Origin of the sequence: Solibacillus ferritrahens (assembly GCF_037027585.1) — a bacterium.
GTDB classification, from domain to species: Bacteria; Bacillota; Bacilli; order Bacillales_A; family Planococcaceae; genus Solibacillus; species Solibacillus ferritrahens.
Window position 1 is genome coordinate 1 of sequence record NZ_JAXCLE010000006.1, and the last position, 57,671, is coordinate 57,671.

Annotated in this window: 56 protein-coding genes, 1 tRNA gene and 1 pseudogene (1 of these 58 running past the window's edge); 46 read left to right on the forward strand and 12 right to left on the reverse strand. The window is 37.2% G+C overall.

What is annotated here, in order from left to right:
* The 3 genes and pseudogenes from SNE38_RS07315 to SNE38_RS07325 all read right to left on the reverse strand — a co-directional run.
* Positions 1-924: pseudogene (locus tag SNE38_RS07315) on the reverse strand (IS3 family transposase); the annotation flags it as partial.
* 314 nt (positions 925-1,238) lie between these two features.
* Positions 1,239-1,311 (reverse strand) — tRNA-Val (locus SNE38_RS07320).
* 117 nt (positions 1,312-1,428) lie between these two features.
* Positions 1,429-1,650: a hypothetical protein gene (locus tag SNE38_RS07325; protein ID WP_336046201.1), complete on the reverse strand. Its 222-nt coding sequence runs from the start codon at positions 1,648-1,650 to the stop codon at positions 1,429-1,431.
* Between the two features lie 170 nt (positions 1,651-1,820).
* Here SNE38_RS07325 and SNE38_RS07330 point away from each other — a divergent pair, with 170 nt between their 5' ends.
* From SNE38_RS07330 to SNE38_RS07360, 7 genes are all read left to right on the forward strand, one after another.
* Positions 1,821-3,083, forward strand: a complete 1,263-nt coding sequence (locus SNE38_RS07330) for a M48 family metallopeptidase (protein WP_336046202.1) — start codon at positions 1,821-1,823, stop codon at positions 3,081-3,083.
* Positions 3,084-3,277: 194 nt separating this feature from the next.
* The gene (locus tag SNE38_RS07335) at positions 3,278-4,231 is read left to right on the forward strand and encodes a phosphotransferase enzyme family protein (RefSeq protein ID WP_336046203.1); all 954 of its coding nucleotides are present in this window, start codon (positions 3,278-3,280) and stop codon (positions 4,229-4,231) included.
* A gap of 170 nt (positions 4,232-4,401) precedes the next feature.
* On the forward strand, positions 4,402-4,944 hold the full coding sequence (locus SNE38_RS07340; RefSeq protein WP_336046204.1) for a DJ-1/PfpI family protein: 543 nt from the start codon (positions 4,402-4,404) through the stop codon (positions 4,942-4,944).
* A gap of 29 nt (positions 4,945-4,973) precedes the next feature.
* Entirely contained in the window at positions 4,974-5,573 is a 600-nt protein-coding gene (locus tag SNE38_RS07345; protein ID WP_336046205.1) for a protein kinase, read from the forward strand.
* Positions 5,574-5,605: 32 nt separating this feature from the next.
* Positions 5,606-5,800: a DUF6366 family protein gene (locus tag SNE38_RS07350; RefSeq protein WP_336046206.1), complete on the forward strand. Its 195-nt coding sequence runs from the start codon at positions 5,606-5,608 to the stop codon at positions 5,798-5,800.
* A 25-nt stretch (positions 5,801-5,825) separates the two neighbouring features.
* A complete protein-coding gene (locus tag SNE38_RS07355; RefSeq protein WP_191703605.1) occupies positions 5,826-6,173 on the forward strand; it encodes a DUF3139 domain-containing protein in 348 nt (115 codons plus the stop codon).
* Between the two features lie 345 nt (positions 6,174-6,518).
* Positions 6,519-7,145, forward strand: coding sequence for a hypothetical protein (locus SNE38_RS07360; RefSeq protein ID WP_336046207.1), 627 nt, complete (start codon positions 6,519-6,521; stop codon positions 7,143-7,145).
* Positions 7,146-7,186: 41 nt separating this feature from the next.
* Here SNE38_RS07360 and cydC read toward each other — a convergent pair whose 3' ends face one another.
* Together cydC and cydD are read right to left on the reverse strand one after the other, a co-directional pair.
* Positions 7,187-8,851, reverse strand: coding sequence for a thiol reductant ABC exporter subunit CydC (cydC, locus tag SNE38_RS07365; RefSeq protein ID WP_336046208.1), 1,665 nt, complete (start codon positions 8,849-8,851; stop codon positions 7,187-7,189).
* Positions 8,851-10,551, reverse strand: coding sequence for a thiol reductant ABC exporter subunit CydD (gene cydD, locus SNE38_RS07370; RefSeq protein ID WP_336046209.1), 1,701 nt, complete (start codon positions 10,549-10,551; stop codon positions 8,851-8,853). Before cydD ends, cydC begins: the two co-directional genes overlap by 1 nt.
* A 193-nt stretch (positions 10,552-10,744) precedes the next feature.
* Between cydD and SNE38_RS07375 the strand changes: the two genes are divergently transcribed.
* The 6 genes from SNE38_RS07375 to SNE38_RS07395 all read left to right on the forward strand — a co-directional run bounded on the left by SNE38_RS07375 (position 10,745) and on the right by SNE38_RS07395 (position 16,551).
* Positions 10,745-12,076 (forward strand): cytochrome ubiquinol oxidase subunit I, encoded by a 1,332-nt coding sequence (locus SNE38_RS07375; protein WP_336046210.1) that lies wholly within the window; start codon positions 10,745-10,747, stop codon positions 12,074-12,076.
* Positions 12,076-13,104 carry a cytochrome d ubiquinol oxidase subunit II gene (locus SNE38_RS07380; protein ID WP_191703600.1) on the forward strand — a complete coding sequence of 343 codons (1,029 nt, stop codon included), beginning with the start codon at positions 12,076-12,078 and terminating at the stop codon, positions 13,102-13,104. The genes SNE38_RS07375 and SNE38_RS07380 overlap by 1 nt, the downstream gene beginning before the upstream one ends.
* 12 nt (positions 13,105-13,116) lie before the next feature.
* A complete protein-coding gene (gene cydS / locus SNE38_RS19280) occupies positions 13,117-13,212 on the forward strand; it encodes a cytochrome bd oxidase small subunit CydS (RefSeq protein WP_404828892.1) in 96 nt (31 codons plus the stop codon).
* A gap of 156 nt (positions 13,213-13,368) precedes the next feature.
* On the forward strand, positions 13,369-14,334 hold the full coding sequence (locus SNE38_RS07385; protein WP_191703599.1) for a quinone oxidoreductase family protein: 966 nt from the start codon (positions 13,369-13,371) through the stop codon (positions 14,332-14,334).
* Positions 14,335-14,378: 44 nt separating this feature from the next.
* On the forward strand, positions 14,379-15,011 hold the full coding sequence (locus SNE38_RS07390) for an alpha/beta fold hydrolase (protein ID WP_191703598.1): 633 nt from the start codon (positions 14,379-14,381) through the stop codon (positions 15,009-15,011).
* Between the two features lie 520 nt (positions 15,012-15,531).
* Positions 15,532-16,551 (forward strand): serine hydrolase domain-containing protein, encoded by a 1,020-nt coding sequence (locus SNE38_RS07395; protein WP_336046211.1) that lies wholly within the window; start codon positions 15,532-15,534, stop codon positions 16,549-16,551.
* Positions 16,552-16,966: 415 nt separating this feature from the next.
* On the opposite strand, the gene SNE38_RS07400 is transcribed toward SNE38_RS07395, so the two are convergent.
* On the reverse strand, positions 16,967-17,884 hold the full coding sequence (locus SNE38_RS07400; protein WP_191703596.1) for an EamA family transporter: 918 nt from the start codon (positions 17,882-17,884) through the stop codon (positions 16,967-16,969).
* Positions 17,885-18,069: 185 nt separating this feature from the next.
* Between SNE38_RS07400 and SNE38_RS07405 the strand changes: the two genes are divergently transcribed.
* The 3 genes from SNE38_RS07405 to SNE38_RS07415 all read left to right on the forward strand — a co-directional run bounded on the left by SNE38_RS07405 (position 18,070) and on the right by SNE38_RS07415 (position 20,651).
* On the forward strand, positions 18,070-18,828 hold the full coding sequence (locus SNE38_RS07405) for an N-acetylmuramoyl-L-alanine amidase (protein ID WP_336046212.1): 759 nt from the start codon (positions 18,070-18,072) through the stop codon (positions 18,826-18,828).
* Between the two features lie 55 nt (positions 18,829-18,883).
* Positions 18,884-19,786 carry a stalk domain-containing protein gene (locus SNE38_RS07410; RefSeq protein WP_336046213.1) on the forward strand — a complete coding sequence of 301 codons (903 nt, stop codon included), beginning with the start codon at positions 18,884-18,886 and terminating at the stop codon, positions 19,784-19,786.
* Positions 19,787-20,204: 418 nt separating this feature from the next.
* On the forward strand, positions 20,205-20,651 hold the full coding sequence (locus tag SNE38_RS07415; protein WP_336046214.1) for an immunoglobulin-like domain-containing protein: 447 nt from the start codon (positions 20,205-20,207) through the stop codon (positions 20,649-20,651).
* Positions 20,652-20,694: 43 nt separating this feature from the next.
* Here the strand turns inward: SNE38_RS07415 and SNE38_RS07420 are convergent, their stop codons facing one another.
* Positions 20,695-21,282 (reverse strand): DUF3885 domain-containing protein, encoded by a 588-nt coding sequence (locus tag SNE38_RS07420; RefSeq protein ID WP_336046215.1) that lies wholly within the window; start codon positions 21,280-21,282, stop codon positions 20,695-20,697.
* Between the two features lie 350 nt (positions 21,283-21,632).
* Here SNE38_RS07420 and SNE38_RS07425 point away from each other — a divergent pair, with 350 nt between their 5' ends.
* From SNE38_RS07425 to SNE38_RS07535, 23 genes are all read left to right on the forward strand, one after another.
* Positions 21,633-23,516: an N-acetylmuramoyl-L-alanine amidase gene (locus tag SNE38_RS07425; protein WP_336046216.1), complete on the forward strand. Its 1,884-nt coding sequence runs from the start codon at positions 21,633-21,635 to the stop codon at positions 23,514-23,516.
* Positions 23,517-23,736: 220 nt separating this feature from the next.
* Positions 23,737-24,369: a DNA-binding response regulator gene (locus SNE38_RS07430; RefSeq protein ID WP_336046217.1), complete on the forward strand. Its 633-nt coding sequence runs from the start codon at positions 23,737-23,739 to the stop codon at positions 24,367-24,369.
* Positions 24,370-25,335: 966 nt separating this feature from the next.
* Complete coding sequence (locus SNE38_RS07435) at positions 25,336-25,647, forward strand: PadR family transcriptional regulator (RefSeq protein WP_404829011.1); 312 nt, start codon at positions 25,336-25,338, stop codon at positions 25,645-25,647.
* Positions 25,647-26,183 carry a DUF2812 domain-containing protein gene (locus SNE38_RS07440; protein ID WP_336046218.1) on the forward strand — a complete coding sequence of 179 codons (537 nt, stop codon included), beginning with the start codon at positions 25,647-25,649 and terminating at the stop codon, positions 26,181-26,183. The genes SNE38_RS07435 and SNE38_RS07440 overlap by 1 nt, the downstream gene beginning before the upstream one ends.
* Positions 26,184-26,344: 161 nt before the next feature.
* Positions 26,345-26,881 carry a DUF2812 domain-containing protein gene (locus SNE38_RS07445; protein ID WP_191703587.1) on the forward strand — a complete coding sequence of 179 codons (537 nt, stop codon included), beginning with the start codon at positions 26,345-26,347 and terminating at the stop codon, positions 26,879-26,881.
* Positions 26,882-26,895: 14 nt separating this feature from the next.
* On the forward strand, positions 26,896-27,798 hold the full coding sequence (locus tag SNE38_RS07450; protein WP_191703586.1) for an ABC transporter ATP-binding protein: 903 nt from the start codon (positions 26,896-26,898) through the stop codon (positions 27,796-27,798).
* On the forward strand, positions 27,782-29,023 hold the full coding sequence (locus tag SNE38_RS07455; RefSeq protein WP_318247684.1) for an ABC transporter permease: 1,242 nt from the start codon (positions 27,782-27,784) through the stop codon (positions 29,021-29,023). The genes SNE38_RS07450 and SNE38_RS07455 overlap by 17 nt, the downstream gene beginning before the upstream one ends.
* A 111-nt stretch (positions 29,024-29,134) precedes the next feature.
* Positions 29,135-30,331 carry a class I SAM-dependent rRNA methyltransferase gene (locus tag SNE38_RS07460; RefSeq protein WP_191703584.1) on the forward strand — a complete coding sequence of 399 codons (1,197 nt, stop codon included), beginning with the start codon at positions 29,135-29,137 and terminating at the stop codon, positions 30,329-30,331.
* 15 nt (positions 30,332-30,346) lie between these two features.
* Entirely contained in the window at positions 30,347-30,535 is a 189-nt protein-coding gene (locus SNE38_RS07465) for a hypothetical protein (RefSeq protein WP_191701867.1), read from the forward strand.
* A 176-nt stretch (positions 30,536-30,711) separates the two neighbouring features.
* On the forward strand, positions 30,712-31,320 hold the full coding sequence (locus tag SNE38_RS07470; RefSeq protein ID WP_336046219.1) for a TetR/AcrR family transcriptional regulator: 609 nt from the start codon (positions 30,712-30,714) through the stop codon (positions 31,318-31,320).
* An 83-nt stretch (positions 31,321-31,403) separates the two neighbouring features.
* Positions 31,404-32,138, forward strand: coding sequence for a glucose 1-dehydrogenase (locus SNE38_RS07475; protein WP_191703582.1), 735 nt, complete (start codon positions 31,404-31,406; stop codon positions 32,136-32,138).
* 319 nt (positions 32,139-32,457) lie between these two features.
* Positions 32,458-33,243: a transporter substrate-binding domain-containing protein gene (locus tag SNE38_RS07480; protein ID WP_191703581.1), complete on the forward strand. Its 786-nt coding sequence runs from the start codon at positions 32,458-32,460 to the stop codon at positions 33,241-33,243.
* A gap of 34 nt (positions 33,244-33,277) precedes the next feature.
* Entirely contained in the window at positions 33,278-33,943 is a 666-nt protein-coding gene (locus tag SNE38_RS07485) for an amino acid ABC transporter permease (protein ID WP_191703580.1), read from the forward strand.
* A 12-nt stretch (positions 33,944-33,955) separates the two neighbouring features.
* Positions 33,956-34,699, forward strand: a complete 744-nt coding sequence (locus tag SNE38_RS07490) for an amino acid ABC transporter ATP-binding protein (protein ID WP_318247683.1) — start codon at positions 33,956-33,958, stop codon at positions 34,697-34,699.
* Between the two features lie 162 nt (positions 34,700-34,861).
* Complete coding sequence (locus tag SNE38_RS07495) at positions 34,862-35,908, forward strand: 2,3-butanediol dehydrogenase (RefSeq protein WP_191703579.1); 1,047 nt, start codon at positions 34,862-34,864, stop codon at positions 35,906-35,908.
* 406 nt (positions 35,909-36,314) lie between these two features.
* Complete coding sequence (locus SNE38_RS07500) at positions 36,315-37,481, forward strand: ABC transporter ATP-binding protein (protein WP_191703578.1); 1,167 nt, start codon at positions 36,315-36,317, stop codon at positions 37,479-37,481.
* Positions 37,478-38,113 (forward strand): ABC transporter permease, encoded by a 636-nt coding sequence (locus tag SNE38_RS07505; RefSeq protein ID WP_191703577.1) that lies wholly within the window; start codon positions 37,478-37,480, stop codon positions 38,111-38,113. Before SNE38_RS07500 ends, SNE38_RS07505 begins: the two co-directional genes overlap by 4 nt.
* A gap of 10 nt (positions 38,114-38,123) precedes the next feature.
* A complete protein-coding gene (locus SNE38_RS07510; RefSeq protein ID WP_191703576.1) occupies positions 38,124-39,050 on the forward strand; it encodes an osmoprotectant ABC transporter substrate-binding protein in 927 nt (308 codons plus the stop codon).
* Positions 39,050-39,757: an ABC transporter permease gene (locus tag SNE38_RS07515; protein WP_191703575.1), complete on the forward strand. Its 708-nt coding sequence runs from the start codon at positions 39,050-39,052 to the stop codon at positions 39,755-39,757. The genes SNE38_RS07510 and SNE38_RS07515 overlap by 1 nt, the downstream gene beginning before the upstream one ends.
* A gap of 252 nt (positions 39,758-40,009) precedes the next feature.
* Complete coding sequence (locus SNE38_RS07520) at positions 40,010-41,461, forward strand: aldehyde dehydrogenase family protein (protein ID WP_191703574.1); 1,452 nt, start codon at positions 40,010-40,012, stop codon at positions 41,459-41,461.
* A 471-nt stretch (positions 41,462-41,932) separates the two neighbouring features.
* Positions 41,933-43,129 carry an HD-GYP domain-containing protein gene (locus SNE38_RS07525; RefSeq protein ID WP_191703573.1) on the forward strand — a complete coding sequence of 399 codons (1,197 nt, stop codon included), beginning with the start codon at positions 41,933-41,935 and terminating at the stop codon, positions 43,127-43,129.
* Between the two features lie 112 nt (positions 43,130-43,241).
* Complete coding sequence (locus SNE38_RS07530; RefSeq protein WP_336046220.1) at positions 43,242-44,417, forward strand: PqqD family protein; 1,176 nt, start codon at positions 43,242-43,244, stop codon at positions 44,415-44,417.
* Between the two features lie 128 nt (positions 44,418-44,545).
* Positions 44,546-45,325, forward strand: a complete 780-nt coding sequence (locus tag SNE38_RS07535) for a helix-turn-helix domain-containing protein (RefSeq protein ID WP_336046221.1) — start codon at positions 44,546-44,548, stop codon at positions 45,323-45,325.
* A gap of 67 nt (positions 45,326-45,392) precedes the next feature.
* On the opposite strand, the gene SNE38_RS07540 is transcribed toward SNE38_RS07535, so the two are convergent.
* Together SNE38_RS07540 and SNE38_RS07545 are read right to left on the reverse strand one after the other, a co-directional pair.
* Positions 45,393-46,634: an erythromycin esterase family protein gene (locus SNE38_RS07540; RefSeq protein WP_191703570.1), complete on the reverse strand. Its 1,242-nt coding sequence runs from the start codon at positions 46,632-46,634 to the stop codon at positions 45,393-45,395.
* A gap of 142 nt (positions 46,635-46,776) precedes the next feature.
* Positions 46,777-47,349, reverse strand: coding sequence for a copper resistance CopC family protein (locus SNE38_RS07545; protein ID WP_336046222.1), 573 nt, complete (start codon positions 47,347-47,349; stop codon positions 46,777-46,779).
* Positions 47,350-47,691: 342 nt separating this feature from the next.
* On the opposite strand from SNE38_RS07545, the gene SNE38_RS07550 reads away from it, so the two are divergent.
* The 3 genes from SNE38_RS07550 (at position 47,692) to rarD (ending at position 52,916) form a co-directional block, all read left to right on the forward strand.
* Positions 47,692-49,455, forward strand: coding sequence for an ABC transporter ATP-binding protein (locus tag SNE38_RS07550; RefSeq protein WP_191703568.1), 1,764 nt, complete (start codon positions 47,692-47,694; stop codon positions 49,453-49,455).
* A complete protein-coding gene (locus tag SNE38_RS07555; RefSeq protein WP_191703567.1) occupies positions 49,445-51,217 on the forward strand; it encodes an ABC transporter ATP-binding protein in 1,773 nt (590 codons plus the stop codon). Before SNE38_RS07550 ends, SNE38_RS07555 begins: the two co-directional genes overlap by 11 nt.
* Positions 51,218-52,001: 784 nt before the next feature.
* Entirely contained in the window at positions 52,002-52,916 is a 915-nt protein-coding gene (gene rarD / locus SNE38_RS07560) for an EamA family transporter RarD (protein WP_191703566.1), read from the forward strand.
* A 57-nt stretch (positions 52,917-52,973) separates the two neighbouring features.
* Here rarD and SNE38_RS07565 read toward each other — a convergent pair whose 3' ends face one another.
* Positions 52,974-53,768, reverse strand: a complete 795-nt coding sequence (locus SNE38_RS07565) for a M15 family metallopeptidase (protein ID WP_336046223.1) — start codon at positions 53,766-53,768, stop codon at positions 52,974-52,976.
* Positions 53,769-53,997: 229 nt separating this feature from the next.
* Here SNE38_RS07565 and SNE38_RS07570 point away from each other — a divergent pair, with 229 nt between their 5' ends.
* Positions 53,998-54,450 carry a GNAT family N-acetyltransferase gene (locus tag SNE38_RS07570; protein WP_191703564.1) on the forward strand — a complete coding sequence of 151 codons (453 nt, stop codon included), beginning with the start codon at positions 53,998-54,000 and terminating at the stop codon, positions 54,448-54,450.
* A 73-nt stretch (positions 54,451-54,523) separates the two neighbouring features.
* Positions 54,524-54,751 (forward strand): phosphoglycerate mutase, encoded by a 228-nt coding sequence (locus tag SNE38_RS07575; RefSeq protein WP_191703563.1) that lies wholly within the window; start codon positions 54,524-54,526, stop codon positions 54,749-54,751.
* 206 nt (positions 54,752-54,957) lie between these two features.
* Here SNE38_RS07575 and SNE38_RS07580 read toward each other — a convergent pair whose 3' ends face one another.
* Positions 54,958-55,401 (reverse strand): hypothetical protein, encoded by a 444-nt coding sequence (locus SNE38_RS07580; protein WP_191703562.1) that lies wholly within the window; start codon positions 55,399-55,401, stop codon positions 54,958-54,960.
* A gap of 257 nt (positions 55,402-55,658) precedes the next feature.
* On the opposite strand from SNE38_RS07580, the gene SNE38_RS07585 reads away from it, so the two are divergent.
* Positions 55,659-56,186 carry a sigma-70 family RNA polymerase sigma factor gene (locus tag SNE38_RS07585; RefSeq protein ID WP_336046224.1) on the forward strand — a complete coding sequence of 176 codons (528 nt, stop codon included), beginning with the start codon at positions 55,659-55,661 and terminating at the stop codon, positions 56,184-56,186.
* Positions 56,176-57,213: an LCP family protein gene (locus tag SNE38_RS07590; RefSeq protein ID WP_336046225.1), complete on the forward strand. Its 1,038-nt coding sequence runs from the start codon at positions 56,176-56,178 to the stop codon at positions 57,211-57,213. The genes SNE38_RS07585 and SNE38_RS07590 overlap by 11 nt, the downstream gene beginning before the upstream one ends.
* A gap of 179 nt (positions 57,214-57,392) precedes the next feature.
* On the opposite strand, the gene SNE38_RS07595 is transcribed toward SNE38_RS07590, so the two are convergent.
* On the reverse strand, positions 57,393-57,671 hold the end of the coding sequence (locus SNE38_RS07595; protein ID WP_336046226.1) for a HAMP domain-containing sensor histidine kinase. It continues 1,098 nt past the right edge of the window; only the last 279 of its 1,377 coding nucleotides appear in the window; its start codon lies beyond the right edge, outside the window; it ends in the stop codon at positions 57,393-57,395.

Below are 57,671 nucleotides of genomic sequence, written 5' to 3' on the forward strand. Positions count from 1 at the left end.
TCAGTGATCGCTGGATTCCGAATGTTTCAAGTGCCTCTGAAATTAGTTTGTTATCGAACTCTTTTCCACGGTCAGTATGAAACATTTTGACGTCATTCAGATTGGCCTGAATGCTCGCAATTGCTTGATACACAAGCTCGGCTGTTTTATTTTCACCAGCACTAAACCCGATGATTTCACGATTAAACAGATCGACAAACAGGCATACATAGTGCCATTTTTTTCCGACACGAACGTATGTTAAATCACTGACAATAACCGCTAATTGCTTGTCCTGATTGAATTCACGTTTCAATTCGTTCTTAACAGGTGCTTCATTACAGCTCGATTTATGTGGTTTAAATTGGGCTACAGTATAGTTTGAAACAAGACCCATTTCATTCATCAAACGACCGATTCGACGGCGTGATATTTGCTTTGGCTCTGGTAATTTCGTGAGTTCTTTCTTGATTTTGCGTGTGCCATAATTATTGCGGCTGGCTTTAAAGATGCGGTCAATTTCCTTTGAAAGTGCCGCATCTGCTGTCTTTTTTGCACGCTTACCAGAAAGATCCGCATGGTAGTAATACGTGCTGGTTGGAATGTCGAGGACGGCACACATTGCTGATACCGAATATTTGTGAGCGTTGTTTCGAATCACATTTATTTTCGTCCCATGATCAGCGCCGCTTGCTTTAAAATGTCGTTCTCCATCAGTAAACGTTGGTTTTCTTTGCGTAACTTAGCCAACTCATTTTCTTCCTCAGAACGGTTATCCTTTGCAGCGAATGAGCCCGTTTCCTGATGGTTCTTAATCCAGCGATCTAGCGCAGAAGGCGTTAGTCCATATTCTTTGGCAATCTCTGCACGAGGTTTCCCATTTTCATAAAGCTTCACCATTTGCAGTTTAAATTCGGGTGTATACGTTTTTCGTTGACGTGTCATATAAAGCACGCTCCCTTAAGTTAGTAGTCTAAGTTTACAAGCCCTTATTTAATCTGTCCAACATAGTGTAGCCTATCCAGGTCACGCCAACCCTAAAATCACATTGGAATTCTATGCACACCTATTACCGAATGCAGATAATGACATTGCAGACATTTTTCACAAGGCTATCCAATGTAACACTAAATAATTGGAAAAAATCTTGCGGACAAATTGCGGGAAAATCCTAAAATTCAAGCGTAAGGTAGTAAGTCTCCCAAAAAGAAAAAGTCCGTAAACGTTGATATAACAAAGTTTACGGGCATTTGAAATGATGGTCTCGACAAGTCTCGAACTTGCGACCCCCACCTTGTCGAGGTGGTGCTCTCCCAACTGAGCTACAAGACCTTGATAAGATACTTAAATAACAGTGTTCTTATATATCATCATAGCATTTCAGAAGAAAGAGGTAAATAGGAGGTTGTTATAATTTTACAATAAATTATTCGTGCTTTTCACTACATATTAACGTTTTTTCTTCTTATCATCTTTTAGTAATGTTTGCTTCTTATCTATCTTTTCCAGGGCTACATGGACTTGATATTTATTGTCTTCGAGTTGAACAACATTGACTACTTTTCCTTTACGGCCTTTTATCTTGAGATTTTCATCAACCTCGGGAATACGTTCTAAACATTGACTTAGTACAGGTGTGTTGTTTTCTAAATAATGAATAGCAAATTGCATGATTATAGGCTCCTTGTAAACTCAAATATAAGTTTGAGTGAATTTTTTTCAATTTATGATGATTTCGGAGCGTATAGAACTGACTGAAAAGGAGATAGACAAACTATTTAGAAATGATTTCTCCACTTCAATAATATGATAGGGTAACGAATGAATTGAGGTGTGAAGAAGTGACGAAAAAATGGGGTTTAATGGCTGTTGCTGCATTTAGTCTGTATGTTGCCGCGATGTATTTTTATATTTTTCATGGTCCAAATAGCGGGATACCAGATGCTCTTCAAGGATCGGCAGCGGATCCAAGTACTTTTCTTACAACGCAGGAGTTGTTATTAAGTGAAGATTTATCAAAGATAAGAAATTTCCTGTTCTTTGTAGCAGGGCCGTTGGAATGGCTGCTTTATTTTGCTATTTTGATTACTGGAATGTCACGGGTGTTTGAAAAATGGAGTTCTGTACAGTTTAAATGGTCCCTGTTTAGAACAGGCATGTATGTTTTTTTGCTCTCGTTAGTATTGTTCATCCTACGATTCCCACTGGACTTTTATCAGTATACGGTGAGCAAAAGCTATGGCATTAGTACTCAGCTTTTTTCCTCCTGGATGCGGGATAATGTAATTGATTTTTGGCTTGATTTTGGGATGTCGGTGATTACGGTGTCGGTTCTCTATTGGCTTATTAAAAAAAGTCCGAAGAGATGGTGGTTATATACTTGGGCGTTAACAGTTCCATTTTCAATTTTCCTTATGTTCATCCAACCCGTCGTGATTGACCCCATCTATAATGATTTTTATCCATTAAAGGATAAGGAATTGGAGACGAAGATACTTTCACTCGCAGAGCAGGCGGACATTCCTTCTGACCATGTGTATGAAGTGAATATGTCGGAAAAGACGAATGCTTTAAATGCGTATGTGACAGGGATCGGTGGAAATTCTAGAATTGTGCTGTGGGATACGACATTAGACCGGTTAACGCATGATGAGATTCTCTTTATAATGGCGCATGAGATGGGGCATTACTTGTTAAAAGATATTTATATTAACATCGCTGTCTATTTGGTCATGACGCTTATTGGGCTTTGGTTAATTGCAAAAATAATGCCTAGTATGATTAATCGTTATGGATCGATTTTAAAAGTTAAGAAATTAAGTAATATTAGTTCGCTGCCATTGTTTTTATTGATTTCATCTTTTCTGTTATTCTTCTCAAACCCATTGTCAAATGCGGTTTCACGTTATCAGGAGGTTCGGGCCGATGAATATGCAATGGAACTCGTGGAAAATCCCGAAGCAGCGATTTCGACGTTTCAACAGTTGACGAAAGCTGGGCTTGGCGAAGTAAACCCGTCCACACTGGTTAAATGGTTCCGCTACTCCCATCCGCCGATGTTAGAAAGAATCAATAAAGTAGCCGAACAAGCTGATGAAGAATAGAAAAATAGAATAGGTTAGGCGCTTCAAATCCCTGTAAATCAGGGGTTTGAGGCGTTTTTCCTTTTTCTGATGAATCGGGGAGAATGAAGCATTTTATTGAACAAAACCTATAATCATAAATTACATATGTTATTATTTACATATTAGTCCTAATAATTGGAATAGAATAAAAATTACAACGGGGGATAGCTCTTATGGAACAAAAAATACTAGAATTGCTTAACGAAATTTATCCAGTAGATTTGATTAAAGTGGAAGCCGTTACAAATGAAATGTATCGGTGTACCGGAGCACAAGGCGAATATTTTGCAAGGATTACAAACTACAAAGGGTATGATGAACAAGTAGAAGAGGTTGCCTATACAAACTACCTACATAAAGCCGGACTAGGTGTATCACCAACAATCCTTTCTATAAATGGTCAAGAGGTAGAAAAGATCTACATTAATAATAAGGAAGTATTAACAGTTCTTTATGGGGCGGCTCCTGGTAAGCACTTATCAAGAAAAGAATGGAATGCCGATGTATTAAAAGCGTTAGGTAGGCAAATCGGCAAATTACATCGTCTCTCCAGAAAGTTTGAAGAGGCTTATCCGACACGCTATATCAACGATTGGCATCAAAATGAAGAATATGCTTTTCTTAAATATATTCCTGAGGAAGAAACTGCGATTAGAAAGGTTGCGCAGGAGGTTTTAACAACGATTAAAAACCTTCCGAAAGACAAGGCCAATTATGGGTTGTTACACGGTGATTTATGGTTGGAGAATGTAGTAGTAGATCGTGATTTAAAACTGACGATGGTTGATTTTCAGGATTGTGAGAAGCATTTTTATGCTTTTGATTTAGCTGTTCCTATTTATAGTGCGATTGAGTATACTTTTGTCGGTGGCGGCAACATCCTGGAATATGGAAGAAGTATAACAAAAGCAATCATTGAGGGCTATAAAGAGGAAAACGATATCCCTAACGAAATGCTAGAAAAAATTCCTTTATTTATAAAACTAAAAGAAGTGTTTGAGTATAGCTTAATGCATATGTACTGGAACAAAGAAAAGTTAACGGAAGAACAGATTCGAATCATGAACCATTTTAGGATTCGAATTGAAAATAACTACAATTTGTTGGATATAGAGGGTTTATTTTAAACAGCTTTGTTAGAAAATTATTTTGAATTTGAGGGACTTCTATGTCATTTGAACAATGCAAAAATGTGAATGCTTTAATGATGAAATACTTATTAGAAAATAATCATTAATTTAGCGTGAAAGTTAGAGAAAAATTTTAAACGATCCTTGGGGAAAAGGAGACAACCATAGTGAAAAAAACAGCCATCATATTGTATCCACAATTTAGCGAATATGAGTTAAGTGTAACGTTATCTATTTTAATGCAAGGAAACAAGCCCATTGTTACCGTGGGGCTGGATAACCAACCTATTAGGGGAGAGTCTGGATTAACTTGTGTAGCTGACACCACGATTAGTGAAATTAACATTGAAGAGATTGATAGTATCGTGTTACCGGGTTGTTTGGATATTGAACCGCTTCTAGATGAAGAGGACTTAGTTGAGTTTTTAAAGCAGGTCTTTTCAACAGAAACAATCGTTGCCAGTATATCAAGTTCTCCGTATTTTTTGGCAAATGCGGGTTTGCTGACAGGGAAGAAATATACGGTGGGGTTACCGATGGAAGCGATTGAAAAATTAGGCGTTTTTGAGAAGGAAAATTACTGTCCTGATTTAGTCGTACAAGATGGCAATATGATTACAGCAAGAGGAAATGGATTTATTAAATTCGGCATATGTTTAGGAAAGGCATTAAACCTCGAATTTGATGAAAGTTGGTATCAAGGAACGTAGAAAATACATAATGATTTGGTGATGATGAAATGGATATTTCCAAGGTGGTAGAAAGTATTGATGATATTATAAAAAATGCGAAAATGATTGGTATCGGCTCAACAAGAAAAGTTTATCATAATGAAAACCTTGTCATTAAAACATTTTTACATCCTATTGGATACGCTCAAAGTAAAAATGAATATGAAATGTATCAATCATTAGAAATGCAGCGATTAGAAAAGCATATCGCTCCCATTCTTTTTATGAACGAAAAATATGTCGTTCAGCCTTTTTATGAGCAACTCCCTTTAAACAATTACTGCTCATACGATCTTGATTTAGAGATGGATCCAAGAATGACAGAAGATTTAAAAGCTGCCCTCGATGTAATTGATAAAGAACTGGATGGCTTTGATTTTAAAGATAGCGGAAATTACGGATTGAATGAGGAAGGTCATCTAGTTTTAATTGACTACGGCATGACTAAAACATTATATGAAGAACAGTGGGTTCCATTAGCTGAAGCGGGTACACTTCCTCAAATTCGATTTGAAAAATGTCAGGTGTGTAATATCGAAAAGGAACTTCGAATGTATGGAGAAAATGACACCGATCTGCGTTGTGTAGCTTGTGGTAAAGATCATTAATAAAAAGTAGATTTTTGATGGAGGTGTACTGAGTGGATAAAAATAATGAAACTCCCGAAGCACGAAGAGAGCGATTGAGACAGGAAGAATTAAAGCGAAATCCAGCTGCTAGTATGCATGGTGGAGGTCTTCAGGATTTGATTGGGGATTTGGGTTGGAAAGGGACAGGAATACTCTTTCTTATAATAGTAATTGCTGTTGTTATCTATTTAGCATTTTTCAATTAAAGGGAGTATAAACAGGGAGGGGAATATGACCAAACGTTCTAAAGTAGTTATATTTATCGCTATTTTAGTTTTAGGATTAATACTAGCACGGTTTCTTTATATTGAAGTGAATAAAAGTATTTATAAAAATAGGGTATCGGATTATTTGATTACGGAAATGGGATACGATGAAAGTGAAATAGCCAAAGTTGAAGGGGTTTATGGATTCAAAATGCCTGAATTTTATGTAGCTGTGGTCTTTAAAAATGAACCGTACGTTGAATATCTTTATTTTGCACATGGCCGCGTATCACAGTACGAGTATCAGATTATTGATTCTCAGTACAAGAATTTATCTCAGGATGAATTGAAAAATTATGAACCGAGATTCTAACGCCAATCTTTTATGTGAAATAAATAAGGGAAGTTTTTACCCTTAAATGCAAAACTGGCGGGATTTGAGCGGAAATAAGGGGAGAAATTACCGTTATTTCATTAAAAAGCACGTTTTTTTATGATTTTAGACATGATAAGGGAAAATTCTTCCGTTATTTTTAAGGATTTTCTGATTATTTTTGAAATTAGGGAAATTATTACCGCTATTTTAAATTTCTTTACTCAAATAACAAAATACATATCATAACGGAGTGATCACTTGTATACGAAAACTGAAATTTGTAATGATATTGTGTCAATTTTGGAAAATGACTATGCAGGCATAAGACTGGGGTGAGAATTTTTGAGAAATAAATATGCCATTTTGTTTTCTACCTTACTTTTAATTTTAATAGTAAGCTCTGGATGCGCTACTATTTCAGGTGAGGAGAAAATAACAATCGAGGTTAATTCGGAATCAGAATATGTGAATACATTCGATGATTTAAATTTAGGCGTCCTGTTTGATTTTAATATTAAATTACCGAATGCTGATAAAAGCTGGGTGAATCTATGGGGGGAGCGATATATTGACGGTGAGTTAGAGTCAGAACCATTAACGCAATTGTCCTACGGGAACAGTCCTAATAAAGTTCAAGAAGGGCATTTGGGTTTTGGTATGATTAATACGAGCTCAGAAGAAGACACACTTGTTTTCCTTTATGGACCTAGTGTTAGAACCCATCCAGAAAAAATTGAAAAAGAAGCTAAGTCGGGTGTTTTTAGAGGATCGGAATATGCCATTGGTAATGACAAAGTAGAATTGGAATTAGGTCAAACAAAAATTTTAGGAATCTATAGAGAAACGGAAGGCGGCTCAATACGTACGTTCGATTTCCAAGATGAGGATTCCATTAATCAAATCATTCAACAGGATGATGAGGTACTACTACTTAAGATAAAGGTTGAAGAAAGAATTATTAATTATTAACAGAGGGCGTGATTCAGTAATTAGAATCAACGCCCTTTTCATTACTGATTAAGCATCTCACAATAAAGTCCTTTTTTAGCTAACAACTGCTGATGTGAACCACATTCGACAATTTGTCCCCGGAGCATAACGCAGATGCGATCAAACCGGTCCAAATCTGCTAGGGAATGGGTGACCATAACAACGGTTTTGTTAGCGGCTTCCTCGTGTAAGGTGTTGAACAATATTTTTTCTGTTTGAACATCCAGGCTCGTAAATGGTTCATCCACAATCCATAAGTCACTGTCTTTTAATAAAAGTCGGGCAAAAGCTAACCGCTGTTTTTCTCCGCCTGACAAATTCCCACCTTTTTCAAAAACAGGATCTTCCAGGTTTTTGTTTAACTGAGCTTTTTGGAGTACTTTCTGTATCGCTTCGTCTGATGCTTCATCGTTTGCCATTAGCAGATTGCTTTTGATTGTTCCCGAAAAGAAATGGTTGTGCTGCAGCATCGTACTCATATGCGCATACATCGACTGTGAACTGATGGCATTAATATCAGTAGTATTGACGTAAATTTCACCGGACGTTCTTTTTATTTCCTTCATTAAAAGTTGCAGCAGCGTAGTTTTGCCGCAGCCACTTGGACCAATAATGGCTATTTTCTCACCAGCCTGAATGTTTAACGAGAGCTGTTCAAGAGCATGGCGGGCAGCAGAAGGATACCAATAGGAGACGTCGTGCAATTGAATATTTTGGATAATACCCTTTAAATGGAGTGTTCCATCTGATTCATTTTTAGATGTAATTTCCTCAAGCCGGTCAACGGCATTTTTCGTGTGTCTTGCAAAAATAGGAACGAGGGCGAGCGGGACAGCCGATTCAAAAACCGTAAGCGAGATTAGCACAATTAACGCAAGATACAGGCCATCCAGCTGTCCGACTGCAGTTAAATAAGCTCCGACAAATACTACCGAAAAACTTGTAAACAAAGCGATGAGCTGATTCCATAAATAAGAAGTCTGCTCCTGATCAAGCTCTTTTCTGCGGGAATTCCCGTATGCTTTGTATAAGGCTGATAACTCCTCGGCTTTTGATTCATTTTGATGATGCAGTATTAAATCCCTGTAGCCGTAAAAGTATTCTGTAGCCAAAATCGTGAGTTCCTTTTTTTCTAATGTACTTGTAGAATATGGACGGCGGCGAAATAATATATATGGAACGACAATGCTTGTCAGAACAATGCCAATGAGCAAAAGCAATGAAATCCATGGAGAAAAAAACAGTGAAAATAATATGACGACGATAAATACAAAAAGGGCGATAAATGGTGGGTACAGTACGCGTAAAAAGAAGTTTTGCAACTGCTCCACATCGCCTGTTATACGGGTTAGCAGATCACCGCTTTTATAATTGTTAAGGACATGTGCTTGAGGCAATAGTTTTTTGAAAAAATTCATCCGCACAATGCTAATAAACTTAAAGGTAACGCGGTGTGAAATATAGCGTTCGGCATATTTACTCGCGGACTTTGTTACACCGAATAATTTAAGAAAGGCAGTTAAAATTAATATGATGTAAAAAGGCGGCATGAGGGCAGCTTTTGAAATGAGCAGACCGCTTTGTGCAAATAAAGCCACCGCTGTTAATCCGCTTATTGTGCCAGCTAGTAAAGCAAGAAGCACATCTTTTTTATCCTGCCAAATCATTGCGACCAGTTCCTGCATTACGTAACCCTCCTTTCGACCATTTCCTTATAATACGGGTGATCTTTCAGTGTATCGGGTGTGCCGGCTTTGACGATTTGCCCGTCTTCAACGATAAAAATGACATCTGCAAAACGGATGCTTTTATACTTATGAGCAGCAATAATAACGGTTGCCTGTTCACTTAGCTTTTCAATGGATGTACTGAGCAAATGTTCTGTTGCGACATCTAATCCAGCTGTTGGCTCATCAAAAAAGACAATAGAAGGTTCTTTTAGGAAAGCTCGTGCAATCGCCACGCGCTGTTTCTCGCCACCGGATAGACCGATGCCACCTTCACCGATCACGGCAGCAAGTCCGTTAGGTAACGAGGCAACCCATTCTGTTAATTGTGCTTGTTTTAATGCGGTATAAATTTGCGTATCTGAAACTTGAATGCCCATACATATATTGTCGCGAAGTGTTCCTGCAAAAATGTACGGATGCTGTGAAATATAGCTTGTTTGTGCATACCAGTCATTTGCACGGTACGATTTGCGCGGTTCACCGTTTAAATAGATGGCCCCTGAATCCAGTTCGGTTAAACTTGATAAAAGATTTAATATCGTCGTTTTTCCATGACCTGTTTTCCCGATAAATGCGGCGGTTTGTCCAGGCTGGATTGTGAATGACAGGGGGCCGATAGTAAAGCCGCTGTTATAGCGAAATATCGCACTTCTAACAGATAGCACCGGTCCGTTTGCTAATTTTTGATTTCCCCACTGTACAGGTTTTTCATCTTCCTTCAGCTGTTCTTCCAGTAATGCGGCAGCACCTAAACTTCCTCTGCCTGTATGAAATGCCGCGCCTAATTCTTTCAACGAATTATAGTATTCAGGAGCCAATGTCAAAATAAAAAATGCCGGCGCGAAGGTTAATGTTTTAAAAACAATCATTTGAAAGCCGATTTCCAGTGCGATTAAACCAATGCCAAGTGTTGTAATGAGCTCAATAAAAAGTGTTGAGGCGAATGCAATTTTTAATACGCCAAGTGTCCGGCTCATAAATGCTTCATTGCTCTTGGCTAAAATCTGCTCCTGCTGTTTGCTTTGCCCGAACAAGCGAATCGTTTGCAGCCCTTGAAGCAAGTCTAGAAATTTACCAGAAAATCGATTCAGTGCATCCAATTGCTCCTCGGATTTTTTCTTCGTTTGCATTCCGATGATGATATAAGTAATGGGTACAAATGGTGCAGTAATGAGCATGATCCAACCACTGTTCGGGTGAATGACAAACGCAGCAGTCAAAATCATAATAGGGACTACGACAGTCTTAATAAGCTGAGGTGTATATTCTCTATAATAACTTTCCAATTGGTCCACAGTGTCTATCAGTAGTGTTACTTTCTCACCGGTTTGGTAAGAGACGTGCTTTTCCATTGTCGTTGAAGACCAGTGTTGCATTAATTTTCTCCGAACTGCTACTTTTACATCTTCCGCCAGTATTCCGCCGATACGCCCTAAAGAATATTGAGAAGTCAATCTGACAACAATGGCTAATAGTAATAGTAAAAAGAAAATATACGTATAGGAAAAAGGCTTCTTTTCCATAAAAACAAGGTTGACCGTTTCTACAATGCTGTAGCTTTGCAAAATGATACTTCCTCCCAGAAATATTGAGAGGAAAATTAAAATAATAATTTTAAATCGGTTAGCACGCATGAAATGCTGCAGAAATGGCATAGTATCAACTCCTCATTAGCTATACTAGTCAAATTTTGTTAAAAGCAACCATCCACTACGCATTTTTTACTTCTGTGGAGCAGAGAATCTTTGCGAGCAGTGAATATTAACATACTGGATGTGAATACTGATGTGAGGATATTTAGTAGAACTTGCACATGATTTACAGATTCTTGATGTTGGAGGTAATACAATGGACAACTCGGCGGTGTTTTGGAGCAGGGCGCTAACAGAGCTTACATTAACTTTTCACATTATATTTGCGACGCTCGGTGTCGGGGTGCCGCTCATCATTTTAATTGCTCAGTATGTGGGCTATAAGAAAAACGATGAACATTATACATTGCTGGCACGGAGAGTAGCGCGGGGCTTTACGATTACAGTAGCGGTAGGGGTTGTGACAGGAACCATTATTGGCTTGCAGTTATCACTTTTATGGCCTCAGTTTATGGAATTAGCTGGTCAAACGATCGCACTGCCGTTATTTATGGAGACGTTCGCCTTTTTCTTTGAAGCGATCTTTTTAGGGATTTATTTGTATACGTGGGATCGATTTAAAAATCCGAAATATCATATGTTGCTTCTCATTCCGGTAGCAATCGGGGCTTTCATGTCGGCAATTTTCATTACGATTGTCAATGCGTTTATGAATGCACCGAGGGGCTTTGATCTCGTTGGCGGAGAGATCGTTAATATTCAACCGATTTTAGCGATGTTTACACCTGCTATGCCAACTAAAGTCGGACATGTGTTAACCTCGAGTTTTATGACCGTAGCATTTACACTAGCGGCGATTGCAGCTTATAAACTGCTGAAAGGTGAGGACCACATTTATCATAAAAAATCGCTGAACCTGATGATGAAGTTGGGACTCATTTTCTCGATTGCGACAGCAGTGGTAGGGGACTTTTCTGCCAAGTATTTAGCGGAATATCAACCTGAAAAACTAGCAGCGGCCGAGTGGCATTTTGAAACAGAAGCCGGGGCAGATTTAATATTTTTCGGGATACTCGATGGGGATGAAGTAAAATATGAAATTCGTATGCCGAAAGTATTGAGTTTCTTAATAAGTAATAATTTCAATGCAGAAGTAACAGGGTTAAATGATTTCCCTGAAGATGAAAGGCCACCGCTTATTACCCATTATTATTTTAATATTATGGTGGCAATCGGCAGTTTAATGATTTTCTTAGCAATGGGCTATGTAGTCGGAAAATGGAGAGGTTGGCAGTGGATTGCTTCCCGGTGGTTCAGGTGGCTTATCGTATTAGGCGGACCTTTATCATTTATAGCAATCGAAACAGGCTGGTGGTTAGCAGAACAGGGACGTCAGCCATGGATTTTATACGGGATTATGCGCACAGAGCAAGGCGCAACAACAGCAACCGGTGTCGAATGGCTGTTTATCGCATTTGCTGTTGTTTATTTAATATTAGGGATCGGAAGCGTTGTCGTATTACGAAGAATGTTTAAAAATAATCCCGTTTCCAAAGAATTAGCGCTTCGTAAAGGCGGTGAACAATAATGTCGTTAGAAATCGTCGGGATTTTTGTTTTATGGATTTTCTTGTTTGGCTACGTTATTGTCGCCTCGATTGATTTTGGGGCAGGGTTTTTCAATGCGTATAGTCTTTTAACGGGGAAAAATAATATTTTATCAAAAATAATTAAACGCTATTTATCACCGGTGTGGGAAATTACCAATGTGTTTTTAGTATTTTTCTTTGTTGGCATCGTTGGCTTCTTTCCGCAGACGGCATATTATTACGGCACAATTTTGTTAGTTCCGGTATCGATTGCTTTAATCTTGCTGGCAATCCGAGGGAGCTACTATGCGTTTGAATCCTACAGTGGGTTAAGAGGACATAAAGGATATGCGACGGCATACGGCATAGCAGGTTTATTGATCCCGGCGTCATTATCAGTCGTACTGGCGATTTCAGAGGGTGGCTTTGTCACAATGCATGAAAATGGTCCGAAACTTGACTATAGCGCGTTATTCACAAGTACTCTAGCATGGTCAATTGTCGTATTGAGTCTTACCGCTGTTCTCTATATTTCCGCAGTCTTTTTAAATTGGTATGCCAATAAAGCAGGCGATTTAAAGGCAAGTGATTTGATGCGTAAATATGCACTGATTTGGGCTATTCCTTTAATCGTCAGTGCCATGGGGATTATTTTAGAAATGCGTAATACAAATAGCTGGCACTATCAAAATATTCTAGATCTTACATGGCTATTTATCGTATCCGGCATTTTATTTATAATAACGATTTGGCTCATTTGGAGAAAGAAAAGCTATGGTCTATCGGTAGTTGTGATGATTTTACAATTTGCCACAGCTTTCTTTGCTTACGGCATTTCTCATTACCCTTATTTGCTTTATCCTTATTTAACGATTCACGATAGTTTTACAAATGAATCGATGGCCATCGCACTTGTATTAGCCTTTATTGCTGGACTATTTTTACTCATTCCATCAATGTATTTAGTATTTAAATTATTTATTTTTCATAAAGGCTATATTTCTGGAGAAGACGAAACACATGTATAGGGAGTGGATTTTATGATGGATTTTTTAATTTTCTACGCACCGTTTATTGTCGTGTTCCTCTCTGTACTTGCAGCATTTGTAGTAGCGGTAAAGACGGAGACACATTGATTGCAGTATCTTTATGTAGCGCATGATATTAAATTAAAAAACAAACACTATTTTTCCTTAAGAGAAAAATGGTGTTTTTTGCTGTGCTCCAAATGAATTCCAATACGGTTCGACCTATTATGCTAAAATATGGTTATTATGTAAGGGGGTCTATCGATGAAAGCGATTATTCAAAATGAATTTGGGGATGCAAATGTTCTTACTTACACGGAGATTAAACAACCGAAAATAGGAGATGGAGAATGTGTAATTAAAGTTTCCTATACAAGTGTCAATTATGCAGATATAAAACAGCGAATCGGCAATAAAGGTCAGGGGAAGTTTCCTTTAACATTAGGCTTAGATACTGCCGGGACCATTGTAGAAACTGCTCCCGATTCAAAATTTTCAATTGGGGACCGAGTCATTGCTTTTCCTATAGGGGGAGCCTATGCAGAATATGTTCGTGCTAATGAAAAATTAGTGTTTAAAATTCCTGACACGCTTTCATTTGAACAAGCTGCTGCCATGCCAACTGTATCCATCTTATCGTATATGCTTTTACATGAAATTGGACAAGTAAAAATGACTGATACAATTGTAATACATAGTGCTGCGGGTGGCGTAGGTTCGATGCTTATACAGTTAGCAAAAATAGCAGGTGTTGAACGCATCATTGGAACGGTTGGTAACATCGGCAAAGCAAGTTATGTAAAAAAACTTGGGGCTAACATGGTTTGTACATATGAAACATTTACAGAGGAAGTTTTGAACGTAACAAATAATCAAGGGGCAAACATTATATTCGATTCGGTTGCAGGTGATATAACAAGCAAGAGTTTAGATTGCTTAGCATTATATGGCACCCTTGTACAATTTGGGAATAGCAGTGGGAAAATTGGTCAATTGAAAACAAGTGATGTCCACAGCAGTTGCAGAAACATTAAAGGGTTTAGCTTAGGCACTACAAGAGTGCATGATCCATTACGACTGGCACCTGTTGCAGAAAAAGTAATTGAACTTTTTAATACGAAACAGCTTTCACTTCCAATCGCACAAGTTTTTAATTTAGAAGATGCTGCAGCAGCACATCAATTAATTGAAAGCCGGAATTATGAAGGAAAAGTATTGCTGAAAGTTTGAAGGAACGATTAATACCTCACAAACGGTAAAGGGGGGACCATTCAATGACATCCATCTTCGTTCATGGTTTAGGGCAAAATTCCTCAAGCTGGGAGGAAACGATTACATTCATGGGGGAATCAAATCAAATGTATCATCCGGATTTGTTTGATCTTGTGAAGGGTCAAGAATTAACTTATAAAAATCTATACGCTGCTTTCTCGGAATATATTGAGAAATTACTAGAACCCGTCAATCTTGTTGGCCTTTCGCTTGGAGCAATTTTGGCATTGAATTATACGATAGATCATCCGGAAAAAGTGCAATCTCTTGTTTTAATAGCCCCACAATATAAAATGCCGAAATTATTATTGAAAGTACAAAATATTGTTTTTCGGTTTATACCAAAATCGTCTTTTCAGAAACTTGGCTCCAGCAAGAGCGATTTCATTCGATTGACTGAATCTATGACAGACTTGGATTTCAGTCAAGGTTTGAAGAGGATTGGATGCAATACGTTAGTTGTATGTGGGGAAAAGGATAAAGCGAATAAAAGGGCAGCGGAGCAGTTGGCGGCACAACTACCGAATGCAGATATAAGCATAGTTAAAGGTGCTGGTCATGAAGTAAATACGGATGCTCCCGAAAAATTGGCGTCCTTACTTACGATATTTTTGAAAGAAACAGTAAAGGGGTGATTCATTATAGAAACGTTTGCAATTATTGTGGCTTTATGGATATTTTTATGGTCAATAACAACAACAATACAAAAATCAACAGATAAAATTGTAGAGAAGCAAGTTGAGCAAAATAAATTGTTAGAAGAAATAAAAACGAAATTGAATGATCGATAGAAAACATAAAAACGAATGAAACTGAAAATTGAAAGATAATAAGGTAATATGGCGTTTTGGCCTTGAAGTAAAGGTGAAGCAGTTAGTCAATTATTAATGTAAATATTTATGATGATTACGACTTTTTTGTGCTGCAATTAGCATTGAATTAATTTTTCGTTTTACTTGCCGTTTTTTATAATAAAATTTTCGGCGATGAAACATATAAGTTCCCCAATTTAAAATTTATAAAAATATAGTTTCTAAATTTTCAGTTTAATATGTTAAAATTAATTTGCCAAGTTTTGTTATTCTGAAAATATCATTCAGAAAATCTATGTAAACCAGTTTTTATCTTACATCATTCAATATGAAGGGGAATAAGATGAAAATGAATAAGGTTAATGAAAAAGTGCAAGCAGTTATAGAAGAAATTGATTTTTCGGGTACAGTTTTAGTAAAAAGAAATGATGAAGTAATACAGCAGTTCAGTAATGGCTATGCCAATCGATCATACGCAGTATTGAATAAGGAGTATACGCGCTTTGGGATTGCTTCTGGCTGCAAAATCTTTACAGCCGTTGCTATTTGTCAGCTTGTTGAAAAAGGTCAGCTGTCTTTTGAATCGAAGTTATCGGATGTACTGGATACTGCATTTCCTCATTTTGACCCAGACATTACGATTCATCATTTACTCACACATACAGCAGGTATACCGGATTATTTTGACGAAGAAGTGATGGATGATTTTGAACAATTATGGGTGAATTACCCGATGTATTTAATGCGTAACGGGCATGATTTTTTACCGTTATTTCAGCACGAACCAATGAAGCTAGGTGTCGGCGAGCGATTCCATTATAATAACGCCGGCTATATACTGCTTGGGCTGGTCGTTGAGAAAATTAGCAGTATGCGTTTTGAGGAGTATATAGTAGAATCAATTTTTAACAAGGCCGGTATGGGACAATCAGGATATTTTGCAATGGATGCCTTACCGGAAAATACTGCACTAGGTTATATTGACAATGAAGATGGATCATCGAGATCAAATATCTATTCCGTGCCTGCTAAAGGCGGGGCAGACGGTGGGGCATTTATAACAGTTAAAGATATGGCCCATTTTTGGAAATCGCTTTTTGACTTTGAGTTATTGAGCGAGCAGGTTACAAAGCAGTTGCTTAAACCATATATCCACACAGATGAAGATTATGACAGATTTTACGGCTATGGCGTTTGGATTGACATACACGACTCAATCATTACAAAATACCACGTAGTGGGCTATGATCCGGGGGTAAGCTTCCATTCTGCCTATTATCCGGAAAGCAATGAAATGACAGTAGTTTGTTCGAACAAAAGTGAAGGGGCTTTTGACGTCTTTAAGGCAATTGAAAATTTATAAAAGAAAAAACCAACTAGCTTTATTTTGTCTAGTTGGTTTTCTCTTTCTAATATCTGGGTTGAATCTTCTAAGGAATAAAGAAAAGTTAAGATTTTCTAATATATCGTTTTCATGTGCTAATAAGGTATCGAAATGATCAAATATCACCCGGAAATTTTCTAATATCGTGGTTAAAGTTTCTAATATACTGATAAAAGTTCTAATATAATCTCGGTAAAGAAAAAATGCTAATAACTTAGTTCAACCTTCTAATATATGTTTAAAAGTTCTAATAAATTCGCGGTTTTCTAATATATAGGTCGCATGTGCTAATAAACTGCTGAAATCTTCAAATATCACCCGTAAATCTTCTAATATCCAGTCCAAAGTTTCTAATATCGGATCATATTGTTCTAATAAAATTTCTCTAGCGACTTCATTCCGAGATGGTATCCCGTGTCTGATCCGCTCTTAACGCAATATAAATCATCATAGCCAAAATGAGCGAAGTACCAAACCATTGGAAGCTGCCAAACGGTTCCTTTAGCCATAATACAGTTGCCAGCACGGCAGTCAATGGTTCAATATTGCCAAGCAAGCTTGTTTCTTTAGCAGTAAGGGTTTGCAGGCTTTCGATATAAAACCAGAATGCGAGCATTGTGCCGAAAATAATGACGATAATTAAATAAAAGACTGTCGATCCAGTCCAATTCGAAATATCAACATCCCAAGGTGGCTGCACAAAACTCATCGTAACTCCGGCAAGCAGCATACCCCAACCAACCACAACAAGTGAATCAAACCGCTGCAGCAGAGGGATAGCATAAAGTGTATAAAAAGCAAGCGACAAACCTGACAGCAATCCCCAGATAATAGCTGGAAGAGGTACGGCAAATGCTGATAGCGAGCCGTTTGTTAGTAAAAGGAAGCTCCCGCTCAGGGCCAGCACAATGGTTACCGCATCTTTTCTTGTGAATACTGAATGACCGCGCAGTGTAACCCATACAATAATCATGACAGGTGCCAAATACTGCAGTAATGTGGCGACCGCTGCATTTCCTTCTTTAATCGATGCCATATAAGTGTATTGCACAGCGAGCATACCAACAATTGCAAATATAATTAATCGGAATGCTGTGTATTTTTGACGCCAAATATCAAGTATTTGACGGCGATCTTTAAATATTGCCTGGGTAATTAAAAGTAATATACCTGCAATAACTAGTCGTGTTGATACAAGCCAGCTCACTTCAATTCCTTGAGAAAACAGTAGTTGTGACATCGTTCCGCCAATACCCCAGAAAAAACAGCCACTTACAACTAATAAAAACCCAATCATTCTTTTGTTTTTCATGCCTAACCCTCACAGTATATATAATTACTTCATTGTAACGAACTTTTATACAAAACTCTATGATCGTTTTAACATAGCCGTGTAACAACATCATATGTATATAACTATTTTAATATAATTAATGAAATCGCTGTCCCTTTTCTCAAATTATTAGGACATATATATGAAAAAAGAGGTGAAATATCATGTTAACAATTAGTGCAGGTCATTATGGAAAAGGTACGGGGGCAGTGGGTTTTCTTGATGAAGGGGAGGAAACGTTCGAAGTTGTAAAGCAGCTCGAGAGGAAATTGAATGAAAAAGGCATTTTGGTCCATACAATCCTTGATAACCAATCGAAAAACCAACAGCAAAATTTAACGTATTTAATCCGAAAGCATAACGCCACACAACGGCATTTGGATGTGAGTATTCATTTTAATGCAACTAAAAATAAACAAAAAGCAGGAATCGGCACGGAAGTATTGTATATAAACCAGGCAATTTTGCCGTTTGCACAAAAATTAAGTGGACAAATTGCCAAAGCTGGGAAGTTTAAAAATAGGGGAGCCAAGTTACGTACAGATCTAGCCTTTTTAAAAGGAACAGTAAAAAAAGCGATCCTTATTGAAATATGCTTTGTCAGCTCCGAGGAGGATGTACGATTATACCAAGCAAATAAAGAACAGATTATTGAAGCCATTGCCGAAACTTTAAAAAGCTTCGTGTCAGTAACTGCACCGGTACAAAAGCAAATGACGATAATTTCCAGTCCTGCATTGCAGCAAGCGGTGGAAGCTTTATTTAAAGATAAACAAGTGGTTCGCCAACAGCTGGAACATGGTATTCAGACAGGTGTTTATCAAAGGATATGGTTGGATAATTTTGAACAGGGTAAATTAACAATATACGATTATTTAGCCCTCACCGCACTGCAATTTCAAAAAAATAAAATTTCTTTGTAACCTTTATGGAAATGAATCGACTAATGTAATGAACTTACCGAAAGGGTGGAATAGTATGAAAAAAATAGTACCGTTAGCATTATCTGCATTTTTATTAGGAACGATGACTGCCGGAGCAGCGCAGCCACTGAACAAAGAAGGGGCTGAGCAGGTCGTGAAGGAAGCGGCATTTGCGAAGTTTTCAGGAGAAATTACGGAAGTTAAACAACTGGAAACATCAAAGCTTTATACAGTTGAAGTAGATGGAAATATGTTCCACTTCCATGTTACTGACAAAACACTCGTTTTTGATCAACAAGGTAATGAGGCGGAGTTAAAGGTCGGGGATACAACTTCAATTTATATCTATGCCGACCAGCCAATGATTTTAATTTATCCTCCTCAATACTCACCGGCAGTGGTAATTGTGGAAAAAGAAGATGCAGCTGGCTCAGTAAAGGTTGCGCAATTTGATGACAATGGGTTAAGTGATGATGGCGATTTAAAGCTGAACTTAAACGAAAAATCTGTCATCGTAAATACAAAAGGTGAAAAAGTAGATGCGAAAGATTTAAAAAAATATAGTGCCGCTGTCTTTTACGGACCGACAACGAGAAGTATTCCTGCACAAACTTCACCTGAAAAAATTGTCGTATTTCCAAAGCTTGATGATGCTGAGGAAGTAGAAACACCTGAAATCGCACCGGAAATCCAGGCTATTATTGGTGGGGATTATAAGGAAGTCGATGGAAAAATCATGGTACCTTTACGTCTTGTGGCAGAAGAACTTGGCTTTAAAGTTACTTCTACAGGAAAAGGGGCAATTCTTTCAAAAGGCGCATTATCCTACACAGTAACGCGCGGTGAAAAAGCATATGGCCACAATCGTGCGCTGCATTATTTTGAAGTAGCACCAGTATTACTGGAAGAAAATAAAACCTATGTAGAACTTAGCTTTGCACAGGGTTTACTTCAATAGAATGATTCAGGCTGAAATTCACTAATAAGGTGAGTTTCAGCCTTTTTATTAGAAAAGTACATAAAAAAATCCTCTACTAAAAGAGGAATTTGGTGATTTTAGTTTAGGTTCTTTCTTTTAAATACCAAGAAGTTTGGAAATAAAAATAGGGCAACTCCAATTATCAAATACCATCCCTTGCCGTCGTAGGAAATCATAAGAATTAATTCCCAAACATTTGATGGACCTGAATGAGGACCATTGTTGAAGGGATAGGAAAAAATGAACGGTAATACGCCTATAAACGTAAATATGATTCCTAATAGCAGTGAGAAAGTAGCGAAGATTTTCATTGAACAGCCTCCTTACTGTTAATAATATTCTGATAAATGGTCAAATTCAATAAAAAGTTCTTTCCATATAAAGGTGGGCGAGGTATGTGAAAAAAATAGTTATAGGATTGACTATAGTGATTTGTCTACTAACAGCTTGCTCGCAAAAACAGGATAGTGAGCCTACACCTTTTGTGACTCTTAATAGTCTGGATAGTGTAATGATGACTACAAAACCTGGAACTGTTACACCTACTGGATTAACCGTAATAATTGATAATCGTTCAGGTGAAAGATTACTTTATGGACAATATTTTTTCGTTGAAAAGAAAATCGGGGACAATTGGTATAAGGCCCCAATACTTGAGGACGCTTACAGTTTTATTGATTTAGGACACAATGTAGCACCGTTACAATCAGTAGAATGGGTAGTGGATTGGGAAGGATATTACGGTGTTCTAGATAACGGTGAATATCGTATTTTAAAGGATTTTCGTAATTCCAAAGAGACGGATGAAATCTATCATTTGGCAGCTGAGTTTATCGTTCAATAAGGAAAAGCTGAAAGGTGGATGTGCCCATACTTTCAGCTTCTATCTATCCTTCAAACATACGAGTGATGGCTTCTCTATCATAATCCAAGATCCAATCATTATATTGCTTATACAATGGTCTGAGCGTTTCAACATCACTTCCTAAAACATCACAACCCCGGTCATCATATACATGGAAAATGGTCTGTGTGCGTTTATTCAGTATGTATACACGATGAGGAATATTCGGTTTAACGCCTAAATCTGAATTAACAACCGCCCGCAATAATTTTAAAACTGCAATCTCTTCAGTTTTGCAGGCTATTTCAAAGCGGTAAATTAAAATCTCTTCCATTTCATATGTAGTCATATCGATACGAAAGTGTTGGCTTCTATTTAAAAAAGGGGTTAAATTTTTTCGTTTCAAATCTACTTCCAATACATCCATGACTATAATGCATTCGTCATCGGGTCTATGCAAATTGTTATATAACGTTGCGGCACGTTCATAACTTCCTGCTAAGTATTTCATATGATCGTTATCATCTGTGTCTCCCAGTTCAAAGCGGATTGCAGGTTCCCATGAATAAAATAAACCCGGCATTAGCTTCAAATTTGAAAAATAACGCTCTAAAAATAGCGAATTCTCCAATCGAATCTTCCTTTCTAGTAACAATTATGAAAAAATTCTTTTTCGTCTATACTATCACAATGATATTTTTGGGTTTATTTTTAGATTGCAGAAACTATCGTAGGAAAATTGGAATCCTAGGATTGACTTTCTAAAATGGCTAAAAAACGGCGGAAATACCTAATTTTAGAGGATACGAAATGTACTATTTACCCGATTAATTTCCTCTATAAACAAAAATTTTATCGGATGTAATCATTTTGTAACTATACTGTAACAAGATTTTGATATTAAATATGGTTTTACCTCTATTTATTTCCTTATTTCTACTATACAATGATGGAGACAGCTTATGAAAGGATAGGGAAACAATGAATCAAAAATTGATTACATTGGTTGTTGCAATCTTCCTCGTTTGTACACTAGCTGTTACACCGACATCAGCTAAAGTAGTATTTGCAGATGTTGCGACAACCGATGCCACTTCCGAAGAAATCCAATACTTAATTAGCTTAGGTGCTATTAAAGGATATCAGGAAAATGGCAAAACATATTATAAACCAAACATGAGTGTGACTCGTGCACAGGCCGCGAAAATGGCAGTTATTGCTGCAGGTAAAAGTCCACTGAAAGTAAGTAAGTCTTCTTACTCGGATGTTTTGGTCGGTACAGAGCAATCCACTTATATTGAACGAGCTAAACAGCTTGGATTGTTTTCTGCAAAGTCTGGAAAATTTTCTCCTAATGCACCCCTGTCACGTGAAGAAATGAGCCATGTATTAGCAGTGGCTTTCAATTTAAATGTCAATGACTACAAGGACTTAGCGATTGTTTTCCCAGATGTAACGACATCGAATACATATGCTTCTTATATAAAAGCAATTTATTATAACGGGATTACAAAAGGAAATGATGGCAAATATATGCCAAAAAGCTCAGTAACACGAGCGCAGTTTGCATCGTTTATCGCGCGGGCAAAAAGTGATGAATACCGTCTTGCATTACCAGATCAACTTGATGCAGTAGATGTGACACAAGTGATCGGTTTAGTATCAGTAACGACTGATGGCTTAAATGTTCGTACTGGTCCGAATACGTCAAGCAAAGTAATTGGAAGAGTTAATACAGGCGGTAAATTATCCGTTTATGCAGTAGAAGGAAACTGGTTAAAAGTATCTTATCAAGGTTATTACGGCTATATTAGTAAATCATATGCCAAATTCCTTGAACAAGATGGTAATGCAATTGGTCCATCAATTAAGGCTGTCACAGCAAGTGCAACATTGAACCTATATTACAAACCAACTTCTTCTTCAAAAAAAATAACGCAAATTTCAGCTGGAGCAGCATTGTCTGTTTATAAAGAAATCGGCGGCTATTATTTAACGACTGTCGACGGAGTACCTGGCTATATTGTAAAAGAAAGTACGACGGTTGTAGGGGGATCTGTTGTAGAACCTCCAAAAACGGATGTAGATGATCATCCAATCGCGACAACAAATACAATTGGTAAAGTGACAGTTACGGGCTTAAATATGCGTCAAACAGCATCAGGCTCATCCAAGACAATAAAAAAATTATCAAAAGGCTCAGTTATTGCGGTTCATTCGATTAACGGTTATTGGGCAAAGGTAACAGCAGGTAAAGATACAGGCTATGTTCATAAATCATATATCAAATTGATGAATGAAAAAGGCAGTGCTGTAAAAGACCGTATTATCATTCTAGATCCAGGTCACGGCGGTAAGGATCCAGGTGCCGTTAACTCAGGTCATACGGAAAAAGCGATTGTATTAAAAGTTTCTAATCTTGTAAAACAGAAGCTTGAAGCAGACGGTGCGAAAGTACACATGACACGTACAGGCGATACGTATCCATCATTACAAGAGCGTGTGAAATATACGCAGGACAAGTTTGGTGAAATTTATGTAAGCCTTCATGTAAATGCTGCAACATCTTCAAGTGCAAAAGGAACAGAAACGTACTATAGCATTACAACGGGTGACCAGTATGAAGAAGATAAAAAGCTTGCCACATATATTAATACAGAAATTGTAAACAATGCGAATATGAAAAATCGCGGCGTTAAAGAAGCGCAATACTATGTAACGCGCAATATGATTATCCCTTCTGTATTAGTTGAGCTTGGATTCATTTCAAATGCTGAAGACCGCAAAAAATTAGTAGATGATAAGTATGTAGAAATCTATGCACAATCCATTTATAACGGGATTGTCGATTACTATAAAAAATAGCAGTATAGTGAAAAACCGGTTTCCTTAACAGGGAATCGGTTTTTTTGGTTATAAAGATTGACAAATTTATGGGGATTATTAAACTGAAAATAGTTATCTCCGTATTACCCCTGGAACGAGCCTCAAACAGCTTCCACATTCATCCTTTACTTTTTATCTACATTAAAATTTATACTGGAGGGAAATTTCTATGAGTTTTGAAGAAGAATATCAAGTTTTTTTGAATACACACATACAGTCGAGAACGGGAGAAAGGCTGCGCCGATTAAAAGAAGGTCACAATCAGGCGGAAATGCTGTTTTTAAAACAAGTGTGGTGGCCGATTTATTACCATTTTAATTACCTTCATCCTGAATATGAAGTGGATGATTTTAAAGACGGCAAAAGGTATTTAGATTTTGCCTATATCCGTCCCGGTATCCGGATATGCTTTGAAATTGACGGGTATGGTCCCCACTTAAAGAATATAAGTAGATGGCAATTTGCAGACAATCTCGAACGCCAAAATCAATTAGTAATTGACGGATGGAAGGTAATTCGTTTTTCTTATGACCAAGTGAAAGAGAAGCCTCGGCGATGTCAACAGATTGTGCAGCAAGTAATTGGACAATGGCTGGGTGATGAACTGGACCGGACAGAATTGACCTATTACGAAAAGGAAGTTCTTCGGCTGGCAGTTCGAAAAGGGGAAGCCATTTTCCCGAAAGAAGTCTTCGCATGTTTGAAGCTAAGTGACAAAACCGCAAGAAAAGTCTTATCTCAACTAGTCGAGAAGAAAATGCTTATCCCCGCATCTGGCACGAAGAGAGTCCGTTCATACCGATTGGGAAATCACATTAAGCACCCAATCTAAAAAATAAGGGGAGAAATTCCGCTTATTCAGTAAAAAACTTAAAAATGTGCCCAAATAACGGAAGAAATTTCCCTTATTCATTCAAAAAACGCAAAAATGAACGCTTAAAACTAAAATAACGGAAAAACCTTCCCTTATTTTCCGCATAAACTGTCCCAAGTCAGCAAATAGCGGTAGAAACTCCGCTTATTTTTTAAACAGTTCATTCTTAACGGTTGGGAAATCACATTAAGCACCCAATCTAAAAAATAAGGGGAGAAATTCCGCTTATTCAGAAAAAAACTTTAAAATGTGCCCAAATAACGGAAGAAATTTCCCTTATTCATTCAAAAAACGCAAAAATGAACGCTTAAAACTGAAATAACGGAAAAACCTTCCCTTATTTTCCGCATAAAACGGTTCAAGTCAGCAAATAGCGGTAAAATCTCCGCTTATTTTTTAAACAGTTCATTCTTAACGATTGGGAAATCACATTAAGCACCCAATCTAAAAAATAAAGGGAGAAATTCCGCTTATTCAGTAAAAAACTTAAAAATGTGCCCAAATAACGGAAGAAATTTCCCTTATTCATTCAAAATACGCAATAATGAATGCTTAAAACTAAAATAACGGTAAAACCTTCCCTTATTTTCCGCATAAAACGGTTCAAGTCAGCAAATAGCGGTAAAATCTCCGCTTATTTTGCGTAATGCGATGCTATTGTTCGCTACCGATTCTAACGATCACGCTTTCATATGAACCAAGTATTGAACAATATGAAAAAATGATTTTTTCAGGAAATAGAGGGGCTACTGGTGCTTCCCTCAACGATACATGTCCCCACATTGGATGTTTCCGCAAGTAACTCTGCTCGTTTATCAGTTTTTATCTTTATTTCCAAAATTTTGTTGACACAATATATCAGCGTCCGATATATTATATATCAAGAGCCGATATATCAGATGTCGATAGAACGGGGGGATTTTGTTGCAGCAACCTTTAACAGAGGGGGTTTATTATATTTTGTTAGCACTATATGAACCACGCCACGGCTACGGTATTATGCAGATCGTTGAGGAATGGAGCGATGGGCGTGTAAAGTTAGGCGCGGGAACAACGTACGGTGCACTGAAAAATTTACAGGAAAAGAAATTTATTGAAACTTTAGCGGGGGAAGGACGGAAAAAAGAGTATGTCATTACATCGCTTGGCAAACAGATTGTCGAAGCTGAAGTTACCCGCATTAAAGAGCTCTATAACAATGGAAGAAAAATTATAAAAGCGGAAGGGGATTTGTGATGCGCAAGTTTAAGATTTTCATGGATGATGCAAAAGAAGAGCAGTGGATTAATGACATGGCAAGTCAGGGTTGGCATTTCAAAAGTTTCAACTTTCCGCTTTATTCCTTTGACAAGGGTGAACCAGCAGAATATGAGTATCGTACAGAAATGCTTGAAGGATTTGGCTACGGTAAAGCGGCAAATGAGTATTTAGACTTTGTTCAAAGTACAGGGATAGAGGTTGTGCAAAAAAGATTTAACTGGGTGTATTTCCGTCAGCATAAAAGTAAAGGGAATTTTGAGCTGTATAGCGATCAAAGCTCGAAGCTGTCATATGTAAATCGCATTTTTACTATATATAGCACTTTGGCGGTATTAAATTTAATTGCTGCTATCATAAATGGATCAGTTTTGCTGCTTGATGAAAGCCTACGCTTTAATAGCTTTATAGCCGGCCTAAACACAGGGGTTTTCATTGCACTTTTATACCCGCTAGCAAAAACAGTTTACCGTAAACAAAATTTAAAAAGAGAAATAGCAATGTATGAAAAATAATAGGGTCGCTACTTTACCTGATCCGGGAGAAAATTTTTACAAAATATTGAAACTTTAACGAGGGAAGCACGTAAAAAGGAGTATGTCATCACATCTTGGCGAATTGGAAACTTCCCGCATTAAAGTGCTTTATGAAACGATATAAGCAAAGGGGATATGTGATGCGTATATTTAAGTTTTTCTTTGATGATTCGAAAGAAGAGCAATGGATTAATGACATGGCAAGTAAGGGCTGGCATCTTAAAAAAATACGATTTTCATTTTATTATTTTGAGCAGGGAGAGGAAGGTGAATACGAGTACCGTCTAGAAGTACTTGATCACTTTCTTAAAGGAAAAGATGTGAAAGAATACTTGGACTTTACGGAAAGCGCTGGAATCGAGCTTGTTCAGAAACGTTTAAACTGGCTATATTTTCGCCGGCATAAAAGTAAAGGACCATTTGAATTATATAGTGATGCGTCTTCCAAGTTAACGTATTTCAATCGAATGCTGTCGATATATTATCTATTAATATTTATTAATTTCCTGGCGGTCTGTACTAATGGTGCGTTTGCGTTGGTGGAACTTACGTATGATTTAAATTTCTTCATCAGTGTTATGAATTTACTCGCTGTGCTCTTACTAATCGTTCCGACAATCAATGTTATAAAGCGAAAACGTATTTTAAAAAAAGAAATGGCTATGTTTGAAAATTAAGGAGGGAAATGAGAATGGTGTTACAACTAAAAGATGTTACAAAGAGATACAGAGATTTTGTGGCAGTCGACCGGCTTAATTTTACAATTGAAAAAGGTGAAATTTTCGGGTTAATCGGTCAAAATGGAGCTGGAAAAACGACGACATTCCGTATGATTTTGGATTTGCAGGATACGACGGAAGGCTTAATTACGTGGGACGGGCAACCGATTAAATCCGTCGATCGTGATATTTTAGGCTATTTACCGGAAGAGCGCGGCATTTTCCCACAAATGAAAGTTGAAGAGCAATTGTACTTCTTCGGTGAGCTTCACGGTATGGATAAAGCGGTAATTAAAAAGGATATCGATTTCTGGATTCAACGCTTTGATCTGGAAGAAAAGCGCAATGTAAAAGCAGAAACACTTTCAAAAGGTAATAAACAAAAGGTACAGCTTATTGCAAGCTTTATCCATAAACCGAAGTTTTTAATTTTGGATGAGCCGTTTAGTGGGCTGGACCCAGTTAATATGGAGTTGCTGAAAGATGCGATTCTTTATTTACGTGATCAAGGAATGACGATTTTATTTTCAAGTCACCAAATGGATAATGTCGAGGAGCTGTGTGATCATCTATGTTTATTAAAACGTGGTGAATCATTGTTCTCCGGCTCATTGCTCGATTTGAAAAAGCAATACGGCAAAACGAAATTAACAGTGCGAACAGACAAATCGTTTGAAGAGTTAAGCAAGTTCCCTGGTGTAGTTCATGTGAAAATGGAGCGTGACTCACAGGCAGTACTGACTTTGGAAGACGAATCTTATGCACCTGCTATTTTCGATTTACTTTCCAATGGAGGCTATATGGAAAAGTTCAGTTTGGATTATTTATCATTGCATGAGATTTTCAAAGAGAAAGTAGGTGCTGGTCTTGTCTAAATTTATGGTACTTGTCAAACAACTGTATAAACAAAAAGTATCAGCTAAATCATTTATATTAACTACATTACTTTATTTAGTCGTCCTTGCGGGGATTATGTACTGGTCTGAAATAAGAGACTTGATTTTCTCTGGCGATGCTGACACGATTGCAGTTGTAAATGAAACAAATTTTGATGTATCGGAAGTACTGCAAAATACAGATGATTACGAATACGAATATGTAACAGCAGGTGAAGTCGCCGAGAAATTAAAAGACGGGGACTATTATGCGGCCTTTACATTAACGGATGCAGACGGAAAACTGGCAGCAAAAATTGAATCCTATGACCCGTTACCGTTAAATGATCAGCAAAGCTTTCAAGGTATGCTAAGCCAAGCAGGTCAAATTTATGCGATGAGTCAATTAGATTTATCACCGGAGCAACAGCAACTTTTATTATCATCTGAACCAATTATTACATTAAATTCGATTAATGAAGCAGCAGCAGATGGGAAGTCCGCTGATGAAAAAATGGCTGGTGTATGGATTTCATATGCAATCGGTATTATTATTTATATTTTTGTCGCAACCTATTTATCAATTATTACGACAGACGTGGCTTCAGAAAAAGGGTCACGTGCACTAGAAATGTTACTTGTAAGTGTAAAGCCTGAAATCCACTTCCGTTCGAAAATCGTTGGTGTATTTTTAGTAGCACTTACACAGTTTATCATCCTATTTGGTGGCTTGCTGTTACTGCTCCGCTTCTCGGACGGGGGTAATAAATGGTCCATCGTAACGAACTTGCTTGATTCGATGTCAATCGGCTATTTCCTGTATGTTATGGGATTCTTATTCTTAACAATCTTTATGTATTTAATCATCGGGGCACTATTCGGTTCACTTGTTTCAAAGGTAGAGGAAGCAGGTCAAGTGATGATGCCGGCAATGATGCTGACTCTTGTAGGGTTCTATGTAATGCTTACAGGTATGGGCAATCCAGATACGATGCTAATTAAAGTATTCTCGTACATTCCATTTACTTCGGGAATGGTTATGCCGATGCGTTTAGGTGCAACAGATATAAGTGCGATCGAACCAATTATTAGCTTCGGCTTGTTGTTGGGTACTGTATTAGCGTTATATTTCCTGAGCCTATCATTCTACAAACGAAGTGTTTTAACATATTCTTCGGGTGGTATTATTGAAAAAATGAAAACAGTATTTAAAGTGACGACTTAATGGTGTGAGTAGCTATTGTCCGTCATTCGTAGTAAACTAAAGAAGTACGGAGAGATTTGTATACACAAATCTCTCTTTTTTTGAACGAAAAACAGTAGTAAGGATGAAAACATGAGAAAAAAAGTAGAACTACAAGTAGATGCAAAAGCAATTAAAGATTTAACTAACGGCTATCCACTCATTTTAAAAGATGCGATTGTAACTAATGAAGTATCAATTGAAGAAGGCAGCCTACTGCATTTAGTCGATAAAAATGGCGGCTATATTGCAACAGGCTATTACGGTGAACAAAATAAAGGGATTGGCTGGGTTCTTTCCCGTAAAGAAAAAGAGCAGATTGATGTTAAGTTTTTCACGAAAAAAATTCGAGAAGCTGCTGAAAAGCGCGCAGATTTCTTTGCATCAGAGGATACAAGCGCATTCCGTGTATTCAATGGTGAAGGCGATGGTATTGGTGGCTTGACGATAGATTTCTTTAACGGTTTTTACATGGTGAGCTGGTATAGTGAAGGCATTTATTCATTCCGCGAAGAAATTTATGAAGCATTAAAGCAAGCAGTCAATACGCGCGGTGTGTATGAAAAACTACGCTTCAATACGAACGGCCAATATATCGATCAAGATGATTATGTAACTGGCGAAAAAGGTGAGTTCCCGTTAATTGTGCAGGAAAATGGCATGAATTTTGCGGTCGATTTAAATGATGGCGCAATGACAGGTATTTTCCTTGATCAGCGTAATGTACGCAAAGCTTTAAGAGACAGCTATTCTCTAGAGAAAACGGTATTAAATACATTCTCTTATACAGGTGCGTTTTCTGTAGCAGCAGCACTTGGTGGCGCGGCTGGCACAACGAGCGTAGATTTGGCTAAACGAAGCTTGCCGAAAACAATCGAGCAATTTAGTGTGAATGGAATTGACTTTGAATCACAAGATATAAAAGTAATGAACGTATTTGATTACTTTAGCTATGCGGCTCGTAAAGGCTTGAAGTTTGATGTTGTGGTCCTTGATCCACCAAGCTTTGCCCGTACGAAAAAGATGACATTCAGCACGGCTAAGGATTATCCGAAGTTGTTGAAGGATGCATTAGCTATTACAAATGACAATGGGGTTATCATTGCCTCAACAAATAACGCAAGCTTTAATATGAAAAAGTTCAAAACGTTTATCGACAAAGCGTTTAAAGATGCCGGTACTCGCTATAAAATTCTGGAAGAGCATCAATTACCGGAAGATTTTACGGTGCCACACAACTTCCCGGAATTCAATTATTTAAAAGTTGTCATCATACAAGTGATCAACTAAATGGAGTGATTTTATATGAAATATAATAAAACGATAATGCTAAAACTTATAAATGAACATCGCGAGCTACATGATGAATTAAAGAAATTAAAATCAGAAATGGGTCTTGAGAAGAACTTTGCTGTTAAAGCATTATATCATTCAGCTGTGGCAGAAGATGGCCCATACATGAAAGATTATCAGGATTTAGAAAGACTACGTTAATATTTACATCGCAACGATTTACTATAATTGTTGCGGTGTTTTTTTATGTTGTTTTATATAAATAAAATTTTATTTTTTATTCCGAGTAACGGCTCTCAAATAAAAGAGCATCATCATGTTAAAATAAGGCTATAATAAGCTTATTGAGGGGAATACCATTGAATAAAAGAGAACTAATGAAGCAACAACGCCGAGAACAAATCATCGAGGTAGCTAAAGAAATGATATTAAAAAATGATGTGCAGCAAGTTCAATTACAAGACGTAGCTAAAGAGGTAGGGATTGGCATAGCAACCTTCTATCGTTATTTTGCGAATAAAGAACTTCTAATATTAGCTGTTCATAATGAAATAATTTCGCAAATGAATCTCGAGTTAGAACGGATTGTTAGCGAATCTTCGTCTGCGTATGAACAAATTGAACGTATTTTAACGTATTATATTGATTTAATTGATGATCCACAGCATCAGTTTATAAAGTTTTTCAAGGCAATCGAAGCATATAAACAAATGCCGCAGGATTCGAACGAATATCATGATTATATTAAAGTTCGAAGAAAAATGGCACATGTGTTATATCTTATTGCAAAGAAGGGAGAGAAAGATCAGTCTATTCGAGAAGGTATAGACATTCCTGAATATGTTTTTACGGTTGTTCAAAATATAAGTTACTTTACGGTAGAATCTTTTTTAACTGAACACGACCCAGAACTACCGGTAAAACTTGATCCAAAAAAGCAATTACAATTAATTAAAGAAATGTTTTTAAATTTTATTAAATCTTAAGTTTGACGTGTGTGTGAAATATTGTTATTGTAAAGATGATAAAGTGATAGTCGACTATCACTTATTTAGAGGAGGAAATTTATATGTCTCGTTTATCAGGTAAAGTAGCTATAATCACAGGTGCAGCACAAGGTATGGGTGCAGCACACGCAAAAGCATTTGTAGAACAAGGTGCAAAAGTAGTGTTAACAGATTTAAATGAAGAAAAAGGTAACGCATTTGCATCAGAACTAGGTGAAAATGCCATCTTCGTAAAACAGAATGTTACTTCTGAGGAAGATTGGGCAAATGTAATAAAGAAAGCAGAAGAAGCTTTTGGCCCTATTAATGTATTAGTAAACAACGCTGGAATTTCAATGGCTAAAAACATGTTAGAAATGTCTTTAGATGAATACATGAAAATCGTAAATATTAACCAAGTATCTGTTTTCCTAGGCATGAAAGCAGTAGCTGCTTCAATGATGAAAGCTGGCGGCGGCTCTATTGTCAACATTTCATCGATCAACGGCTTAGTTGGTGGTGCAGTAGGTTATACAGATACTAAGTTTGCTGTTCGTGGTATGTCAAAAGCTGCTGCATTAAACTTAGCGCCGATGGGCATTCGTGTAAACTCAGTACACCCAGGAGTAATTGCCACTCCAATGATTATGCAGGAAGATTCTAAAGCGGCTATCGAAGAGTTTGCAAAACATATTCCTCTAAAACGCGTATCTCAACCAGAAGAAGTGTCGCAATTAGTAGTATTCTTAGCTTCGGACGAGTCTAGCTACTCAACAGGTTCTGAATTTGTTGTAGATGGCGGAATTACAGCTCAATAAAATGTACAAAAGTTCTGCATTCCAATGTTTGGAATGCAGTTTTTTTATGGGAAAATAATTGACTTCCTCCTAAATTCCATTAAATATTTTAGAATTTTATTTTATTTTTTTATGATTCGGTAATGATAAATTTTCTACCTATAGCAATAATATCTGCGAAACGAACCATTTTACATTGAATAATTATGCAAAGAGTGTCAGGTGCCGTATAGGTGTCTGGCACTTTTTGTTTGAGTGGACACCTAAAGGGGTATTCACTTTTATTGTAAGGTACTTAGCAAAAGATCTTATAAATTTATGAAAGGGAATGGTAGGAAATATGCAGTTTAATAAAAGAATCATATTCATTTTCAGTTTACTCGCGGTTTGCTTCTTATCTGCTTGTGCCGAGAAAGAGAAGCTTGCCGATGGATCTGAACTGATACATAAAGGTCAGTTTGTTTTTGCTGCTTCTGGCGAATTTAAGCCATTTAGTTTTGTAAATAATGAAGATCTTAGCATGTCAGGCTTTGATATTGAAGTTGGCGAAGCAATCGCAAAGGAACTAGGTCTTGAGCCTGTTCAAAAGCGGATCAAATTTAAAGGAATTGTAGAAGGAGTCAAAACTGGCCGTGCAGATGTAGCTGTTGCCAGCCACACGATTAATCCTCAGCGAAGTAAACATGTTTCATTCAGTACCCCCTATTACTATTCCGGACCGCAAATTTTCACCAGACCAGAAAGTGAAATTGAGACTGTTGACGATTTAGCGGGAAAGGAAGTAGCAGTAGCAAAAGGTTCAACCTATTCTGATACTGCCTCCAAGTATACAGACAATATAAAAACCTATGACAGCGATATCACAGCTTTGCAAGCATTAAACAGCGGACGTCATGATGCGGTAATTACCGATTTTGTTACCGGTAAAAATGCTGCAAAAGAAGGCTTTAAAATTGAGGGTAGACAGTTAATTGAGCGAAGTGAACAAGCGATTGTACTGCCACAGGATAACCCGAACCTTTTGAAGCGAGTTAACGAGGCGCTGGAAAATCTCCGGGAAGATGGAACACTCACAAAAATCAGTATGAAATATTTTGGTGAGGACATTACAAAAAAACCGGAATAATTCAATTTATTAAAGAAGAAAGGACGTATGTACAGTGCCAAGTTTTTCACATTTTTTTGAAGTATTAATAGACACAAAAGATGTTTTTCTTAAAGCCATGCTCCTAACATTAGAGCTGACGGTTGTATCCATCCTGATAGGGATCGTAATTGGACTTTTCTTTGCTTTAATGAAAATTTCTAAAATAAAAGTATTAGAACTCATTTCAGATGTATATGTTTTTTTAGTTCGAGGAACACCGTTGATTGTTCAAATCTTTATTCTATACTTCGGACTTAGCGGGATTTTCCTGATTCCAGATTTCTGGGCTGCTTCACTTGCTTTGGCATTACATAATGGCGCTTATATTTCTGAAATCCTTCGTGGGACAATCCAAGGAGTCGACAAAGGTCAGATGGAGGCAGGACGCTCTTTAGGGATGACCAAAGTTCTGACATTAAGAAGAATTATTCTTCCGCAGGCATTCCGCCGAGCGCTACCTCCTCTTGGTAACCAATTTATTATCGGTTTGAAAGATTCTTCGTTGGCCGCATTTATCTCCATGAATGAACTCTTTAATGTAGCGACAACACTAGGGTCCAATAATTTTGATGAAATGACTTATTTACTCATTGTAGCAGTCTACTATTTAGTACTGGTAGCATTGTTAACATTCATAGTAAACCGATTAGAAAAGAAATTAGCAATTAGCGATAGGTAGGAGGCAAGACCGATGGAAGCAAAGGAAATGATTAAAGTAAACCAATTGAATAAGTCATTTGGTGAGTTGCATGTATTAAAAAATATCGACATGACCGTTTACGAAAGCGATGTTGTTTGTTTAATAGGATCAAGTGGTTCAGGGAAAAGTACTCTTCTTCGCTGTCTAAACTTTTTAGAAAGAAAAGATAGTGGCAGTATTATTATAGAAGGTAAAGAAGTCGATCCTAGCAACGACGATTTGAATAAGATTAGAGAAAAGGTCGGAATGGTGTTTCAGCATTTCAACCTATTCCCTCATAAAACCGTTTTGGAAAATATTATTGAAGCTCCGGTTATGGTAAAGGGCGTTGACAAAAAAGTCGCAACGTCTAAAGCAAAAGAATTACTAGAAAAAGTAGGCTTGGAAGATAAGGCCGATGTCTTCCCTAATAAACTATCAGGCGGGCAAAAGCAACGGGTAGCCATTGCAAGAGCACTTGCAATGGAACCAGACATCATGCTTTTCGATGAGCCGACTTCAGCACTTGACCCAGAGCTTGTGGGAGAGGTTTTAACTACGATGAAAGAACTGGCTAATGAAGGAATGACGATGGTTGTTGTTACGCATGAAATGGGATTTGCTAGAGAAGTAGCCGATTGGATTGTGTATATGAACGATGGGGAAATTATCGAGCGCGGCGATCCTGAGCAATTTTTCGAACATCCGAAAGAGGAGCGAACTCAAGAGTTTTTAAAAACAACAATGTTGAAATAAACATCGAGGGTCCTGTCTAAATATTTAGGCAGGATCTTCTTTTGTAATTCTGCGGATCATGTTTACTTAAAGTTAAAAATAAAAACCAAATAATAATAATCAAAATAGCCAATACTAAGAAAAGTTTGGTTTTAAATTATTTTTACTAAGGGAGCTAAGTACATGAAAGCATTAAGATGGCACGGTGTAAAAGATATACGAGTAGAGGACATTGAAGAACCAAAGGCAGAGAAGGGTAAAGTTAAGGTTAAAGTGGAGTGGTGCGGAATTTGTGGGAGCGATTTACACGAATATACGGCAGGGCCAATCTTTATTCCAATAGAAACACACCCGTTAAGTGGCGACAAGGCACCGATTGTATTGGGACACGAATTTTCCGGACATGTGGTAGAAGTCGGTGAGGGTGTAACAAAAGTCCAGGTTGGTGATCGTGTTGTCGTCGAACCGATTTATGCTTGTGGTGAATGTCAGTCCTGTAAACAGGGTAAATATAACCTTTGTGTAAAAATGGGGTTCTTTGGCTTAGCTGGAGGAGGCGGCGGATTTTCAGAATATGCGAATGTTCCTGAAGTCATGCTTCATAAAATTCCTGATAGCGTTTCCTTTGAACAGGGAGCACTCGTAGAACCATCTGCCGTTGCGTTATACGCGGTAAAGCAAAGTACTTTTAAAGTAGGAGATAAAGCGGCTGTATTCGGGGCAGGACCAATTGGCTTATTAATAATAGAAGCATTAAGAGCTGCGGGGGCATCCGAAGTTTTTGTAAGTGAAGTTTCTGAGGAACGAAAGCAGAAGGCAGCGGAATTTGGCGCAACTGTCATAGATCCAAAAGAAGTCGACGTAGTAGAGGAAATCCGTAAACGTACCAATGGTGGAGTAGATGTATCCTTTGAGGTTTCCGGCGTCGATCCAGTATTAACGCAGTCCATTAATGCCGTGAAAGTTGGTGGAGAAGCGATGATTGTAAGTATTTTTGAAAATAGAGCTTCTGTTGATCCAAAAGATATTGTACTAAACGAACGCAATGTAACAGGAATTATCGGATACCGCGATGTATTTCCAGCGGTAATTAGTTTAATGGCACAAGGATATTTTTCAGCTGAGAAAATTATTACGAAAAAAATTAAACTAGATCAAGTCGTTGAAGAAGGATTTGATGCTTTGTTAAAAGAACGAAATCAAGTAAAAATTCTTGTTAAGCCAAATTAAATAATTGAGGAAACATTGACTTTCCAGTTTAACGGAATTCGTCTAAAGGAGCATTTTCGATATTCGAAATGCTCCTTTTTAATTTATTTAGTTCATCAATGTCTTACAAAATAATTTGATTAGTCATTTTGTCATTGTCTAATCTGATAAAAAACTAAACTAACTGATGGTTTTATTTTTTCAGTTATATTATATAATAGATTGTAAAGCAACTTAATTTAAATGTTAAGTTGTTACTTTTGAGCAATATATTAATTATCCCGTTCGATTGTACGAAACATTTGTAATGGTTTGTAATCTGCTTGTAATGGGTATTTTAATGCAGGTTGCTTAAGCAATATAAGAATTATGTGAAATCCTTAAGGGGTTTTAAAATTCTAATTTTGATGAAAAGGAGTGGTATTGTATGCTATCCATACAAAATTTAACGAAAACTTACCGTGGTAACAAAAAGGCGGTAGACAATTTAAGTATTGATATTGAACAAGGCGAATTTATCGTCTTTATCGGAACAAGCGGCAGTGGTAAAACAACCGCACTCCGTATGATTAATCGCATGATTGAGCCGACCAGTGGCAAAATCATGATGGATGGAATGGATTTATCCAAAATGAATCCAGTGCAGCTTCGCAGACAAATTGGCTATGTTATTCAGCAAATAGGTTTAATGCCACATATGACCATCCGAGAGAATATTACCCTCGTACCAAAACTCCTAAAATGGGATAAACAAGAAAAGGACAAAGTAGCTGAACGTTTAATCGGACTTGTAAACCTACCTACCTCATACTTGGATATGTATCCTGCCCAATTATCCGGTGGTCAGCAGCAGCGAATCGGTGTTATACGTGCATTGGCGGCAAATCAGGACATCATTTTAATGGATGAACCATTTGGTGCATTAGATCCAATCACACGTGACACACTTCAGGACCTAATGAAAGATTTGCAAGTGCGCCTTGGCAAAACCGTTATTTTTGTAACACATGATATGGATGAAGCGATCAAGCTGGCTGACCGAATTTGCATTATGCACGAAGGGAAAGTAGTTCAGTTTGATACACCAGACAATATATTAGCAAACCCCGCAAATGATTTCGTACGCGATTTTATTGGCTCCCACCGCCTAATTCAAAATAAACCAAGCGTCAAAATAGTAGATGAAGTAATGATACAGCCTATCTCCATTACAATTGAAAAAAGTCTAGACGATGCACTTCGTCTGATGGTATCAAAACGGGTTGATACGTTATTCGTGACAGATGCTGACAAACGTTTGATAGGTTATTTAAACGTTGATAGTTTTACAGGTCCGCAACGAACACAGCAAAGTATTAATGAAGTATTGCAACGAGAGGTTATATACGTTAAAACCGGGACAAAACTTCAGGATTCTGTCCGCCGTATTTTAAAACGGAACCTTCAAAACATCCCGATAGTCGACAACGACCACAAACTAATCGGATTAATTACCCGTGCTAATATTGTTGATACGATTTATGACACGATTTGGGGCGACGAGGAAGAAAATAAAAATGCTCTTCTTGTAACTCGAGAGGAGAATGTTCAATGATAGCCTTTTTTACTGAAAACAGCAGTGACATACTATTAAAAACATGGGAACACTTTTATATTTCCATTATTGCATTATTTCTTGGTGTAATCTTCGCGATTCCTCTTGGTATATTTTTATCTAAAACCAAAACAATAGCAAAAATTGTATTAGCCATTACAAGTGTTTTCCAAACATTACCTTCTTTAGCCATTTTAGCTATTATGATTCCATTTTTAGGTGTTGGGAAAGTACCGGCAATTGTTGCTTTGTTTATTTATACTTTACTTCCAATTCTCAACAATACTTATATCGGACTGAAATCTGTCAATGCCGATTTGCGTAAAACGGGCATTAGTATGGGGATGACGCCATTGCAGTCTATATGGATGGTGGAATTGCCTCTAGCAATCCCGGTCATTATGGCAGGTGTACGACTATCTGCTGTTTACGTCATTGCTTGGGCAACACTTGCATCGTATATCGGGGCTGGTGGTTTAGGTGATTTCATTTTTAACGGTTTAAACCTCTATCAAACAGAACTAATTATTGGCGGTGCAGTACTTGTTACGGCATTGGCACTGCTCACTGATTTTATATTGTCTAAAGTAGAGATTTGGACAACACCAAAAGGACTAAAAGTAGAGAAATGAGGCTAACAGGATGAAAAAAACGATTCTTTTATTCGGGAGTATACTGCTGGCATTAAGTTTTCTTGCTGGCTGTTCGATTGGCGGTGATCAGGCAAGCAATACTGAGAAAATTAAGATTGCAAGTGTTGTCACAACTGAATCACAAATTATGGGCTATATGCTCAAACATATGATTGAATATTATTCAGATGAACAAGTAGAAATTATTAATAACCTTGGTTCCAGTACTGTTGTACACCAAGCAATGATCAAAGGTGACGCAAACATCTCTGCAACACGTTATACAGGTACAGACATAACGGGTGCTTTAAATGCGGAACTTATAAAAGACCCAGCCGAGGCATTGGCCTTTGTGCAAAAAGCGTTTCAGGAAAGATACAATCAAACTTTCTTTGACTCGTATGGCTTCGAAAACACATATGCGTTTATGGTAACGCAAGAAACAGCGCAACAATATAACCTCAATAAAATCAGTGACTTGGCTGCAATCGCTGCTGATATTGAAGCAGGTGTTGATACATCTTGGCTAAGTCGTGAAGGTGATGGCTTTAAGGCTTTTGTCCGGGAATACGGATTTCAGTTTAAACGTACATATCCAATGCAAATTGGTTTAGTGTATGATGCTGTACAAGCAGGTGAAATCGACACTGTCCTTGGGTATACAACAGATGGCCGTATTGCGTCATATGACTTAAAGGTTCTTGAAGATGATTTGAACTTCTTCCCACCTTATGAAACAAGCGTGCTTGCAACGAATGAAATTTTAGAGGCAAAGCCAGAACTAAAAGGCATTCTCCAGCGTTTAGTTGGCAAAATTTCTACAGATAAAATGCAGGAATTAAACTATTTATCAGATAATAATTTATTAGAACCCTCTGTAGTAGCAGAAAATTTCCTGATCGCAAATAATTATTTCAGTAATGAGGAGGGTGACTAATGGAAGATTTATCGCAATTAAATACATTTGAACAGCTTTTCTATTATTTCAAGGAAAATGGTCTATATGTACTTGAATTATTTTTTACGCATTTTTACATTTCAGTATACGGTGTATTGCTTGCTGCAATTATTGGAATTCCAATCGGCATTTTTATCGCCAAGAATATGAAGCTAGCAGGGTTTATCATTACATTGGCAAATATTATTCAAACGATTCCGGCACTAGCTTTAATGGCCATGATTATGCTGGTACTCGGTTTAGGAAAATCAACGGTTATCGCAACGGTATTCCTTTATTCATTGCTACCGATTATTAAAAATACGTATACTGGCATTACTACCATTAATAAAAGTTTAACGGATGCGGGGCGCGGTATGGGGATGACACGTAGACAAATTCTCTATATGATCGAACTGCCGTTATCTTTATCGATAATTATTACAGGTATCCGTATTGCACTAGTTATAGCAATAGGGATTACGGCAATTGGCGCATTCATCGGTGCGGGCGGATTAGGAGATATCATTATCCGCGGTACGAACGCAACGGATGGTACAGCCATAATATTGGCCGGTGCAATTCCGACGGCGTTAATGGCGGTCATTGTAGATATAGGTTTGGGCTGGCTGGAGCGCCGTTTCGACCCAGCAAAACGTCAAGAGCGGCTTAATAAAGCCTCTATTTCTAATGCAGGAGTGGAGTAATCCATCTTTTTACTTTTCGCTAGTTTTATTTTGAATTAATTAAAGAGCGCTTTAAATCCTTGAATCATAGGATTTAAAGCGCTTTTTCATTTTTGTGAAATTTCTCTTGTATTAAACGTGGGAAATTGTAAGCCCTTAAGAGGAAAACAATGTATGGAGTGAGGATTATTACTAATACTAATCGGGAAGAAGTGTTGAAGTAAAAGATAAGTTTAAGTTATGCAGCAAAAGGCTTTGGAAAGGATGGTACTTATGTATAAAAAATTTAATAAACAATATATTGGTGGCGAATGGATAGAAGGAAATAGCGACAGAGTGTATGTAGATCAGAATCCTTATAACGAGGAAACGATTTCGGAAATTCGATTGGCAAATGAAAAGGATATAGATAAGGCATATCAAGCTGCCAAAGAAGCCCAAAAAGAGTGGGAACAGGTTAATCCTTATCAAAGACAAGCTATTATAGAAAAGGCTGCACAAATAGTAGAAAGACGAAGAGATGAAATTGTAAAGGTATTAGTAGAGGAGAATGGGGCTTCCTATACGAAAGCAAACATTGAAGTTTCTGCCGCAATAGGAATTATGAAAGAATCCGCTACATTCCCTCTTCGAATGCACGGGCAAATCATGCCATCTATCATTCCTGGGAAGGAAAATCGAGTATTTCACAATCCTGCAGGGGTAGTGGGTATTATTAGTCCATTCAATTTCCCATTTCATTTAACAATGCGTTCCCTTGCGCCAGCTTTGGCAACTGGTAATGGGGTAGTGCTTAAGCCAGACTTGCAAACAATGATTTCAGGGGGTCTCATTCTAGGGGAAATTTTTGAGGAGGCTGGAATTCCAAAAGGCTTATTTAATATTACGGTTTGTAGCTCTTCTGAAATTAAAGATGCTTTTATTGAACATCCCATTCCGCAGATTATTTCTTTTACTGGTTCTACTCCTGTAGGGCGGCATATTGGGGAGCTTTGCGGAAGACATCTTAAGCGGGTAGCTTTAGAGCTTGGTGGGAACAATGTCATGATTGTACTAAAAGATGCCGATGTACAACGAGCAGCAGCTTCTGCAGCCTTTGGGAAATTCCTGAATAGCGGACAAATTTGTATGTCGCTGAATCGAATTGTTGTCGAGCGCCCAGCATACGAAGCGTTTATGAAGGCCTTTGTGGATAAGGCATCCCAGATTAAATATGGAGATCCCAAAAATGAGGATGTTGTTGTTGGTCCTCTAATCAACAATAAACAAATCAAACGAATACAAAATTTAATCGACAAAAGTATTGCATTAGGAGCAGAATATGCTTTGAAAGGTGAAGTTGAGGGAAATGTATTAGCTCCTACAATCTTGACGAATGTCACGAATGATATGCCGATTGCACAGGAAGAAATCTTTGGTCCGGCGGTAGGCGTAATCGTTGTAGATAGCGAAGAAGAAGCAATTCGCGTTGCAAATGACAGTGACTATGGACTAAGCGGTGCCGTTCATGCCGGTACAACTGAACGTGGTGTTGAAGTCGCGAAACAAATTGTAACGGGAATGATTCACGTCAACGATCAGGGGGTAAATGACGAACCAATTGTTGCCTTTGGCGGAGAAAAAGCTTCAGGCTTAGGTCGATATGGCGGGGAATGGGCAATTCATGAATTTACAACAACGAAATGGATTTCCGTTCAGACAGACCCAAGGGAGTATCCGTTTTAATAGGTAAAAATAAAGCGTCGGATAGAGAGAGTTAATCAAATGTTAAAATAGAGATAATTGGTATAGTTAAATAATGATTGCTATTTGTAAAATTAGGTGGTATTATCGAGAGTACTAGGTCCTAATCGCGTTTCGCGGTTAGGGCTTTTTTATATTTATTAGAGAAAATTGCGCTTTCAATTAAAGTTTTTTATCGATTTAAACGGGTTCTTATAAACTCTCGTTTAAAAGGTAAAATAAGAATTGGGTGGGTTTGTAATAAAAGTAGTATTGTAATATAAGATTCCCGTTCAATGGAAATAAAATGGGTTCTTTTACTTATCCATTTAACGAATACATATTAATAGATTAAATTAATGAAATATTGGAAAAATAGTATTTAGACATATAGAACTAAATTCTAAAATCATGTTATAATTGGGCTATGCAACATAAGGTCTATTGATTGGTAAAAAAATTGCGAGGTAAAATATGAAGAAAACATCTTTGTTACAAGAAGAAAAACGTTCAACAATCCTTTTTTTATTTCTATTTTATACTGTGTTTTATATATATGATATTTTTTATTATAAATTATTCCCAACATTTCCATGGCTCGATGTAGGTACTGCCAGTACGATATGGTACGAGTTTATGTATGTGAAATATGGAGTTATTACTGGGATTATACCTTTGTCCATCTATTTGATTAAAAAAAATAAAATAGAATATGTGAAATATATAGTGTTTTTTGGTTATTTTTCTACTAATCTAATCTCTGATATATTTTATTATAAAGATAGTGCTCTTGTGTATACGAGTGGAAACTTAGTTGAAATTATTATAATTCTGTTCTCACCTATATTTGTAAATAAAAAATTTACATATTTTGTATCATACGGTCTAATTCTTAAATATATTTTAGTTGGTATATTTACACAAGAACCAGTTGTTATTTTTCCGATTATTATTATGATGGTGTGTTCATTTATTGCTTTTCTTCTACTTTATCGTATTTTAAATTATATTAAAGCATTGAAATATTCGTATGACGAACAACTAGAAGGTATTGTGAAAGGGGTAATTGCAACGCTTGAATTAAAAGACCCATACACACGAGGGCATAGTGAACGGGTTGCTGCATACGCGATGAGCATGGCAGAGTCGACGGGAAAATTTAAACCTTCTGAATTAAATTATTTTTATTATGCTTGTCTATTACACGATATTGGAAAAGTTAATATACCGGATTCTATTTTGACAAAATCTGGTGGATTAACAGACGAGGAATATGCTATTATTAAAACACACCCGGTTGTTGGAGCTGAAGCTATTCGTGATGTTGAGGGGATTGCTGATAATATTGACGTAATCTATCATCATCATGAAAGATGGGACGGGAAAGGTTATCCAGATGGACTGGCTGGGGAAGATATTCCGTTTCTTGCCAGAATTACAGCGGTTGCCGATGCGTTTGATGCGATGACTTCTTCCAGATCCTATCGTCCTGCACTTCCATTTGAAGTTGCATATGAACGAATAGTTGATGGACAGGGGAGTCAATTCGATCCACAACTTACAGAATTATTTAAACAGATATACCCTGATTGGTTACAAATTTCTAAAACGTATTCTAAGGGTGTGGACTTGAGAGGAGGAAAAAAGAGTGAAAATTCGCAAACTAAATAAAATTAAAGTTACTTGCTTCTGGTGTTTCCTTATACCGAGAGGATAAGTACGGTATGACCCTAGGATGCTATAATTTTAGCATCCTATTTTAATTTATAAAGGAGGTTATCCGTTGAAGGTATCCTTGGAATCCGAAATAACATTATATCCATTATCCATTCAAAAAGATAAAAAAAATTACATCGTGGAGGAGCCGATTTCCGGTGACTTCTTTGAATTGCCTGAGATAAGTGTTGATGCAATCAGACGTTTGGATAAAGGTGAAGGGATGGCCGAGATTGAAAAAGTTTTAAAAGAATTTTATCCTGAGGAAGAAGTAGATATTATAGAATTTGTGGAACAATTGGTCGAGTTAGGCCTTGTTCAAGAAGTAGATGGGGTGCAAGTACATAGAGGAAAAGAGAAGCAGGCTAAATCTGAAGGTGGTTTTTTATGGATTCCACAATGGGTTGGACGTTTGTTTTTTAATCGAAAAATAAACAAGGTATACTTACTTCTGCTAGCAGCGAACATATTTATTCTTATACTGAATCCAGAACTTTTCCCTCATTACAAAGATATATTCCTGTTCGACTCTATGGTGCTAAATGTCCTTACATATCTATTGATTTCTTTAGTGTTAATTGTAATTCATGAATTCGGGCATATCCTTGCCATTAGGTCGCATGATTTACCGGCTAATTTAAGTATCGGGAATCGGCTCATATTTATTGTATTTGAAACTGACTTGACTCAAGCTTGGAAGCTCGACCCTAAAAAGAGGAATATCTTATATCTTGCTGGCATGTCTTTTGAACAGGTCATTCTTTTCCTTTCATTTGTCTTTATGCTTCTTTTTCCGGATGCATATTTTGTAGGAATCCTTAGCATCATCGTGTTGGACATTTTTATTAAGACCGTATATCAATGCTGCTTCTATATGAAAACAGATGTATATTATGTAGTAGAAAATGCAACGGGGTGCTATAACCTAATGGAGAGCGGCGAAATCTATTTAAGTTCATTCTTTAAGAAATCAAGGATGGACCATAAAAAGGTGTTCGAGGATGAATGGAATTTAATTCGTATATATAGTGTGTTTTACATAATTGGAGTTTTTTTAACGTTATTTTTGACAGTTTTGTATTTTATACCACAGCTTTATTATATGTTTACTACCATTTATTTGAATATTATGGAGGCAGGGGATCGTGCGGCGTTTTGGGATGCAATTGCATTTTTAGTACAAACGATGTTGCTGCTTATCCTGCTCGTATATTTGGCAAGGAAAAAAAGACGAGAAAACTAAATGAAACGCTAAACTTGTATGAACTCAGGTTTAGCGTTTTTTTGTGCTCAAAAAATTTTGTTTTTTTTTCAAAAGCATGTCCCTTTTCACCAATTTTTTTGACATATGTATGGTGAAGGGAGATGCAAATGATGGTATTCGATTATTTAAAAAATTATGAAACATTCAACACAGTAGCGGAAATGGATGAGGCAGTGGCACAGCACCTTGCAGCGAATGATTTAACGGATAGTGAGCGCAATATCATTTTACGCATCGCGCAGTCGGCACTTGCATATCCAGGGGCGGCTCATTTAAAGGCTAAGACAATTGCTGATAGTGTGGGAATCAGTACGAAAACGGTTTATCGCGCGGTTAAAAAAGCAGCCGAACTTGGGATAATAAGAGTCGTTGCTAGCACGAAATTGAACGGGATAAAAGGGGCGAATATTTATCAAATCTTACATGTCCCATCGGAAATGTCCGAACGGGTCCCAGCTGAAGAAGTAAATGAAATAGCGGGAATTGACAATTTTTCAGAACAACAAACTATTTCTTTTAATCTTTTTAAAACAAGCTCTTTACATGAAATATATAAATATACAGTTGATCAAATGAACGAGTGGCAAAAAATATTATATGAATTCATGAAGAGCTTGCCAATAAATGACGAGTTAAAAGATGGGTTACGAGCAGCAATTTTAGCGACACCGATACAAAACAAACGGGAGTTTACAATCGCAAAGGCTGCAATGTGGCGAATAATTCAAGATATTCATGAGGGGAAATTATCGATTCGTACAACATTACGGGCGATTTATAAAGGAGCATATGAAAAGGCCATTACACGTCCTGTTATAAGAGAAGTGGTGGAACAGCAGCAAAGTACTCGACCAGTGCCTTTTTATGATTGGTTGACAGAGCGGTGAAGGGGAAATAATTTATGCGGAACTAGTGGAAGCGCCCCAGTAGAACTCCTGGGGCACATTACCCTTACTATAAAGGACGCAAAGCAGTCGTTTGATCAATATAAATAAATGCATCGTACCTGCTACCTACTCTCGAAGGAACGTAATTACCGTATGCCTCGTAAGCAGGATCATAAACAACGCCAATTGCACGGTGACCCATCCATTCATTAAATAACTGTCTGTTTTCATTCGTAAATAAAAGTACTTTATCGTCCGGACTTGCTGCGTGAAGTTGGCCTTCCCATTTGTTTAAACTTGCCGGTGGGACTGTGATGATTTCAAAAGGGTCTCCCCAACGGTCAGCAGCAATTACTGTGCCTTCATATGTGCCAAAGCCAATTGCATAGGTATTTTCCTTTCCATATTGCTCACGGATAACTTGACCGACATTGATGAGTTGCTCATCCTTCATCGATGTTTCGGAAGCATCACCGATATGTGTGTTATGCTCCCAAACAATGATTTTCGTTTCTTCTCCGTGATATTTGTGCAGCTCATGAATTGCTTCCACCATATGATAGTCGCGTGTATTCCACGATTTTTCATCCGACATCATTTCCCTATAGTACGATTCTGCATTTTTTGCGACGAGGGCATTCATCACGACATTTAAATCTGATTCTTGCAGACTGGAAAAATGATCTTGGTGGTTACGCAATGAGCTTAACAAGCCCGTCACTTCATGAATACATGCATCAGAAAATTGAACGGCAGAAATGGCATAGTGCTCATGGCTCCTGTTGTATGGTTCGAAGCAGGAAAAAGCCTTTTTGGCATGTTCCAGATCAACCTGATGCTGCGGATTATTCGATAAAAATTTCAGTACTTCATCAATTGATTCAAACAGGCTGTACATATCGATACCATAAAAGCCTACTTTATGTTCGCGATGGGTATTAATCTCTTTTAACCATTCTGTAAATTCTGCGACTTCTTCATTGGCCCACATCCATGTCGGCCAGCGATGGAAGGCTTTCATTAAAACCTCTTTTGCTGTCCCATTTTCTGTACTGTAGCCCTTTACATATCGATTCACTGCTTGGGCGGATGGCCAGTCTCCTTCTACTGCAATGAGTTGAAAGCCTTTTTGTTCAATTAACTTTTTCGAGAGCTCAGCACGCACAGTATAAAATTCCGATGTTCCATGGGATGCCTCGCCGATCATTACAATTTTGGCATTTCCAACAGCCTCTACTATTTTATTTAAACTTGCATTGTCCAGTGGCATGGAATGTTCTGAAATAGCCTGGATTAATTTGTCTGTCATAAGAAACTCCTTTTTATAAAGTAATGTAGTTATGGAACAAATTTTGGAGCATTCTATATAAAGAAAGCGTGTGAATTGATAAAAGAAGCGCGACAAATAGGAATGCCCAATTGAAAAGGCATTCCTCCAATAGGAAAAATAATTAACTATTTCCTTTGCGCTTAACTAACCATCTTTTATAGCTGTACATCGTAATAACAACTAATACAAGAACAATAATGGCAACAACGATGATAAGAGTCCAGATGGAATTGTCGCCCTCGGAATCGGTTTCATCTTTTAATGTATCGACAATGGAGTCTACATTGGAATCCAATTTTTCCACTGTATCTGCCGCAGTCTCTTGATTATTAGGATTTTTTGCCGTATTTACTGTAAAGGAAAATGTACCTGTCAACGGGTGTCCGTCCTCACTAATACTATTCCATTCAACTATATAAGTGTCGTTAGGAAGAGGTGAAGCTAATGTACCTGTTAAGACCCCATCTTTTACTGTCATCGAACTTATTGTTTTTTCAGAGCCGTCACTTGCTAGTACTTTAAAAATACTGCCTTCTTCAATTTCCCCTGAATACTTTAATTCAATCTTTTGCAAATCCTCTGTAACAGTCGTGCCTTTAGCAGGATTTGTTGAATCCAAGTACGTGTGTGCGTAAGCTCCAGGTACAAATAGTAAAAATGTAGCTGCAAGCGCAAGTAATAGTTGTTTCATCATTTAACTAAACTTCCTTTCATAATCGTATTAACCCGTTCCCAATCGCAGTGGAGAACATCCTATACACTTGGATTTAAAATTGCTGAGAATGGAGTGATAAATTTAGTATGGACAAAAAGCTGTGGAAATATCTAAATATACAAGGATAGAAATGAAGTGTTTCTTATGTTTTTCATGTTTAAAAGAAAGCTTAGCTTGGTGGAAAATCGGCTAATTCTATATTTAATTTCGTTGAACTAAAAAAATAATTCGGAATCCGAAAAAATATTTCTTTTTAATATATCCGAAAATTATAAAATTTGTTAAAATAGTGGAACTTGAGTAAAAAAAGAAGGTGAAAAAATGAAGGTGTTTTTGAAATTAGGCTGGTTTTTTAAAGAGCGGAAGTTTCAGTATACAGTCGGGTTGCTGATGCTTATATTTGTAGCGATTCTACAGCTCGTACCACCAAAAATTATTGGATATACTATCGATGAAATTGGGGATCAAACATTAACGAAATCAGGCCTATTCAAATGGCTTGCCATCATTGCAGTTGTAGCGATCGCAATGTATGTGTTGCGCTATTACTGGCGTCAAATGATTTTCGGTTCTTCCAACTTATTGGCACGTACATTGCGTGAAAAGCTACATCGTCATTTTACGCAAATGTCCCCGTCATTTTATCAAAAAAATCGTGTCGGCGATTTAATGGCCCATGCGACAAATGATATTAGTGCAGTACAGCAAACAGCTGGCGGTGGAGTTTTAACGTTATTTGACTCGATTACAACAGGCGGGTTTGTTATTTTAGCAATGGCGATTACCATTGATTGGCGTTTGACGTTAATTGCATTAATTCCGATGCCATTAGTTGCGCTATCGACGAGTTATTATGGCAAACTATTGCATGAACGTTTCCGCCATGCCCAGGCTGCGTTTTCGGATTTGAATGACAAAACACAGGAAAGTATTAGCGGCATGAAAGTGTTAAAAACGTTCGGTCAGCAATCTGAAGATGTAGCTGATTTTACTAAGCTTTCGGATGAAGTAGTAGAGAAAAATATGCGTGTGGCGAAGGTCGATTCTTTATTCGATCCGACAATCAGCTTTGTCGTAGGCTTAAGCTTTATGCTAAGTCTCGGCTTCGGAACAAAATTTATTCTAGAAGAGGCAATGACTGTCGGGGATTTAGTTACGTTCACTACGTATTTAAGCATTCTTATTTGGCCGATGCTGGCGATTGGGATGCTGTTTAATATTGTCGAGCGAGGTAGTGTTTCCTATGACCGTATCGAAAAAATATTAAATACACCGTTTGATATTGACGACAAGCCTAATGCCATTATGGAAAATCCTTCAGGGGATCTTGTTTTTAACGTTCAATCATTTACTTTCCCAGGAGATGCGTCCCCAACGATACGGGATATGCACTTTGAATTAAAGCGTGGAGAAACGCTAGGTATTGTAGGGAAAACAGGTGCAGGGAAAACGTCGATATTAAAGCTGTTGCTTCGTGAATTTGAAGGATATGAAGGTACGATTCAATTTGGCGACCACAATATAAACGATTACAAGAAAGAATATTTACGACAGTCAATTGGCTATGTCCCTCAGGATCATTTCTTATTTTCTGCAACACTATACTCCAATATTGCATTTGCCAATCCGAATGCTAGTTTGGAAGAAGTGCGTGCTGCAGCGAGACTGGCAAATATAGATGAAGATATTTTGAGCTTCACAGATGGTTATAACACCCTTGTTGGTGAACGTGGTGTCTCACTTTCCGGTGGGCAGAAGCAACGAATTTCAATAGCCCGTGCACTATTAATGAAACCAGAGCTTCTAATTTTAGATGATTCTCTGTCTGCAGTGGATGCACGGACAGAGGAAGCAATTTTACATGCCTTAAAGGAAGAGCGTAAAGATGCGACAACGATTATTACATCCCACCGTCTAAGTGCGATTCAACAAGCGCATGTCATTATCGTTGTAGAAGATGGTACGATAATCGAAAAAGGTACGCATGAAGATTTAATGGCTCTACAAGGAACCTATTATGAGATGTATCAGCTACAGCAACTAGAGCAATTAGTCGAGCAAGGAGGCGATCGTCATGGCGAATGATACAAATACCATTTCAAGTAAAGAACAGCAAATTGTTTTGAAACGGCTGTTTACATATTTAAAGCCTCATAAAAAGTTATTGGCGATTGCGCTGTTCCTGCTTGTGCTTACTGTAATAGGGGATATAATCGGTCCGTATTTAATCAAAGTATATATTGATGACCATTTAATGATCGGTAATTTTGATATGACACCGATTTTAATTTTGGGGATTAGTTATTTCATGATCCAGTTATTAAACGTCTTCATTACTTATTATCAAAACATTAAATTTCAGCAGCTTGCGTTAAAGGTCATACAGCAACTTCGGATAGATGTATTTTCGAAAATCCATAGGCTTGGAATGCGTTATTTTGACAAAGTACCAGCAGGTTCCATTGTATCAAGAGCGACAAATGATACCGAAGCGATTAAGGATATGTTCGTATCGGTATTAATTAGCTTTGTACAGGCAGCATTTTTAATTGTCGGTGTATACAGTGCGATGTTTTTCCTTAATGCAAAGCTTGCGCTATATATGCTGCTACTATTGCCGGTCATTATTTATATTATTTGGCTGTACCGCAAAATGAGTGCGGTCGTGTATATGCGTATGCGCGAAAAATTGAGTGAGCTTAATGCGAAACTATCAGAAACACTGTCAGGCATGAGCATTGTGCAGGCTTTCCGTCAAGAGAAGCGCTTTAATGACGAATTTGACCGTGTCAATGAAGAGCATTTCCAATCGATGATGGCGAATACGAAAATGAATAGTCTACTGCTTAGACCGATTATTGATTTAGTATACTTCACGGCTATAATTGTTTTACTGTTTTACTTTGGGTGGACATCGTTTGAAACAGCGGTTGAAGTAGGGGTTGTGTATGCGTTTATTACTTATATGAACCGTTTTTTTGATCCGATTAATCAAGTGATGGAACGGTTGGCATTGTTCCAACAGGCAATTGTTGCTGCTTCACGTGTATTTGAACTCCTTGATAACGAAGAGCTGGAGCCAGCACAGGAAAATAAGGCTGTTACCGTGTCACAAGGTCATATTGAGTTTAAAAATGTGTCGTTCAGCTATGATGGGAAACAGGATGTACTGAAAAATATATCGTTTACAGTCAATCCTGGTGAAACGGTTGCACTCGTCGGTCATACAGGCAGCGGGAAAAGCTCGATTATCAATTTACTTATGCGCTTTTATGAGTTTGAGCGCGGCGATATTTTAATAGATGGCCAATCGATTAAAGATTTTGAACAACAGGAGCTTCGTGACAAAATGGGCTTAGTGTTGCAAGATCCATTTTTATTCTACGGGACGATCGATTCGAATATCCGTTTGTACAATGAAAAGTTGACTTTACAAAAGGTGAAGGAAGCAGCTGAATTTGTGCAGGCGAACGACTTTATCGAAGCCCTTCCAGATGGTTATGAAAGCCGTGTGACGGAGCGTGGATCTACATTTTCAAGCGGGCAGCGTCAATTAGTTGCCTTTGCACGAACGATTGCAACGAACCCGAAAATTTTAGTATTGGACGAAGCGACTGCAGCGATCGATACGGAAACAGAGGTCGGCATTCAGCAATCATTGGAGAAAATGCGAAAAGGCCGTACGACTATCGCCATCGCGCACCGACTCTCGACAATTCAAGATGCAGAGCAGATTTTAGTGTTGCATAAAGGTGAAATTATCGAGCGGGGTACACATCAGCAGCTTATTGCACAAAAAGGCTTATATCAGAAAATGTATTTGCTGCAAAATGGGATAGTAGAGTAGCTAGTTGAATTGAAAAGTCATATTCATTCCTAAGATGTACGGGGGTGTATATGACTTTATTCCATTAGTGGAGCGGTGTTGGAGATGGATAGGGGCGAATATGTAGTGTTAAGTGGCGACTATCGGGTTTGAATTGACGAATAAGTGCTTAGGAGTGGCGAATATAGGGTGCTAGGTGACGAATATCAGTGTTGAATTGACGATTAAGTTAGAGTGATTGACGATTAAGTTAGACGAATTGACTAATATCATAGAATAAGTGACGAATAATTTCTCCCGCAATTCAAAAGGGCATATATGTAGTGTTAAGTGACGAATATAGGTGTTGATCTGACGAATAAGTCCGCTGAAGTGGCTAATAAAAATGAAAGTGGCGAATAAAAGGTGCTAGGTGACGAATATCGAAGTTGAATTGACGATTAAGTTGAAGTGATTGGCTAATATGTGGGAAGAACTGGCGATTATCACAAAATAAGTGGCGAATAATCTCCCCAGCATTCAAAAGGGTGAATATGTAGTGTTAAGTGACGAATATCGGGTTTGAAATGACGAATAAGTGCGCTGAAGTGGCTAATAAAAATGAAAGTGGCGAATATAAGGTGCTAGGTGACGAATATCGAAGTTGAATTGACGATAAAGTTAGAGTGATTGGCTAATATGTAGGAAGAACTGGCGATTATCACAAAATAAGAGGCGAATAAAAGCACCTGCCCCACACATCAACATTTACTTCCTTAATTTCGACATCTATAATTGAAATATAAAAATACTAGAAGGTGCAATAATGTCAGAACAAAAAAAGGGTATCCTGTTTGCAATGGGTGCCTATTTCATGTGGGGGATTGTCCCACTTTATTGGAAGCAAATCGATCATGTTGGCAGCATGGAAATATTGGTAGGGCGAGTTATTTGGTCATTCGTGTTTACAGCGCTCTTTATATTAATTATCCGCCAATATAAAGAAACGATTTCCGATATAAAGATACTATGGAAGAATAAGAAGAATTTTATTTTACTATTTATCGCGTCTGTTGTGGTTTCCATCAATTGGGGAATTTTCATCTGGGCAGTAAATAACAATCATCTACTACAGGCGAGTTTAGGTTATTATATTAATCCGCTCATTTCCGTATTGTTCGGGCTGATTTTCTTTAAAGAAAAAATTTCTAAAGCTACTACTGTTGCTGTACTGATTGCTGCAGTTGGCGTTGGCTACCAGGCATTTTTAGGTGGTACAATTCCATGGGTTTCATTAGCACTGGCCTTATCATTTGCCTCTTACGGTGTCATCAAAAAGAAAATTCCGCTTGATGCAACGCGAGGTTTAGCGATTGAAACTTTATTTATATTACCTATCGCAATTATCAGCTATATTTACTTAATGCAAACGACGGAAATTGCTTTTATGCACATCGATTGGAAGACGAATTTATTCTTAATCGGTAGTGGTATTGTTACAGCCATTCCGCTTATCTTCTTTGCGAAGGGCGCACAAAAAATTCCGCTTTACTTAATGGGCTTCATCCAGTTTTTATCGCCGACAATCAGTTTGTTACTGGGGATTTTTCTATACAAAGAGCCCTTTACTACAACAGAATTTGTAACATTCCTCTGCATCTGGCTCGCGGTATTTATCTTTTCTGCATCAAAGGTTCACGAAGCAAGAAAACAGCATATCGCTTATGCGAAAAGTGTCTAACTAAAAGAAATCGGCCACATTGCTTAAATGCAAATGGCCGATTTTTAATTCCAAAAATTATTCTATAATAGATGTAATGATAAATCCGCTTTCATTATCGCCGGATACTCTATAGTTTGCAGTATCGGGTATGTTAACCGTTGTCTTATTGTCGGTATATTGGATGAAATAAGTAGTATCATTTACTTCCGTCGTAAAAAACTGCTCTTTTTTAAGAAAAGTAATATATTCCTCCAGCACGAAATTTTGCTTCTTCATGATCAAACTATGGGGCAGGCCAACATAGCGGAAATGCCATGGTTCGTAGTTGATACCAGTCACATCAACTTTGTCTTCCGGGTAACGTAAGATGAAGCCAAAATCCGCTGCATGTTCTTCCAACCATTTACCTTCATCGACATTCTCCATTTTTCCGGCAGTTGAACCAATATCAAGTGATAAGCCAGTCTGATGTTCACTATAGCCGGATGGCAACGCATAGTCAGCTCCATGCTTTTCATAAAGCTGCTGCTGCAGTTTACCGCTGCGATACGCACTATTTATGATAAAATGTTCAATTCGATCATTCGTTGCTGCATCGAAAAGTAGCTTGAGCGGCTTTATTGCCTGATTCTCGAGTAGAAATTCTGAATTAACAATAACATTTTCCGCGATATCAGCTGGGATTGGCGCTAAATTGGTCGGGTCCTGCTTTAGCTGAATGTCCCGATTGACGAGTACAAGATTTCCGCTCGAAATTGCATAAGGTTCTAGGGATAACTGCTGTGGTAAATCTGGAGCAGCTACTTGTTTACCCATAAAAAATTGATAGCCTATAACGGCAACTATAAGTACAAAAATTAGTTTTTTCATATAATAATTCTCCTTTAAACCAAGCATAGCGCATAAAACTTAATAAAAACTGATAAGAATTCTTAAGAATATCTTAAGAATTCTAAACTTACCACATAAACTTAACCAAATCTAAAGGTTTAAAACAGTTTTATATTAGATTTTTTCGCAATCAAATTGAGGAATATAAATAATATGTTCACGTAGGAATCGGAAAATGGAATAATGGTTGAAAAAGGGGGAATCGACATTGATTATAAGAAAACTGGAGAAACAAGATATAATTCCAATGGAGTTACTGTTATTGGCGGATCCTTCAGAAAGTATAGTTAAAGAATATGTTACGAGAGGCGAATGTTATATAGCCGAAATCGAAAAACAAGTTGTTGGAGTATATGTATTATTACCAACAAGACCTAAAACCGTTGAATTAGTAAATGTAGCAGTGGCTGAAGAACATCAAGGTAAAGGTATGGGGAAATTATTGGTCACTGATGCAATACGTGTTGCAAAGAGTAAAGGATATAAAACAATCGAAATCGGGACAGGAAATTCAAGTTTAAGTCAATTAGCTTTATATCAGAAATGTGGTTTTCGAATTATCGCTATTGATTTTGATTTTTTTATTAAGCATTACGAGGAAGAAATTTTTGAGAACGGTATACAATGCAGAGATATGATTCGTTTATCCATAGATTTTTAAATTTGTTATTGTGACATACATTTTACACTCCTACTATATAATGTTATATAATTTATGGAAGGGAGTGGTATAAATGGATGGGATTGATACAAGTAAAGAAGCAATCAAAATGGATTTGGCCTTTATTAAATCTTGTTTGAGACTGGTCAATCAGACGGTGATTTTAAATATACGAAGAGGTGAAACTTTTACCGCTTCAGAAAATGAAGAGATACATATGCTTATTTCTAAAATAGAAAAGGATCTTAACAAAATTAAAAAGAATATCGACTATGAACCTAATCATATTACGAAACGTTAAGCACATGCATTATTTCAAGAAATTATTAGAATTTGTTCTTTTATCCTTAGCTATGTACCTGTCATTTTCACAGTTTTTAATGAGGGAACACACTGTCTCAAAATTATTTGCTCTAACATTTTTTTCATTTCGTTATATATAGGAATTGAAATATTTAAAACGTTTATTAAATCTCAAAGAAAAAGTAAACTATAAAACTGAAACCGCTATTTGGCCACTTTGGAATCATTACTGAAAATGCTTATTGCCAATGTCATTCCTGCAACAATGCCAACTACGTTTGGGGAAGGCATCGCTACTTTAAAGAACCAAGCTGTAATAAAGCTGTAAGAAAAGCTTTCCGGTATAAGTTTATTTACTGCTAGCGTTACAACCGTTGGATAGATTAATAAAATTATTAAACAAGGAACCGCTACACACCATAATAAAGCATGATTAACGTTTACTGACCACTTTTGTACTAGCAGTATAGAAATATACCAGCCCAACAATAGTGAAATCATTACATCATACCAAAGAACAGGTACAATATTGAACTCCATTTGTGCCGTTTGTTGCAGATGAATTTTGAAATCAAAACTTAATTTTACTAATATTATTAATCCTATAACCCAAATTATTTTTTTAAAATAGTTAGAAACGTTGCTCATTCAGACACCCCTTTTATTAATTTTAACATATAATCCCAGTGTAGCGATGAAAATAACGATATATTTGACAAATCGACCTTTCATAACAGGTTTAAATCATCTTCCCTCTATAACTTTTCTTAGAGGAGAGATGATTTTTTTGTGGGAAATATATATTAAAATAACTATAAAGATTTTTTGGGAAATTGAACCTAATATAAATTGGTAATCGTCTAATAGCAGAATTTGAAGAAGGTTGTAAAGGGAGGGGGAGTCAATTGGACAGGGAGGAAAAGGATTTTCTATTAGAAAAAATAATGATTGAATATGGCAATGAGCTGGTGCGGCTGGCATTTTCTTATGTAAAGGATGTAGAAACTGCAAAGGATCTGGTGCAAAATACGTTTATCAAATGTTATAAAAATATAGATTCATTTCGATTCGACGCGCAAATCAAAACATGGCTCTATCGTATAACGATTAACGAATGTAAAGATTATTTAAAAAGCTGGAATTATAAAATGGTGCAGGTAAAAAGCTTTATCAATGAAACTGCGAAGTCTATATTACCATCAACTGAAAAAAAGGTAATCGACAAATACAATAATGAAGAAATAAAAGATACGATTTATTCTCTTCCAAAGGTGTATCGGGAAGTAGTTTATCTTTATTATTATGATTCTTTATCGACAGAGGAAATTGCCAATGTATTAGATATTCCGGTTAATACCGTAAAGACCAGGTTAAGAAGAGCGAAGCATCGATTAGAATCAATGTTAAAGGAGGCCGAACTTCATGGAAGATAAACGATTACGAGAAAAAATTTATAATTCATCTCATCAACACCTAACATTTACGAAGGAAGACCGTAATGCAGTATTTGAAGAAATCCGTAAACAGGACGAGAATCATCAAACCCAAAAGAATGTTTCTTCAAAAAAATTCGTTCCCATAACAGTATCTTTATTGGTAGTCGGTTTATGTATGATTCTGTTTTTTCCATCAATGCTTTCCGGGGATTTTATTGAAAGATCTAATAGTAGCAATTTGAGTCAAGAATCGAACAAAGGTGTTGCAAGCGAATCAAACGCCTTGGAAGCCGAGTTTTCTACCTCGTTGATTACGGTAAAGTCCGAAGTTATGGATAATCGAATATACCTTAATCTTTTACTTACTTATAGTAAAGATAAAAAGTTGATAAAAGTTGTCTCGCTTCCTAATGATACTTATGCCCCGATATCGGAGAATGAGGATGGAACATTTTATTATGATAAATTATTGTTTGCCTATTCTTTTGGCGATGCTGAAAATGTAAAAAAGACGGCTTCAAAGTTTTTTGATATACCAATTGATTATTATGCAGTGCTTGATTTAAAAACCGTTTCAGAGTTAATTGAATCGATGAATGGGATTGAGTATGAAATACAAAAAGATATTCGATTAAGAGGAGTAACACAGGCGGCTTTTGATTTCGAAAAGGGTACACATTATTTTAACGGGGAGCAGGTGTTATCATTAATGATGGCTGCGACAGATGGGGTATACCTGGATCATGAAAACTTAATAAATCTAATAAACGCTGTAATGAATAAGGCAGAAAACGAAATTCCCAAAGCAAAATTAAAAGAGTTGTTTTCTCAAATAGAGACCAATACACCCCTGGATCATTTAGTAGATAATCCTAGAGAGATTATTTCTATAAACTCGTTACCTTTAAATGAAGGAATGTTTTCGGACGTCATACCATTAGGGAAGACAGTAGGTAAACACATTTATAGATTTGAGGAAGACTTTTTGCAAGCTGTTAAACAAGAGTTAACTACATTTAACTGAATAAGGATTGTATGAGGATAAGCATAAGTAATAGGCTTATCCTTTTTAGCAATTCTAAGTCATTAAGGAGATTGGATAATTTTCTATATAAAGGAATCAGCCTCTTCTTAATCTCAACGATTAGGAAGAGGCTGATTCATAAATACTTACAATGTGAAAATATCTTAAAGCATCGGTGTTCACTCGATGGTTTTTGTCACTGTCACTGTAACGGTTGTCCCAACTCCTGGTTTACTTGTAAAATGTATGGTTCCATTATGCAGTGTTAATACACTCTTTACTATTGATAACCCTAATCCTATACCTTCAATCGTACGTGTACGCGATGAATCAGCCCGATAAAAGCGTTCAAAAATTTGCTGTTGGTCGTGTTCACTAATCCCAATGCCGTTATCTTCAAATGTAATAGTAACAGTTTCTGGCTGTTCAATAAGCTCAATATCAATGGACCCAAACTC

What these genes read in the sequence shown, in the direction of transcription:
- SNE38_RS07525 (WP_191703573.1), top strand. Translation starts at nt 41,933, where the DNA reads ATGAAGAAAACATCTTTGTTACAAGAAGAAAAACGTTCAACAATCCTT.
- SNE38_RS07510 (WP_191703576.1), top strand. Translation starts at nt 38,124, where the DNA reads ATGAAAAAAACGATTCTTTTATTCGGGAGTATACTGCTGGCATTAAGT.
- SNE38_RS07450 (WP_191703586.1), top strand. Translation starts at nt 26,896, where the DNA reads ATGGTGTTACAACTAAAAGATGTTACAAAGAGATACAGAGATTTTGTG.
- SNE38_RS07580 (WP_191703562.1), bottom strand. Translation starts at nt 55,401, where the DNA reads ATGAGCAACGTTTCTAACTATTTTAAAAAAATAATTTGGGTTATAGGA.
- SNE38_RS07490 (WP_318247683.1), top strand. Translation starts at nt 33,956, where the DNA reads ATGGAAGCAAAGGAAATGATTAAAGTAAACCAATTGAATAAGTCATTT.
- SNE38_RS07520 (WP_191703574.1), top strand. Translation starts at nt 40,010, where the DNA reads ATGTATAAAAAATTTAATAAACAATATATTGGTGGCGAATGGATAGAA.
- cydC (WP_336046208.1), bottom strand. Translation starts at nt 8,851, where the DNA reads ATGCAGGAACTGGTCGCAATGATTTGGCAGGATAAAAAAGATGTGCTT.
- cydS (WP_404828892.1), top strand. Translation starts at nt 13,117, where the DNA reads ATGATGGATTTTTTAATTTTCTACGCACCGTTTATTGTCGTGTTCCTC.
- SNE38_RS07475 (WP_191703582.1), top strand. Translation starts at nt 31,404, where the DNA reads ATGTCTCGTTTATCAGGTAAAGTAGCTATAATCACAGGTGCAGCACAA.
- SNE38_RS07515 (WP_191703575.1), top strand. Translation starts at nt 39,050, where the DNA reads ATGGAAGATTTATCGCAATTAAATACATTTGAACAGCTTTTCTATTAT.
- SNE38_RS07535 (WP_336046221.1), top strand. Translation starts at nt 44,546, where the DNA reads ATGATGGTATTCGATTATTTAAAAAATTATGAAACATTCAACACAGTA.
- SNE38_RS07380 (WP_191703600.1), top strand. Translation starts at nt 12,076, where the DNA reads ATGTCGTTAGAAATCGTCGGGATTTTTGTTTTATGGATTTTCTTGTTT.
- rarD (WP_191703566.1), top strand. Translation starts at nt 52,002, where the DNA reads ATGTCAGAACAAAAAAAGGGTATCCTGTTTGCAATGGGTGCCTATTTC.
- SNE38_RS07575 (WP_191703563.1), top strand. Translation starts at nt 54,524, where the DNA reads ATGGATGGGATTGATACAAGTAAAGAAGCAATCAAAATGGATTTGGCC.
- SNE38_RS07465 (WP_191701867.1), top strand. Translation starts at nt 30,347, where the DNA reads ATGAAATATAATAAAACGATAATGCTAAAACTTATAAATGAACATCGC.
- SNE38_RS07345 (WP_336046205.1), top strand. Translation starts at nt 4,974, where the DNA reads ATGGATATTTCCAAGGTGGTAGAAAGTATTGATGATATTATAAAAAAT.
- SNE38_RS07410 (WP_336046213.1), top strand. Translation starts at nt 18,884, where the DNA reads ATGAAAAAAATAGTACCGTTAGCATTATCTGCATTTTTATTAGGAACG.
- SNE38_RS07445 (WP_191703587.1), top strand. Translation starts at nt 26,345, where the DNA reads ATGCGTATATTTAAGTTTTTCTTTGATGATTCGAAAGAAGAGCAATGG.
- SNE38_RS07550 (WP_191703568.1), top strand. Translation starts at nt 47,692, where the DNA reads ATGAAGGTGTTTTTGAAATTAGGCTGGTTTTTTAAAGAGCGGAAGTTT.
- SNE38_RS07500 (WP_191703578.1), top strand. Translation starts at nt 36,315, where the DNA reads ATGCTATCCATACAAAATTTAACGAAAACTTACCGTGGTAACAAAAAG.
- SNE38_RS07355 (WP_191703605.1), top strand. Translation starts at nt 5,826, where the DNA reads ATGACCAAACGTTCTAAAGTAGTTATATTTATCGCTATTTTAGTTTTA.
- SNE38_RS07375 (WP_336046210.1), top strand. Translation starts at nt 10,745, where the DNA reads ATGGACAACTCGGCGGTGTTTTGGAGCAGGGCGCTAACAGAGCTTACA.
- SNE38_RS07425 (WP_336046216.1), top strand. Translation starts at nt 21,633, where the DNA reads ATGAATCAAAAATTGATTACATTGGTTGTTGCAATCTTCCTCGTTTGT.
- SNE38_RS07390 (WP_191703598.1), top strand. Translation starts at nt 14,379, where the DNA reads ATGACATCCATCTTCGTTCATGGTTTAGGGCAAAATTCCTCAAGCTGG.
- SNE38_RS07385 (WP_191703599.1), top strand. Translation starts at nt 13,369, where the DNA reads ATGAAAGCGATTATTCAAAATGAATTTGGGGATGCAAATGTTCTTACT.
- SNE38_RS07555 (WP_191703567.1), top strand. Translation starts at nt 49,445, where the DNA reads ATGGCGAATGATACAAATACCATTTCAAGTAAAGAACAGCAAATTGTT.
- SNE38_RS07545 (WP_336046222.1), bottom strand. Translation starts at nt 47,349, where the DNA reads ATGATGAAACAACTATTACTTGCGCTTGCAGCTACATTTTTACTATTT.
- SNE38_RS07480 (WP_191703581.1), top strand. Translation starts at nt 32,458, where the DNA reads ATGCAGTTTAATAAAAGAATCATATTCATTTTCAGTTTACTCGCGGTT.
- SNE38_RS07460 (WP_191703584.1), top strand. Translation starts at nt 29,135, where the DNA reads ATGAGAAAAAAAGTAGAACTACAAGTAGATGCAAAAGCAATTAAAGAT.
- SNE38_RS07400 (WP_191703596.1), bottom strand. Translation starts at nt 17,884, where the DNA reads ATGAAAAACAAAAGAATGATTGGGTTTTTATTAGTTGTAAGTGGCTGT.
- SNE38_RS07440 (WP_336046218.1), top strand. Translation starts at nt 25,647, where the DNA reads ATGCGCAAGTTTAAGATTTTCATGGATGATGCAAAAGAAGAGCAGTGG.
- SNE38_RS07590 (WP_336046225.1), top strand. Translation starts at nt 56,176, where the DNA reads ATGGAAGATAAACGATTACGAGAAAAAATTTATAATTCATCTCATCAA.
- SNE38_RS07395 (WP_336046211.1), top strand. Translation starts at nt 15,532, where the DNA reads ATGAAAATGAATAAGGTTAATGAAAAAGTGCAAGCAGTTATAGAAGAA.
- cydD (WP_336046209.1), bottom strand. Translation starts at nt 10,551, where the DNA reads ATGCCATTTCTGCAGCATTTCATGCGTGCTAACCGATTTAAAATTATT.
- SNE38_RS07470 (WP_336046219.1), top strand. Translation starts at nt 30,712, where the DNA reads ATGAAGCAACAACGCCGAGAACAAATCATCGAGGTAGCTAAAGAAATG.
- SNE38_RS07565 (WP_336046223.1), bottom strand. Translation starts at nt 53,768, where the DNA reads ATGAAAAAACTAATTTTTGTACTTATAGTTGCCGTTATAGGCTATCAA.
- SNE38_RS07405 (WP_336046212.1), top strand. Translation starts at nt 18,070, where the DNA reads ATGTTAACAATTAGTGCAGGTCATTATGGAAAAGGTACGGGGGCAGTG.
- SNE38_RS07335 (WP_336046203.1), top strand. Translation starts at nt 3,278, where the DNA reads ATGGAACAAAAAATACTAGAATTGCTTAACGAAATTTATCCAGTAGAT.
- SNE38_RS07505 (WP_191703577.1), top strand. Translation starts at nt 37,478, where the DNA reads ATGATAGCCTTTTTTACTGAAAACAGCAGTGACATACTATTAAAAACA.
- SNE38_RS07540 (WP_191703570.1), bottom strand. Translation starts at nt 46,634, where the DNA reads ATGACAGACAAATTAATCCAGGCTATTTCAGAACATTCCATGCCACTG.
- SNE38_RS07325 (WP_336046201.1), bottom strand. Translation starts at nt 1,650, where the DNA reads ATGCAATTTGCTATTCATTATTTAGAAAACAACACACCTGTACTAAGT.
- SNE38_RS07495 (WP_191703579.1), top strand. Translation starts at nt 34,862, where the DNA reads ATGAAAGCATTAAGATGGCACGGTGTAAAAGATATACGAGTAGAGGAC.